The sequence below is a fragment of the Aliirhizobium wenxiniae genome (assembly GCF_019511445.1).
Classification (GTDB): domain Bacteria; phylum Pseudomonadota; class Alphaproteobacteria; order Rhizobiales; family Rhizobiaceae; genus Neorhizobium; species Neorhizobium wenxiniae_A.
This window is the reverse complement of the sequence record NZ_JAEUAN010000014.1, coordinates 114,303-168,863: the sequence shown is the minus strand read 5'-3', so window position 1 is coordinate 168,863 and position 54,561 is coordinate 114,303. Positions and strand designations below refer to the sequence as shown.

Genomic DNA, 54,561 nt, shown 5'->3' with positions numbered 1-54,561 from the left:
CTCATCCCGTTGGTGCAGAAGCTGATCAAACAAAAGACCGCACGCTGGTCGCCCGACATGGTCAGCGATCCAATCCAGGAAAGCCTGCTGAAGTTGATCGCCGAGAAAAAGAAGCGGCTGAAGCCCAGGAGGGCCGCAAAGGGCAAAAAGACAGAGGATGCGCCGGCATCGAATGTCGTCAACATCATGGATGCCCTACGCAAGAGCGTTGAGGCCGATCTCAAAAAGAAAAAGGCAGGCTGACATGCACGAAGAACCAGAGATCCGGCTGTGTGAGCCTGCGCCGTTTATCTATTTCGAGAACGGCCAAATCGCCGTGACCGATGGATCATCGGTCTGGCTGGTCATCGTCACCTGCGAGGCGATGAAGGCCACAGCCTCTCCGCCGGAGAAATCGTTGAGGCGGCTTGTCCGCTACGCCGAGTTGTATCGTGACCTTGCGGCAGCCAGCATTCGGCGGGGCGAAGAGCTAGATGGGAAGGTCTGGGTGCGAGAAAGCGACGTGCTCGCCGCGAAAAGTCCTAGTGGGACTTTGGGCCGGTCGACCCGAGCACAGGGGCGGATTTGACGCAGCGTGAACCGTTTCCACACACACCGGACGGTCGCTACATGGTGGTCCGAGGGCGACTTTGGAGGTTGAGCAATCCGAACCTGGATCAGGACCAACGACAGGCGCTCGTCTCGGAGCTCATGAATGCTCGCAGAGCGGTCAAGGACGCGAAAGACGATGAAGAGGCAAGAGCTGCCGCCCGTGCCCAAGTTGATACCGCGAAAACCGCGTTAGGCGAGCGCGGTCCGGTGTGGTGGACGGATGGGGCACCCGACTATAATCGCAAGCTCGCGAAGAGCACGCCTTACCGAAAGTGGTTTGAGGCATTGACGCTTACTCGTTAGGGGTTAGACCCACCTGAGGGGTTTGCTGGTGCCGCCAGATTGTTTGGCTCATTATGTGCGGGCACCGAAACGGACGATGTTGTGCGAGGATTGGTGGCTGGCCCAAGGAGATAACTTCCCAAAATGGCCGCGATCGCGACAATCACGCCGACAGCTATAAGTCGTAACACCCTTCTGTTCGTCCGGCTAATGTCCGTCATACGGCTTCCTCTCCTCTACCCCAGGCGATTGCCCCAGGGTGCGTTTACCCTCCTGGTGATGGCTCGGCTGCCTCGGCGCCCGCATCGTCTCCTGATGGACGCCTATCGGACGTGTTCTTTGGGGTCTCATCTTTATTGTCTTGCTTCTGCAGGTCGCGCTCAATCGTCTCACGCGAACCTTCGGCAGGATCCTGTTCGGGGTGGTCTTTTGGGTCGGTCATATCAAATCTCCTCTGTCCGTGACGAACCAGATCAAAGGTCGAAATGTTCCGTGCCGGACCGGCTTGATGATTGCACTCTTCCGGTATCTTGACCGCAGGCGAGCAAGCCACATGTCTTGGATATGAAACGTATAGCCGCGCCCGCGACTGACAAGCACCCGGATCGATTTCTGCAATGTCAGGAAGCGATGGCAGGAGCATTTTCTGAGGCAGCCGTGAAAGCTGGCTGGCGACCCGAAGAAGTCTCCGCTGCCATGGTCGAGCTTGCCGATCATTTGATGCTAGGGATAATCGCGAACCGCGACGTCGATCGCGACCTTTCGATCCTCAGGAGACAATGATCCGATGTGCGGCAGGTTTACGTTCGAGCATGAGTGGCCAGCCTTTCTTGATTTGTACGAGCTGGACTCCGCTCAGGAACGCGGACGAAATACCCAGGCTCGCTATAACATTGCCCCGTCGCAAGATGTCCTGATCGTTCACAACGATGTCGAGGGCAAACAGGTTGCACAGATCGCGCGGTGGTGGTTGGTACCATTTTGGGCAAAGGAACTGCCCAAGGGCGCGATGTTCAACGCTCGGATCGAGACCATCGGAACATCGCCGGCGTTTCGCGATGCGTTCAAGTCGAAGCGGTGCCTGATCCCGGCCGATGGGTTCTACGAGTGGACCGTCAATCCGGACGATGGCAAGAAGGACCCGTGGCTTATCACCCAGCCCGGCGGCAACCCCTTCTCGTTTGCCGGACTGTGGGCGCATAATGAAAAACTCGGCATCACCAGCTGCACCATTATCACCATGCCCTCGGCAGAGCCGATGACGCGTTTGCACGACAGGCAGCCCGCAATTCTCGATCCGGCGGCTTATAAGGAGTGGCTTGATCCCGCGACAAGCGGTGCGCGGGCGAAAGAGCTTTTGGAAAACCAGAATCTCGACGGCGTGTTAGAGTTTCATCGGGTCTCGAGAGACGTGAACTCATCAAGGTTCACGGGGAAGCCAGAGGTCAATCCGCTGTAAATCCGGCTTCGGCGGATGATGCAGGCGGCTTTGAGAGATTGAGGATCGCGGCGGACAGGTTAGGTGCTCGCCTGGCGCTTCGTTGCTCGCATCGAGAAACCGGAAAAACCGATGCGTTCACCATCTCCGTCGTGTTCGATTGGCACGCCGCGACCTCGTAAAGCGAACCCAGCCAGAGCGGAAATGTTCCATCGTCTCTTACTGGCTCTATTGGCTGGCAAGTTCGACATCGCTTGGCGTCAGATCATCAGAGTTTTGCGGGCTTCCGACATGGGCCACAAGTTCGCGCGGATCGAAATAGGCACGGAACGAGGATATCCGATCGTCTGCAAATTCCAGAACACTGACGCCACTGTAGGAGATAGCCTGTCCCTGGATCACGCCATCGCTTCGCCATTCCAGCATCGCGCTCCCCTCGCCTTCCGCGACGCTGACAAACTCAGAGGATATTTCCTCGAATGGCGCACGATATGCCGTCCAGAAAGCTTTCGCCGCTCCGCCATCATCTGCGTCATGAACTGTCAGTGGATTTGATAGAACCGCCTTGTCAGAAAAGAGCGCGGTGATGCCATCGACATCCGATGTTTTCTCGAGCTGATGAAGCGCGGTGATGAAGTCGTCTGCGAGCTTGTCCATTTGTTTTCCTTCCTGTGTCTGAAACGAGAACAGGACCCGGCTCTCATTGTTCCCCTATCAGTCAGCATCGGTGCGCTTGACAGTGCGCTACAACCGCATAGGTTCACGAGGCCTCGACGTGGCTCTTGCCTTCCGAGGCTCTCGTTGGACTGGTTGCTTTGGGAGGAGCATCCAGTCCAACGACGCTATTTGCGTCGATGTAATTGGACGTCATGTTTCAGTGAAAATTTCTACTCTTCACCTTCAGCGTGTCGATGTGAAGATCCGGTACGAAAATATCGCGAACCTTGTTCGGTTTCGGCCGATCCCGGGCATCCCCACCCCCCGGTGAGCCATGGGCGAACTCGTCGCCGCGTCCGGTCGGATGCTTAAACTCGGAATCGCGATCGGACAGGGCTGCAAGATCCCCAGACAGATCCTCAAGCTGCCGCGCAATCAGATGAACGACCTCACCCTCGCGCTGGATCTTGCCGTGGATCGCCATCATGCTGGCACCAAGCACGACGCGTCGTCGCTTTTCGAACAGGCTTGGCCACACGACCACGTTGGCAATGCCAGTCTCATCCTCGATGGTGATGAACATCACCCCCTTGGCGCTGCCCGGCTTTTGGCGGACCAGCACGAGACCGGCGGCGCAGACAAAACTCTTGTCTCTTGCATTCATCGCGTCGGCGCAGGTGACGATCCGGCGAGCCGTGAGATTCCGGCGAAGGAAGGATATGGGATGCTCCCTGAGCGTCAATCCGACATGGGCATAATCCTCGACGACGTTGTGGCTTTCGGTCATCTGCCTCAATGTTACCTCCGGCTCCTGCTGCTCGGCCACGGCTCTCTCCTCCCGTGCCGCTGCCGCGGCAAACAGCGGGAGCGGCTCGTCGCGGAGGGCCTTGATCGCCCATAGGGCATCTCGCCGTTCCAAGCCAAACGCCGGACGGAACGCATCGGCCTCGGCCAGTTGAACCAAGGCCTCGGCCGGCACCTCAGATCGTCGCCAGACATCATCGACAGTTTCGAATGGCCGCTCCATGCGGGCAGCAATAATCCGCGCGGCGTCTGCGACCGCCAATCCATCGACCTGCCGCATGCCAAGCCGGATGGCATGGCGGTCGGATCCCGGAATTTCTTCAAGCGTGCAGTCCCATCGCGAATGCTGAACCGAGATGGGCCGTACTTCGACACCATGCTTGCGAGCATCACCAATGATCTGGGCGGGCGCGTAAAAACCCATCGGAAGGGAGTTCATCAGCGCGGCGGCGAAGGCATCCGGAAAGTGGCATTTGATGAAGCAGGATGCATAGGCAATCAGGGCGAACGATGCGGCATGGCTCTCCGGGAAGCCGTAGGATCCAAATCCCTCCAGCTGTTTGAATGTCCTCTCGGCGAATTCACGCGTGTAGCCATTGTTGATCATGCCGTCGATCAGCTTGGCCTGGAAGCGGGAGACACCGCCGGTGAACTTGAAGGTCGCCATCGACTTGCGCAACTGGTCGGCCTCGCCAGCTGTAAATCCGGCGCAGACCATCGCGACCTTCATCGCCGATTCCTGAAACAGCGGCACGCCCAACGTTTTGCCAAGCACGGCTTCGAGCTCAGGCGTCGGGTATTCGACCGGTTCCTTGCCCTCGCGTCGTCGAAGATAGGGGTGCACCATGTCGCCTTGGATCGGACCCGGCCGGACGATCGCCACCTGAACAACCAGATCGTAGAATGTCCGAGGCTTCAGTCGTGGCAGCATCGACATCTGCGCGCGGCTCTCGACCTGGAACGTCCCGAGCGTATCGGCCTTGCGGATCATCGCGTAGGTGGCGCTGTCCTCCTGCTTGACCCTGGCGAGATCGAGATCCTCTCCCTTATGCTCGCGGATCAGATCGAACGCCTTCTGCATGCAGGTCAGCATGCCCAGCGCCAGCACGTCGACCTTCATCATTTTCAGGGCTTCGACATCATCCTTGTCCCATTCAATCACCTGACGATCTTCCATGGCTGCCGGCTCGATCGGCACGAGGTCATCGAGGCGCGAGCGCGTCAGCACGAAGCCGCCGACATGCTGACCGAGATGCCTGGGGGCGCCCATCAGCTCGCGGGCAAGGCGAAGTGTCGTCACCAGGCGGTAGTCGTCCGGGTTGAGGTTCAGCTCGCGGACATTGCGCTCGGTAATCTCTTCCGACCACGACCAGAGACCGGATGAAAGGGCCTTGGTGACATCCTCGGGCAAGCCCATCGCCTTGCCGATGTCCTTGATGGCGCTCTTGGCCCGGTAGCGGGTGACGGTGCAAACCAGTGCCGCCCGGTCGCGGCCATAAGTCCTGTAAATCCACTGAATGACTTCCTCGCGCCGCTGGTGCTCGAAGTCGACATCAATGTCCGGCGGCTCGTTCCGCTCCTTGGAGACGAAACGTTCGAACAGCAAGTCATTGGTTTCCGGATCGATGCTGGTGATGCCGAGGATGTAACAGATCGCTGAATTTGCCGCCGATCCCCTGCCCTGGCAAAGGATGCCCTGGCTGCGGGCGAAACGGACGATGCTGTAGACCGTCAGGAAGTAGGGCGCGTAGTCCATCTCCTTGATAAGGTCGAGCTCGTGCCTGACGGATCTCAGAACCTTTTGCGGCAAGCCTTCGGGGTAGCGGATCGGGATACAGTCACGGACGCACTGTTCGAGGGACTGCTGGGCGTCCATGCCATCGATCAAGGCCTCTTCGGGATACTCGTAGGTCAGCTCTTCAAGCGAGAACCTGCACTGCTCGACGATCTCCATCGTCCGAGCGAGTGCTTGCGGATATCGGGGGAAGAGCCGCTCCATCTCCTCCGGTGGTTTCAAAAAACGGTCGGCAAACCGCTCCCGGTCGAACCCGACCGTATTGATCGTGGTGCTTTCACGGATGCATGTGACAATATCCTGGAGGCGCCGTCGGGACGGTTCATGGAAAAGTACATCGTTGGTAACGACGGTTTTGACGCGGAATTTCGCCGCCATGTTCGCTAGCTCGTGGAGCCGCATCTGATCGTTCGGCCGCCGTCGAAGACAGAGCGAGACATAAGCCCGCCTCCCGAAAATCTCTGCCATCTTGCGCAGCTGCACGGCGCAAATCTCATCTGGGAGGTTCGGCACGAGAATGCCGATCAGGCCGTCTGCGTAAAGGGCGACATCATCGAGGTGGAGGATGCAATTGTCCTTGCCACCCCTGCCCTTGCCGAGCGTAATCAACCGGGTCAGCCGGGAGTAGGCTGCTTTGTCGGTCGGGTAGACCAGGATCGACATGCCATCCTGCAGATCGAGACGACATCCGACCACGAGGCGAAGCCCCGTGTCACGCGATGCTTCCAACGCGCGCACGATCCCAGCCAGCGAATTGCGGTCAACCACACCAAGTGCCTCAATGCCGAGTGCCTTCGCGGCGGCGAAAAGCTCCTGTGCGGACGATGCCCCTCGCAGGAAGCTGAAATGCGTCGTTACCTGGAGTTCGGCATACTTCATGCAAAGATCCCGTGCATGAACCATTTGTGCGATCCGGTCTCCGGACCTACGCCGTCGCCGGAGCGGAAAATCCAGAAGCGCTCGCCGTCATCGTTCTCGATAACGAAATAGTCGCGAACAGCTTCGAGCTCGCTCGGCCGCATCCACCACTCGCCAAAGATGCGCTCAGGGCCATCGGCCCTTCTGACGCGGTGGCGTTTGCCGCGCCAAGTGATGGTGGCGGGCGGATAGTCCGGCATCATCGCGATCGCCTGGATCTGCTCGGGTCGGCTGAACAAGCGAACCGGTCTCCGCCAATGACTGACCCATCCTTCTTCGACGGCTTCCGCGACGGCGGACACTCGCTGAATACTGCGCTCCGGGACATCGGAGGCGAAGGGAGCAACCCTGTAGACCCGCTGCCCGCGATTGGCGAAAACATCGATCAGCGGCGTGATGTCGCTGTTTTCTTCCTCCACGAGCGAGGAAACCTTCTGCTCTTGCGCCAAGGGCTCCGCGGACACAGCCACCAGCGTCAGCTTCTCGATGCCAAAGCCCGGCTCGATCTTTTCGGTTCGGTCGCGGAAAAGCTTGGTGAGCCAGGCGATATCGCGCGCGGGCTTCGCCGTTCCGGCCCGTATCGCCTGGATCGTGTTGTCGACCTTGTGGACTATCAGATCCGTGCGCCGGGCACCGAGCCCGCGCTTCTCCAGTTCGGCAACGAGCTGCACAACCAGCCGACCAACGTATTTGTTGATCGTCTCGGCAGCGCCAATGGGCTCCTGGAACGATCGTGAGACCTCGACGAGGTCGGCGGTCCGGATGGGCTCGATGGGCTCGTTCATGCGTCCGAACATTTGATCGAGACGACGGCCGACTTCCGGCCCGAAGCGAAGGGCCAGCGGTGCCCTTGGCGTGTTCGATAGTTCTCCGATCGACTGGAAGCCGAGAACCCGCAGGTCCTGCACCACCTTCTCCGGAAGCCTCAGCAGGGAAATCGGCAGCTTCTCGACGGCGCGGACGATCTCGCCGCGCGGCACGATCACCGTGTCACGCTTGATGGCCCGCACGCAGGCATGCGCTGCCCCCCAGGTGTCTGCAATTGCGGCCCGGGCGGTGAGCCTTCTGCCACGAAACATGTTGACGATGCCGGTGATCATCGGCAACTCGCCGCCCTGGAGATGATCGGCGCCTTCCGTATCGAGAACGAGACCATCGGTGCCATCGACGGCAACGATCGGTGAATAATGCCCGAGCGCCCAGAAGCCGAGGCGATCCAGCTCCATGGCATCAGCTGCGGGGTCCGCATCGACGAGCATAAGCCCCCGAAAGATTGCCTGCGCCTTGGCGGCTGGCATCCCCACCCTGACACCGATCTGTCTCGCGGTATGATCGGCCGCAGACACCCAGCGCTTGGCACCGCTACTGGCGATGACGGCGATCGGACGGTCATCCGGAATAGCGGGATCGTCCCGCCTGATCCTGTCCGTGGCCAGATCCGGAAGATAGATGGATACGACCCTTGTCATCACACGCTCCGACGTAAAACTCAGCACACTCGCCCGCACGCGATCTCATTAATTCCAGAAACCATCTTGGCCGCCCGATCCCGGGAACCGGGAGCGCCTCTGAAGGCAGAACGCTCACACGCCAACGCGTCATCGCTGCCGTCGGCTGACCGAAATCATTCGCTTCGGTTTGACGCCGCCATCGACGCACTACGAGAGCGATTGTCCCGGTCCGCTCCGCCACAAGTTGGAGCCGCCGACTGACGACCATAGGCAGCCTGACCATTTCGCCGACAACCGCTCCGAGACCACCGTATGACAGCGCCTCCTCCATGCTCGCAGCGACATCCTCCTCCTTGTCGCTTTCGACAAAGATCACCCGCTTGGAATGAAGCCCAGCCTGAGCCAGTGCCGGGAAGAACAGATCGGGCCGTGTGAGACACCAGACGACCTGGCCTTTGGTGCGTGCAGCGATCCCGGCTGCAAACAGTGCTGCTGCAGCTCCGTCGACCGTGCCGGACCCGCCGCCAGCAAATTCATGGAGAGCGCCCTGCGCCAACCCACCGCCCGGCAGGATCGCATCAATTTCTGCCACGCCAAATGGCAGACAGCCAGCCTTCTTGGCGCCTTCTCCTTCAATCGAAGAGATGCGTTCGCGCAGATCTGCCAGGACTTGGGCGCGGACAGCCGACATCATTCGCGGAATCCTTTCGGTTCGCGTTGATTGAAAACAAGGCGACGTCATGCCGCCAGAACAGTTGATGTTCTGTATCTGTTCCGTTAGGAGAAAAGAGTCAAGCGGCCAGAAAATAGGAATAGAGTCTCATAATTTTAGCAATCTCGCGGATTCTCGTTGTGAATCAGATCGCTAGAAATCGGGTCGAGTGGATTAGAGAGTTGAAGAAAAATTTTGGGAGCCTCGCATCCCCATAGACTTAAGGCTGAGATACGCTTGAAACCAAAAGAAATCGCAGTCTCGACCTCAGCGCCACCTCCGTCAGGTGAAAGCGTCCATGATAACGGTTGAGTGCCGCGCATGTGGGCGAACCGATACGCTTGAGTGCGAAAGCATGGCGCGGGAATGACGTTCGCCAGGTTGCGGCGCATGGCGGCGATGGGCTGCGATCGCCTGATCAGCCTTAAAGGAGACCGGTGCGAGACAAGGTTCCCGTGCCTTGAACCGATAGCGCCTCCGCCCGCCGGTTCTCCAACCTGAAGCTCTGTTCGGATTTTGATTGCGCACGCCCGCTTGCAGCCTATCGAAACACCCGCGATAATCCCTGCCCATTCATCGATCAGCAAGCTCCTATGGACTCGATAGACCGACCCTCGCGTGAACGTTCACAGCTCTCCGGCCGCTACACCGACAACGGCATTACCGTCATCGTGGAAATCTTCAAACCTTCTGGCAGCGCCGCTTGGTATATGGAAGTGACAAGCTTAGAACAGCAGGTCACCGGCTGGAGTGAAACATTCGCTTCCGATCAGGAGGCGTGGGACGAGTTCATCTATGTCGTCAACACCGAGGACATCTCGGTTTTTCTGTAGCCTCGCCGACATCTTTGGGAATTGTTGAGTTGACGATCGACAGTGAAAAACGACGGATGATCTTCGAGCGCGCCCGCCAGAAAGCGTTGGCCAGAGGAATGCCGATCGACGAGGATCCCGAGTTTCTGACGTTGGTGGAACTGTGGATACTTGGTGAGATCGAGATGTCAGAGCTCCGATCCCGCTACAACGGCCTCGTCACGCAGCGGGCAAGATGGAAGATCCCTGCGGCAGGCTCATAGCGCGCAGGTTGATGCGACCGGCCCACAGGCTCGTCTCTTGAGAGACACATGGCGAGGACGGCATCGTGAGAGATGACGACTAATATCGCCATCTCTGCCAGTCGGCTTCGTCTCACTGGGATAGGCTCACAAACAGATTAGCGGTGCGGTCCGATAACGCTTTCAACAGCGAAACCCGTTACATTCCACCGATTTTAGCGCTTGTGTCACGGCGAAGGTGCGGCGGCACATCTCCAAGTTCGGCGAGCTTGCCATTCTGTTTCAGGCTTCGGCTTCCGAACCCTTTTTCGTTGCGGGAACAAATCGCAAAACCACGAAGTTCCACAAACAGCCGATGCCTTCGCATGGACGTCGGCTTTCCTTGTACTGCTCCCCTCACCGGCTCAGTCCGGTGGGGGTTGCGGCAACCGGAACTCAAGAAAAATAGCGATCTCGCATGGCATACAGTAGATTACGCATCCTCATCATGGCGCTTGGTCCACGCGCTTTCAAACCCCTCCCTGACGGCGTTGGATTGAAGACGGCAAATCAAGCCAAGAGCGAAGGGCTAGTCGAAGCTGACGGAGAATTGTCCGCCAAAGCGAAGTTCCGGCTCACGCCAGCGGGGCTTGCGAAAAAGTCCGTCTATGGTGGATCGCAGCGTGTAAAAAATCGCTGACGCGTTAACGGAACCAACCAACACAACCGACGTTATCGGCGCAACCGCTCTGTATGTCCCCTCTCAGGTCGGCTTCCTCAGACCCGCTGCGCTCCCCAACCTTCGCAGCGGGTTTTTCTTTGGACATAGGAACGATTGCGAAACGATCCGGTTTGGCTGCTGCCGATCTCATTGCCCAATAGATCGGTTTGCGATGGTGCCCTTCGGCTTCCTCTCTCACGGACCCGCCGAAGGGCATTTCTTTAGGAACTCAGCTGAGTTCCGATCGGTTTCCCAATACAAAGGAGACCTCATGCCGTATCTCGCAAGCCGTCGTTCGCCCGAAGCTGATCAGCCACCCAATCCAGTCACCGGATATCGCAGTTTGGTTTTTGCGGTCGTGTCGGTTGTGTTCGCCATTGCTGTGCTGAGCGTTTGCGTCCTGACCGTCACAGCGGCGTGATAAGCCTCAACCGGTTCCCCGGCAGCAATTCGATCGTCTTCTTGCTCTCAAGATAGAAGAGCGCATTCACCAGCATTTCTTGGCTGTGTCCCGCCTTCATCAGCGGTACGCCGATGTCGAATATACTCATCGGCGTATCCGGCTTCGCATCTAGCACCCGCAACTGTTCAAGGACAGCTTCGACCGCCTCCATTACCGATCTCGCTCAAAGGAAGGTGTCCAGCCGCGAGCCGCACCATAGCTGAGATAGAGGCTTGCCGTTTCAAGCTGCTCACACAGAAATTCGGCATCGGCGATGACTGATCTCAGAGCCGCCAACGCGTTGCCACCGAACGCGTCCAATACGTCTTGCGCCTTCTCGATATCGATTTCTTCGATGCGGGGAACAGCGGACATAACACCCTCCAAATAGGATTATGTTCCTGTTATGTTCTCATCGCACTACAGAGTCAACGTCGGTTAGCGCATTCACATCTAAGCTATTGCAACTTCTCGCATCTTTTCGACGCCCCGCCGTCTCTGTTAGGTTATGGCAAAACTGGGGCACAACAGATGTACTTCACCGCGTTCGAAGCGCTTGAACCGCGCGATCTTGACGAGTTAAAAAGCGTCCTCGAAGAGACACGTCTGGATCGCGGTATCGATGCTCGCGACCCTACCCTAGACGACCTAGCTCGTGATCTCGTAAATCTATGGCTGGCGGGTTTTCGCGGTTCTTGCGAACTGAAGGCGATGATGAAGCCGCTGGATCACCATTTGGTTCAATGACGAATTCGGGACTTGAACCGGGCGTTCATTAAAAGCTCTTGCTTCGTTGCAAACGTGCCGAAAAGCTTGGTTAGGCGCAATCGCTCATCGCTCGTCAGCTTGTACTGAAGCGCGAAGTCGATGATTGTCATCACCGCTGCGCGCCTTCAACCTTCAACTCAATCTGCTCCGCGTTCGCGTCACGACGCGAAGTGGAAGCCGAAGTTTCCGTACGGAATCGTACAAAGAGTAAAGTCGACCCTACTGCCCTTCGCAGGGCTTGAAAGTAACATTTGATTGAATCAGGTTGAGGCTCCAAAAAAGTTCAACCACCTTTCCGACTCAATATTCGTAATCTAACATATAAATGCTGAGGAACTTACGAAGGCGTGACCAATAAGAACGCGCGCCAACAAGAGTAAAATGGATACATAATCATGTTTTCACAAGTTACTCCCAAATTCCAGCTTCCCGAATTTGGGCTATTTACGTGGAATGTACCAGAAAACCGGCTCGTCGCGGATGAGGTGTACGCGAGTATTTACGGCTTGAGTGCGGATAAGCTTGCCAAAGGCATTGAGATCGAAGAAGTGATAGGCCTCATATTTAAAGACGACAGGGAAATGTGCGGCTCGTTCAACGCATGCTTCCATTCTAGCGGGAAAGCTTGGAACGATTGACTACCGCATCTCTGTAGGAGGTCTGCTTCGCAACGTGTCTGCCTATGGTCGCTGTCTTCGCGATGAAGATGGCATCCCGTCATATTTCACGGGCGGCGTTGCGCTCGATCTCTCGTTTTCGTTTGCTGACAGCAGACACAAGCGAGATCACTGATCTTTTGGCTTATCGCGGATGGCTTGCAGCTTGACTATCGTCGCAGCCACCTTGGCTTTGCGCTGAGCAGCATTTGGCTTCTTCGTCGTTTGTCCGGCACGGAGTTGGCAGCGAAAACGCTTCAATGAATCCAACGAATCCATACATCCTCCCCCCCCCCTTTTCCACATTGCGTTGTGGATGATGGCAAACAGATAAATATACGTTTCAGAGGATACGCATATTAGTTGGACATATCGCGGCGAGCCGTTCACCAGCGCCGACATCGGGGATCACGTCGGCTTCGTATACCTACTGACAGATCGGATCAATTCTAAAAAATTCGTTGGCAAGAAGCTGTTCTTCTCCACCAAGACCCTGCCCCCGCTGAAAGGCGGCAAGCGGAAGAAGACCCTGGAATCCGATTGGCAAACCTATTGCTCTTCATCGCCGGTTATTAAAACCATAGTCGCAGAACACGGCATTGACCGGTTCCAACGCGAGATCGTCCATCTATGCCGGTAGAAAGGCGAGATGAGCTACCACGAGACGCGCCTTCAGTTCGTTTACGACGTGCTGCTATCGGATGAATGGTATAACGACATGGTGATGTGCAGGATCGCATCGAAGCATGTGAAGAGCCTTAGCGCTACCACCACGCTAAACGGGCTATAGCCGACAAGGACGCAAGATGTTCGCGCATATAGCTTCCAAATACGACCGCCGACTATTGAGCACGGATTGCGGAGCTATTGCGATCTTCATGCCGATGCCTTTTTTCCAGATCAGTTCCATGCCAGCCTCATCTACTGAAATTTGCTGGCACACCATTTATACCGACATTTGCAAACCGGAAACACTAAATATAGTATTAACGGCAACATCGGACCAGCACGACATATCCTATCATCGTGGACGTATGCGGGGACGAAGACGCAAACAGAAACAAGGCATGTTCGCCCAACTCAATCTCTACGCAATCATCGCCCTCTTCATAGCCCTCATCGCCCTTGGCGGGGGCTGGTACGTCTCTCACCGTATTTCTACTGCTGAGATCGACACCCTGACACAGCGCAACGCGGTTCTGACCAACGCCGTCGAGACCAACGAACGCACTATCGCCACCATTATCGCCGATGCAGCCCCCCTTGCTGCCACCAATCAAAAGCTGACACACAGCATCATTGCGACCGAGATGGAACAGGCTGCAAGCTGGAATGCGATCGACGCGCTTGATCTGGCGACGGACAGCGATGACGCGGGAATTGAGAAGCAGGCGAACTATGCCTTCGCCGCTTCAATTAGTGCGCTCAGGGCGGCATCAAGTAACTAAGCTTCAGCCTTTGGGACAAACTGCCAAGTTGCTCCATCAACCGCCACTGCCGTGAGGTATTCGGGTAACCGCCCTAATTGCGCGGTGACAGCTTCCAACCCCGCCACGCTGCTGAGAAACGTGATCAAATCAGGCGCTTCAGTCTCGGCAGCATCAATACAAAACCCGTGGATCACACCAAGCTCAACAGTCTCGCGGGGAGTGATCTCGCGCATGCTTACTATGACCGCCTTCACCAATTCTTCAAAGCGTTCCATGCTCTTCTCCAACCGGTAGAAGCGCACTCCACCACGGATATTTAATTAAGGCAATGGTAAGAAAATAATCCTCAGCGGCAGGAACATAAACGTCGCACAACGGTTTGTTCATCGTGCATTCATGTTCAAGGATACGATGATGTTTCTGAGCACCCTTCAGCCTTCCGCCACGGTCGAATTCGCCCGCGACCACGGCATCGCTATGGAAAAGACGGCGGTCGAAACGGAACTGAGCTACCTCGCCAATTTCGACGGTAGAGATTTGTCGGTTGATGTGACCGGCGATTACATCGTGCTAGAAGGCGTTGTTCACTCATCCAGCGATCAGGCCCGCGCCCTCCGCGTTGCGCGCGAGATCGTCGGCTATGACCGCGTTCTTTCCCGCATCATCATTGTCGACGAAGTTGCCGCTTGATATAATTGCATCCAGATAAACGAAAGCCCGCCAATGAGCGGGCTTTTCTCGTTCTGGACTCCCCTCGATCATCGAACCGAAAAGACCGAGCTTCGAGCGGCTGCGAGAGATAAGCTGAGCTCGCGCGACTGCCGCAAGCGAGGCCGGAGGGAAAATACGGCGCCCAGCCTTGTGCCTGTGATCGTTGAAAAACGACTTGAACACCTCTGCGTCAGCCCTCTGAACATATGGCGTTGCTGGGCCAAGGCTTTAGAGTAAGAAGCGCACCACAGTGCCGAACAAAACCAGCTACTCAGGGAACGCGATGAAGCGTTTCATCAGTTAGTGCGGAACGGTGCTTATCTCTCGGTCTTGCGATATCACGCGTTGGTGACTATGCGTTAATCATCATCCGCTAAAGCACAAGCTCAAGCCATGAAGGCTCCTTCCCATCATTTCCTACCGGAGCAACGATGAACATTCGTGGCAAGATCTATTCGATCGTCGCGGTAATGGCGCTCACAGCGCTTACTATTGGCGGCATAAGCTTCTACACTCTGAGTGTCTACGATACCCGTGTCGACCGCTTGGAAAATGCGGCCAAACGCGCGCAGAACGGCGAGACTTTAAACAGGCTAGTCACTGCAGTCGTCATGGATTTGCGCGGCACGTACGCGGCCGCATCCGCTGAAGAGACAAAACCCTTCGCTGAGGGCGCTTTGGTCTCGCTCAGAAAGATGAATGGGCTCCTTGATGCCTGGGAGCCTCTGGTTCCCGCGGATCAGAAGACGGATTTCGCTGAGCTTCGTCAAGGCGCGGCGGCCTTTACTCAGTTCCGAAGCGAGACTGCTCGCATTGCCGTCACCGAGGGCCCTGCCGCATCAAATGCGCACGGGAACACCGATGCTAATCGCGCGAACCGCAAGAGCTATCAGAAGGACATCGACGATGTCGTCAAACAGGACGAGGCCAAGCTTGTACAAATCAGTGCCGATCTAAAAGACTTCCAGTCAAATGTCCTGCTGATCATGGCAGCCGTAACCCTAATCGGGATAGCGGGCGGCTGCGGTATCGCGTTCTATATTGCAACATACCAGATCAGCAATCCGATCCGCACGGTAACCACCGTCATGAAATCTCTGGCAGGCGGGAATTTCGGGGCAAATGTGCCATTCCTCGGCAGAACAGATGAAATCGGCGAGATGGCCGGCGCGGTAGAAGTGTTCAAGCGGAATGGGCTGGAAGTTCAGCGCATGAACGCACAAGAAGCGGCGATGCGCGAGAAGAGCGATAGCCTGCAAAAGGGAATGGCTGCCGTCGTAACCTCAGCGGCAGGTGGAAACTTCTCAATGCGGGTCGGTACCGACTACGGTGACGAGGGTCTCAACCATTTCGCCGCTAACATCAATACGCTCGTCTCGTCTGTTGAAACCGGGGTAAACGAGACTAACAGAGTAGTTCGCTTGCTCGCCGATGGTGATCTCACGCAGACAATGACTGGCGACTACAAGGGCGTTTTTCTGGAGCTCCAGCACAACGTGAACAACACGATCGCGAGCTTGCAAAGCACCGTTGGTGAGATCCGCACAGCGAGTGACACATTGAACGCAAACAGCGATGAACTGCGCTCGTCATCTGATAGCCTTTCAAAGCGTACCGAGCAGCAAGCTGCGGCGCTGGAAGAATCCTCGGCGGCTCTCGACCAAATCACCACCGTTGTTAGAACATCTACTGAGCGAGCTCATGAAGCGACCAGGATGGTTTCAGAGGCAAAGGAGCGGGCGATCAAATCGTCTGATGTCGTTGCCCGAGCCGTCACGGCGATGGCCGACATAAAAAATGCTTCAAATGAGATCGCTCAAATAACAAATGTAATCGATGAGATTGCTTTCCAGACCAATCTTCTAGCACTCAATGCTGGCGTAGAAGCCGCGCGTGCAGGAGAGGCTGGCAAGGGTTTTGCTGTGGTGGCGCAAGAGGTCAGAGAACTCGCGCAGAGGTCGGCAGTTGCCGCAAAAGACATCAAAACATTGATCAGTCGTTCGGCGACAAGCGTGCAGTCCGGCGTTGGTCTTGTCGAGGAAACCGGCAGTGCGTTGAACGAAATTGGTGACTACGTAGCCCAGATCAATGATCGAGTTCACGCGATTGCCACGGCATCCCAAGAGCAAGCAACCGCCCTTGCGGAAGTGAACACCGCGGTCAATCAGATGGATCAGGTGACCCAGCAGAATGCGGCAATGGTGGAAGAGACGTCTGCGGCGACGCATAAACTCTCCGCAGAAGCTGGCAGCTTGTCGGATTTGGTCGGCCGCTTCAAAGTTGCTATGCCCTCGCGCGCAGCACCTGCAGCTTCTTTGGCTGACCCTCGCAGGCTGCAAGCCCGTGTGGCGCAGTTCTCTGGCGCGAACGCCCTGAAGATCGACGACTGGCAAGAGTTTTAGCAAGTGTTGACGCGAACGCTCTCGGCTCGTGTGGCTGAGGGCGTAACTTTCTGAGGACAAACCGCTTGGTTTGCTCTCCAGCCAGCAGCCTCCGAGACTAAACAGATCAAATCGCCACCAGCTCCGGTAGAACGAGTCCGCTGGATCAAGCATTCGAAAGGAAGATTGGCGTCGCATTTTTCTGAGTTGTTTAGCAGTAAGCGATCTCGTCTAAGCTCGAAACGAGATCTGAACCGCCGACACCCGCGAAACGCGAGCAAGTTTTTGGGGTCGCTCACCATTGGCAATGGGATGCCATCTAACAGGCATCCTCGGCACGCTAAATGCCAACCGATCGAACTACTTGGCCGACAGAGACGCATCTTTCAGCCGTTTGCGATCCATATCAACGTGCAGTGCTTTGTCTGCCCGATCGAGCGCTTCCTGAGAATGCCGTTTGGCGTTTCGCCGGTATTCAACACCGAGATCTGCGGCGTGAGCTAGCGTCTTCTGCAGGCGCAGCCCTACCTCGACGAGCCCCGCGCCGTCTCTCGCGATCGGCGTGTAGAGATCATCGAACAGGTCCGAAACGTCGATGCTTGCGACATGGAGGGCAGGATAAAGCACCTTGCCTTCTTGCCGACGAGCCGCGCCTCGCCACGCGACAAGAATACGAAGGGTTCTCGACAGGACATCGATCGCGGTCCCTGGATCGTTGACGGCAGGCGAAAGTGCACGTGATGCGATTTCCGTCAGAACGGAAGCACCGAAGCGAGGATCCTGGTCGAACGATCTCGTATCGTCGACCGCAAAACATCCCAGGATTTTGGCTCGTACCTCGTCATCGATGACCTTGGCCGTCCAAGCAATCGTGCGACCCGGTCCAACAACCGTTCCCGGAATGGCCGAGATGAAGATGTCCGTGGCGTTGTCATCAGCTATGGCCGCCAGCGCACCACTATCGACACGCTGGACGTAACCGACCTTGTCACTCTGGACCAGTTTTCCGCTATCCTTCGGGAGCGAGGTGTCCTTGGGCAAGGCTTTGCCTCCCAGATTGGGCGCTGCTTGCCATTTCTCGATTGCATCAATCGTTGCTTGTTCAACGCGCCTTGTTGTCTCCGTCACACGGCCGAGCCGAGACAGATGATCGATCCAGCGAAGCAACGTAATGACAATCAAAGCGATCACACCAATCGTTACGAGAAACAGTATCACCCTGCCCTGCTCTCCATAGGCACCCGTGGTCAGCGCGATGATGCCGACCAGGCTGAACAAAAACGAACCGATAAAGGTCGCCAACACGTTCTGCGTCGTACTGTCTTCCATGACGAGGCGGGTTGCTCTCGGTGTTACATTGCTAGTTGCCGCAGAGAACGCCGAGACCATGGTGCTCAGCGAAAAGGTCGTGACCGTCAGCATGCTCGACGCGATGATGCCGAGGATGCGATCAACCGAATCTGCTCCGATCCGGGTCGATAGATTCGACGGAAGATAGGGAGAGATCAGGATTGCCATCAGGGCCGTTGCGATCGCAGCGATGCAAAACAGAGTGGCCCGGAACCAGATCTGGCGGGCAAGCAGAGAGATCTGCCAAATCAGTTTCGAACTCATACATCTATCTCCTTTTCACGGGAGATAGATGACAACGGGAACAAAACAATCCGAACCCGCTGAGGTCTTTGCATCCGAGTGCGCCGCCGTTCATTGGCCTGTCACTCATTCGGAAGAACGCTTTCCTCGCAGAAATCGGATTTCGTATTCGACCGATGCAGGGTCGGGCGGACACACCGCGATCAGCACTTTATTGCCATGCTGGACGACGACCTCCGAGACTCCGTTATCTTCTGTCGCTTCAGCCACACTGATTTTGATAATTCCAAGTCCGGTGTATCGCGAGAACTCCGGGACAGACAGTCCAAGCCTTCTGGACATTTCATCGACGGACATCACTGCCTGTGCCGCCTGGATGACGGCGTCTTCGTTTTTCGATGATATATGCTCTCTCATCCCGGCAAATTTGTCCCCTCTTTATATCGCCAAGATGAAGGCCTAATGTTCGCGCGCGCTGTAGCGACGTTCAGCCTTGTGGCTTATGTCCAGCCGGTTCGCCGCGCGCACGCGAACAGTCCTCCCAGTGCGGACTGGTGGACAATATATCACGACATGACATATTGAAAGGGTTTTGATGGCGGTGGCAGAAGATTTGATTGGGGAAACAGATCTGCCGTCAGCCCTCTACGACGGACTTGCCGGATTTCGTCTTGCGATGCGCAGGTTCCTGTCGCTTAGCGGAGCAGCACTCGCACAGGCCGACGTGACCTCACAGCAATATCAGGCAATGCTGGTCATCAGGACGGCGGCCGCCGGACAGATCAGAATGCGCGAGCTTTCGGAACAAATGCTGATGCGCGCCCATGGGGCGGTCCAACTGGTCGACCGTCTCGCCGCCGCCGGCCTTGTCGAACGCAAGCCATCGCAAACCGACAAGCGCAGCATCCTAATCGAGCTGACGCCCGATGGCCGCCGCCTGCTGCAGGACCTGGCACGGATTCATGTGAAGGGCCTTCTGGAAAATCAGGCACTGTTGGTGGAGTCACTCGGCAAGCTCAGCGACCTTCGCGAACTTGCCTAGCCGGGAGAATGGCCTCTTGTCGTTTACCTGTCACATACTCCGGATGAACATGGCCATCTGATTGACGACCAGCGCTAAGGGCACCGCCCATAACACTGTAAAAACTAACCCAGTCACCCAGAACAGTGCTCCGATCTCGCCTTGCCGCTCGAACGGTTGCTCACGAGCCTTTGGAGATTTGCTCGATAGCTTCCACGTCAGCCCGGCGAAGAAGAGAGTGCTGAAGAAGCCACCGAATGTGACGACGAAGCAATTCCCGGTGAACACCAGCCCGGCCAGGAAGCGCAAGCCGAATGAACTGGGCGTGGCGTCGAAGCCCGCGACTATAACCGCACCGCCGATCAGGATGACCGGCACGAGTGGCAACCACAGAACGAGCCATCCATAGGCATCATCGAGCGCCCTCGCGGTTGCCTTCACGGCCGCTGACAGGCGCGTCGAGCTTGTCGAGAATACGATCATTCCAAGCTCCTCCCAATCGCGCATTATTATCACGACGTGATGTATTTCGCCATCGAAGCACTGTCGATCTTGGACACAATTCGGTCACAATGAGTTGTGCCGGAAATTTTGGAACGATGCCGGTTCAGCGCTGTTGCCTATTTGTGACCAACAACAGACCTGGAGGCATCCATATGAAAAAGATCACGCTTTCCGCCCTCGTCCTTTCCGCCGCGATTCCGGCCGCTGCCTTCGCCCAGACGAGCGCGACGACACCCGCTCCTGCAGCCCAGGCGCCTGCTGCAACCAACCAGAACAAGGCGACTGGCGGTATGTCCGATCAAAAGCCGATGGATATGGCGAATGAGCAGAGCGCCGAGACCGCAGGACCATTTATTACCGTACCGGAGACCGGCGCATGGCGTGTGACCGACCTTGAAGGCAAGGCCGTTTACGGAGCGGAAAACGAAAGCATCGGCGAGATCAATGACGTCCTCGTCAGCCAGGACGGCAGCATCAATGCCGTGATCATTGGTGTTGGTGGTTTTCTGGGGATCGGCGAAAAGAATGTCGCCGTCGATATGAGCGCGCTTCAGCTCGGCCCGGGGGCTGATCAGCAGCAGGCGGACGCAGCAAGCGCCCATGTCTCATCGGAGACGACGGCTTCGACGACTGCTGGCAACACGACAAGCGCCCCAGCCGCAACCACGCCGGCTCCTGGCGGCACGACGGTTCCGCCAGCCCAGACGCCTGTCGCTGGAGAGACGGCAAGCGCTGACCAAATCAAGATCGGTGACGACGGCCTGCCGGAGCGCATTGTCCTCAATGTCACGCGCCAGCAGCTTGAAGACGCCCCCGCATTCGAAGGTGTGGAAGCTGCGCCGAAGCAGTGATCGGTTCATGTTGTTCTCCCCTTCGCGCCATGGCGCGAAGGGATGTTGGAGGAGATCATGTCCAATATTTCCAACGCATATCTGCGATCGGTCGTCTTTCTCGGTGCCTCGCTTGCTATGGGGCCACACGTTGCCGCGGACCGAGGAAAATGGCCATTGGTCCATTGTACCGACCGAAGCCGTGCGGAAAGTGCAGAGGGCCTATGTAGAAGGTACGCTTGTGTGAAACCGAGTTCTCTGTCGGTTCGGGTGAAGCAGCGATTTTCGATTTCATGCCCCCTCGCGACGGCTCCAGCAACATCGTCCGAATAGTCGAGGGGCGCAAAGGTAGTGTTGAGTTCGAAATCGATCTTGTAATCCGGTTTGACTACGGCCGAAGTGTGCCGTGGGTAAGCCAAGACGAGACCGGTAAGCTGACAGCAGTTGCCGGCCCTCATCGACTGACTTTAGAAGGCCCGATAGAACTGACAGGGGAAGACCTCCACAGTAAAGCGAAATTTGTCGTTTCTGAAGGACAACGCATTGCCTTCACCCTGACCCGTAGTCCCTCTCACCTACCTGTCCCGATCACACAGGATCCAGAAGCGGCGCTTCAGCATACGATCTTTTTCTGGCAGGAATTCGTGGGGCGCTGCCCGCCGGTCAACGGCTATAACGAGATTGTAAAGCGGTCGCTCATCACCCTCAAAGCCATGACCTACATGCCAACGGGCGGCATCGTTGCGGCAATAACCACCTCCCTACCGGAAAAGATTGGCGGGCCACGCAACTGGGATTATCGCTACTGCTGGCTGCGCGATGCCACCATGACGCTGATGGCGTTCATGACTCTTGGCTACTTTGAGGAGGCAGCCGCATGGCGGGAATGGCTCATGCGCGCGGTTGCCGGCACTCCTGAACAGATGCAAATCATGTATGGCGTTGCAGGCGAGCGCTCTCTGCCCGAGTGCGAACTGGATTGGCTTTCGGGCTATGAGGGATCCCTGCCCGTGCGTATCGGAAACGCCGCTGCTGACCAGTTTCAGTTGGACGTTTACGGAGAGGTCGCTGATGCACTAGTGCAGGCGCGAAAGCATGGCCTGCCCCCACATCCACGAACTGAATTCATTGGCCAGGTTCTCTTGCCGTATCTGGAAAAGGCATGGCGTGAACCGGATGAGGGCATCTGGGAAGTGCGCGGCGGGCGAGATCATTTTACCCATTCTAAGGTGATGGCTTGGGTGGCATTCGACCGAACGGCAAAGCTGGCTGACGATGCTGGAGACGTTTCATCCGCCACACGTTGGCGATTAATCGCTGACGAAATTCATGCCGATGTTTGCAAAAATGCATACGACGACGAGCTCGGCAGCTTCGTTCAGAGCTACGGCTCGAAGACACTCGATGCCAGCCTTCTTCAAATTCCCCTTGTCGGCTTTTTGCCCGCAGATGATGCCAAAGTAGCATCGACAGTCGAAGCGATCGAGGCCCGCCTGATGCGTGACGGATTGCTGTTACGCTACGAAACCGAGGCGACGGACGACGGCTTGCCGTCCGGCGAAGGCGCTTTTCTCATATGCAGCTTCTGGCTCTGCGGCGCGCTCATTCTTTTGGGTCGCGATGCGGATGCAAGCAAGATTTTCACGCGGCTATGTGAATGCACCAATGACGTCGGGCTGCTTTCGGAGGAGTATGACCCAGTCGCAGGACGCATGCTGGGTAACTTCCCGCAAGCGTTCAGCCATCTCGGGCTAATTGCTACGGCTATGAATCTATCGCGCGTCGAAGGTCCAGCTGAGGAGCGTTCCGCGGAAGCGTAATGAGCGCGGAAAGGAGACTCTTCAAAAAAAGTAGCGGCAGCACGGAGGGTGGGGCTTTTTCGATTGCTGGGAAGCAGCTGGAACGCATTTTTTTCGAGATCGCCTTGCGTTGATTGCACCGGGCGTCGCGTATTATCTGCTTTTGGCTTGATGCTTGTCAAAATAGAAGAAATGAGTTTTGGTGTCGTAACGGATTTCATAAGCTTGTTGGGCTTGCTCTGGCAGATTGGCGCCCGATTTCGCCACAAGCATTGACCGTCCTTGACTCCCCATTGCCCGAATTCAGGGTGCAACACACCGTGCCGTGGAACAATCCATAGTAGACAGCGTCACGACCGTGAGTGTGCCAAATCCTCGGCAGGATCTTGGTCCGTGCAGATTGGCACGTTCCCGGACGAAGCCGCGGCAACGCGTTACTTGGCCGCAGCGAAAGAAGACCTGGGACACAGACTCGGAACGATGAGAGAATCTGTTAAGCATACCTAACCTCGAACTCCAGTATCTATCGCGCTCGATTTGTCGGCTTTTCAAACAAGAGCGACGCGTGGGCGGCATGTGCAGAGATGAAGATGCATGACTACAGCTGCTGGACTTCGATGTAGCCAGCGGCTACCGATCGCAGAATTGGCTGCCCTCTGGCTCGGGCCAATCGTCGGTCAAAAGCGTCGGCACGCCCTTTCATTTCAGTCGCGTTACCTTTGAAAGCCTGGATAGTAAGACCAGCGCCGACGGCGCTCTACGGAAGTGATCACCTCAATTGGGATCAACCTACGTTTTTTTTCGTTTCGAGAAATGGCAGCACGTTATTGGTTGCGAGTTGGTCCGCCGGCGCAGGTCGCGCAATGTGATAGCCTTGAAGATAATGAATGCCGTACTGTAGCATTAATCTCTGATGCTCGGCCGTCTCTACACCTTCAACCAGAATACTTACTCCACGATTTCTCAGGAGGGTGATGATATCGAGGAGCATTCTCCTGCCTCTGTCCGTATGAGAGTCGTGCAGGAAGGAGCGATCGATTTTCACCGTATCGAAATCTATCAGGCGGAGCCACGACAACCCCGCAAAGCCTGTACCAAAATCATCGAGCCAGACCTGAACGCCCAGCTTTCTTAGATCGCTGATGCATCGGACAAGGTCTTGATCGATTTCGAGCTCCACACCTTCGGTAATCTCGAATGCGAGCCTCCCGCCGTCTACCTCGAATTCCGCCAGTATCGCGGCGACGTAGTCTGCGAACCCAGGCTTTTTTAGCTCCATTGGAGACACATTAACGCTTGCGACACGAACCAAATCCGTCACCAACAGATCAGAACAAGTAGTCCGTATTGCCCAACGTCCGAGCGCAACGATCGCGCCTGTCCTTTCCGCGATCGGAATGAAGACATCAGGCCCGACTGGCGTCCCATCAAGCATTTTCAAGCGCATCAATGCCTCTGCGCCGTCAAGCATGCCTGTCTGCATATTGCGGATCGGCTGATAGACGAGCGAGACTAGCTTCTGATCGAGTGCAATTTTCAGGGTTGCAGCAACATCCTCACGGTCAACGCTATATTTCGAATCCGTGACGTCAAAGACTGCGACAACGTTGCGTCCGCCTGCTTTTGCTGCATATAGCGCCCGATCAGCCTCGTGAACAACCTTGTCGACCTGCTTGATTTCGCTGCGGGTATGCGAGACCCCGACGCTCACAGTGATTATCGGAGTGCCATCTCGCCTGTGCTGGTGCGGCAGAGCCATCTCCGCTACTCCCCGACGGATCGCTTCCGCAAGCTCCTTCATGTCGTCGAGGCTGGATGCCGACTTGATAACGATGAATTCTTCACCGCCGTAGCGCCCAATAACTGCTCCACAAGACGAAGCCGTCTGTTGGAGATGTTCGGAAATTGTTACAAGGCACTGGTCTCCTTGCTGATGCCCGTAGCAATCATTGTAGTGTTTAAAGTAGTCTACATCGATGAGCAGGACTGCAAACGATGCGCCGTCGTCGAGCCAGCGCTGCCAGTAGTCACGTAAGCGTTGATCGATAGCTCTACGGTTTTCCAGCCCGGTCAGGGAGTCAGTGTTCGAGAGATGCAGGAGGGCGTTGCCTCTCTCGTCGGCCGCAGCTTGTTGCAGGCTCGCCTCAAGTGCGTTGAGAAATACCTTGTATCGCTCCTTATTGAGCTCAAGATTGACGTATGCGGTGAAAATGAAACACGAGATACAGAACGCACCCATTATCAGCTTATGAGTGAAAGCCATCGGCGCGAAAACACAAAGAGCGCCGATGAAGATGATCATATTGGCTGCGGATGACGCTATCGCCACAGAAGATCGGAACCGGAAAAAGAGATTGACGCTCATCATGAAGATCGCACCAAATACCATATAGTATGAGAATGCCGCCCGGTCCTCGGTCATCTGCGCCATAACCAGCCATACTAGATAGCCTGTCGACACGGAGATCGCCGACGCCACATCGATCGTGTTCGCCATCGCTTTGCGACGGAGCAAAAATTCCAAGATGCAGAGCGCGCCAAGTCCGACAATAAATCGCGCAGTGATCGTACTTCGGGCAACATCGGCGATGAAGAGGTAGTCGGTCAATGAATAGCCAAGGTACGCAACAACGGCGATCCAGAGGCCCCTGCGCGTAGCAACCTTGCGCACCAACTCGCTCTGCTGGTCATATAAGCTGCGCAGCTCCCTCGTCGAGCGTGTCGAACTCGGTGCTTTAGCTGCGGTCTCGGCCAACACGTGCATCATGCCCTGTCACCCAACAATCTCGTGCAGCTTCCCAACACGGACCGCTAGCTGAGGCTGGATAGCCCCGCTGAAATTTCACTTCAATTAACAAGGGCAATGTCGAGCCAAATCCCCACGGAATTGTTCCAACTTCGCTAATATTCTCTGAATCTTACATCAGAATTAATCAAAGGGTGCGATCGTTGGCTGCTTGTCGACGGCGCACATGCTGAAGATTTTAGCGATTGCCTACAATTTTCATTAACTTAAGAGGCGAAAGTGACAAAGCCCGTATTTTCACTCGACGGCCGCAGCCTGATTACTCCGCAGTCCGTTAGCGATCATCTGTTTCCACGCAATGGCGCGCAAATAGCCGACTTGGTGCAAACCGCAGCGGCTGAGTTTGCGATTATAATCAACGTCGCTACTCAACGGCTATCGTCAAACCAAAATCGAGCGGATGCAGTGAAGTGGCTTATTACTCAACTTCATGAAGTCCGCCTGAAATATGGACCAGCCGTGTGGCAGGAGCTGGCACCGATGATTCGATCACACTCTTCTGCTGAGATTTTACAGCAGTGCCCTTTCACTAAGTGGTCCTTCGACAAACCTCGCGGCTACTCTGGCGACGCCACTCTTATCGACTTCATCTATAGGCACCCCGCGATATCCGAAGAGCTTGCAAAAACCACACCGCTTGGCCGAGACATCTTTGAATACACCATCAATGCTCCAGGTCCGGTTGCGGTAAGGGAAAGGCGAAATATCCTTGCGGACTTCGTCGATGACACGGCAACTCGGGTTGGTCCCGACACGGAAATCCTCGCTATCGCTGCTGGTCACCTTCGAGAGGCGGAGATGTCGAAAGCATTGTTGGAGCATCGCCTCAAGCGCTGGGTCGCTTTGGATCAGGATCCTATAAGCATTGGCACCATTGCGACGCAATACAGGAAAACTTGTGTTGAGCCCATAGATGGGTCGGTGCGTGGGCTTCTCGCAAAGAGACAGCAAATTGGGCAGTTCGATCTTATCTACGCAGCTGGCCTCTATGACTATCTCAGCGAGAAGGTGGCAATCCGACTGACCCAAGTGTGCATAGAGATGCTGAAGCCGGGCGGAACCTTTTTGTTCGCGAATTTCTCAGACGAGATGGCCGACGACGGATATATGGAATCCTACATGAACTGGGAGCTTTTGCAGAGATCCGAAGCGGATATGTGGCGGATAGCCAACTCCACCGCGAGGGCCGATACGGTGGACGCTTCCGTGTGGTACGGTCACAATAGGAACATCATTTACACCACCATCGAGAAAAAATCATAGGGGAAACATTTTCCTCCGTCAGAACGATATCAAAAAGGGCTCCGACAACTACGCCGGAGCCCCGGGAATTGGGTTCATAATTCCAGCGATCTGTGGCAGCGTTTTCGGCGCACTTTCTCACCATGGTGCTGGCGGGACTAGTGGGTAGCGAGACGCGCGTTTCGACCGGGGCATAATCGGCGCCAGACCCGATGATGATCTTGCTTGGCCGGCCTTACGTCCCGCCTTCACTGCGCATGGGGATCTTTGTCGCTGTGTGATCGGGCAGCGACAACCGCCGGCGTCCCGACCGTTACGAGATCATGTTTCTGCGCGAATGCTACGAAAGGGCCCCGCGCCGTCTCTGCTTCGATCTCGCCACGCAGGGCCGCTTGGCAGGCCTTCAGAGCGACAGCGTGAGCCCTGTTACTGAAGGAGGCTGGACGGAAATGGTGATGTCGACGTTGAGGATGCTTGTAAAGCGGGTTTTGGGACCATCCTGTTATCGACATCGTCGCGGCAACTCGGCGCCACAATCGAAACTAAGGTAGCAGGCTCAATCATTTCGCACATTTTGACATTGCCCAATTCGGTGAGACATGACTGCTAAAACGGTGCTGTTGGTTGAAGACGAGATGTTCGTCGCACTCGATATTCAAATGACTTTGGAAGATGAGGGCTGGCAGGTGTCAGGGCCATTCGCGACTGCCCGTGAAGCACTGGAGTTTCTCGACAACTCAGTACATTGCGCAATACTCGATGTCAGATTGGCGGACGGAGACGTATTCCCAGTCGCGGACCGTCTCAAGAAAAACGAAATCCCGTTCGTATTCCACTCCGGCCACGCTAATCCGCGGAAGCTTGAAGAACAATATCCCGCCTCGCTGGTGTGCCAGAAACCCTGCCACCCCGCGGCGTTAGTTTCGAAGCTGAAATCATTCGCTGAGAAACGTGACACGTTTGTCGCATGACACCGCTCATCGAGGACCTGGAAAGCGCGAGCGCTTAGGCTCCAAAACGCTTTTTAACACTAGGTCCTGATCAAGCTTCGCTTGGTAGTTGAGCCTCGATCTCGTAGATAACGCCGACCGGATCGTTCCTTGATTGTCCGCGAGCTCAGCAGCCAAAAGCCTTTCGATCAGGCGGCTACCGAACCCTCTTCGTGTCGGAGGTACAACGGCGGGACCGTTTCTTTCGACCCACCGAAGAGCTAACCTACCGGTCGCCTCATACTGCCACTTTATAGCTACAACTCCTTCCGGCACCGACGAGGCGCCGTACTTGGCCGCGTTCGCAATCGTACGCCAGCGTACGGAGCGCCCTTTAACCAGCCTCTAACCAGATTGTTTGCCGCGGTTTTAATGGTCGCTGTTTTACGGTTTCATTAAATACACGATGGCGTACCGCGAATGACAAAGCAGCTTCAATCTCAATGGTTTCTACGAGGGGTACTCCCGGCTTGCGGTTCTCTCGTCCTGTGTAGTTTACTTCTCTTCAGCTTAAGCTGGGCGGCCGCTCGCAGCGACGCCGTTGCGGTTTTGAGGCAACGCGATCTCGTCACCTTGACAATTGCAAAACTGAAGGCGGGGATCGCTCATGATCAGGAAAGTGCCACGGTCTGGGACGATGCCGTAAGAAATGCTCGAGCTGGAAACATCGAGTGGATCGATGCAAATCTCGGCTCGTGGATGCATAGCTACTTTGGTCACGACGCCGCTCTTGTCCTGACATCTGACCTCGCGCCCTTGTACCAATTCTCCGCAGACTCGGACTACGCCCCTACTCCCGGCGACCTCCGAGGCGCATACCTTCCACTTGCAGAGACGCTTCAAGGCCGGCTCGTTGCCGGTGACGCCGACGGCACTAATGAGAAGATCCTCTCGATCGGCGAAACAGATCTATCCTATGTCGGGTTTCGCCCGGCGATCGTGAGCGTCAAACCAATCGTGTCCGACACGGGCGATGTCGAGCAGACAGCCGGCAGTGAGATGCTTCACGTCGTGGTGCGGTTTCTCGACGGCGATTTGCCGACTGTTATCGGCAAGGAGTACGCATTTTCCGAACTGCAATTTTCGGCAACGCGGCCACGGGATCGCAGTCTAGCGTTCGTGCCGTTGAAAGATCGAGATGGGGAAATCTTCGGATACTTCGAATGGAAACCGTTTCGGCCAGGGCACCATGTCCTGGAGGCCACAACCCCTGCCCTCATCCTTGCATTCGTGGCGCTATTCGCTGGAAGCAGCTTGGCTGGAGGCGCTATTTGGCGTCGAACGGAACGCCTCGCTGCGAGCCGCGCAGAGCTTAGCCATCAGGCTTGCCACGACGCGCTGACCGGTCTCGCGAACCGCTCACATTTCAACGACGAGCTCAATCGTCGGCTGCAGGAGGCTTTAGATGACGAACGACACACTGTGCTTTTCGTTGATCTCGATCGCTTCAAGGCTGTTAACGACACCTTCGGCCACCCAATTGGCGACAAGCTGATCAGCTTGGCGGCCGAACGCATGCGTGATCTCCTGCCCGAAGCTCTCATCGCGCGAATTGGTGGCGACGAATTCACGGTTCTGCTGCAAAAGGATTATGCGCTCCAAGTGGAGAAGCTCGCGGACGCGCTTGTTCAAGGCTTGAAGGTCCCCTTCGAGATCGAAACGGCGCACATCGTAATCGGAGCCAGCATTGGTGTAGCCATTGCACGCGGACCATGCGATCCGGCTGAACTCACACGTCAGGCAGACATTGCACTGTATCACGCTAAGGCTGCCGGGAGGAATACCTACGCGATATTCGGAGATCACATGGACGAACTGCTGCGCAAGCGCAGAGCACTGGAAAGCGATCTGCGATCTGCGGTCGTGTCCGGCAGCCAGATCGAGACCTTTTATCAACCGGTATATTCGGCAAGCAACGGGAGGATCTGTTCGCTGGAAGCACTCGCTCGTTGGAAGCACCATACTCTCGGATATATCAGCCCCGACGAGTTCATTCCGCTCGCCGAGGAGATGGGTCTAATCCGCGAGATCGGCTCGCTTGTACTTGAAGACGCGTGCAGGACGCTGGCTGAACTTCCTGACATTACAGTCGCGGTCAATGCTTCCGCTCGTGAACTCGAAGCTCCTGGCTATGCGTTGCGTGTTCTGACAACTCTTGCTCGATGGAACCTGAGTCCCGACAGGCTGGAGATCGAGATGACCGAAAGCGCGACCATCGATAATTGTGGGGAGCTCGGACGAACTATCTCCACGCTGCGGACAGCAGGCGTCCGTTTTGCTATCGATGATTTTGGGACCGGCTACTCGTCTTTCTCCAGGGTGCAGAAGGTCGAAGTTGATCGAATAAAGATCGACAAGTCTTTCATCGACGACATGCATCGAAGCGACAGCCGCGCGCTCGTGATTGCGATGATTGACATGGCGCGCGCTAAGGGGCTGAAAATCACGGCGGAAGGCGTTGAGACGACCGAACAGCGTGAAGCACTAGAAAGTCTGGGCTGCGACGATCTACAAGGCTTCCTCATGTCTCGGCCTCTGCCAAGAGAGGCGGCTATTGCTTATGTATCTGCTGCAACTTCTGAGGCCCAGATAGTGTCCGCCGTCTAGCCTCAGTTATACGACAAAGGTGAGCTCGCTGTTCCGAAAGCATGGCCTGCACTTGAAAACGGCGGCGGCCGACCGCGCCGAGCGCGGCGCTTCGGGCGCGATCGTCCAAGGCTCCTCTCAGCCGTCGCCGACGGCTTTCTTAAGCATAACGATACAAGGTCAGGTATGCCGGTAAGTATCGTCTTCAGCGCCGGTTCTGGCAGAACTGGCGCGATGAGACTATTATGATAAGGAGGCGAATGGGCAACGATCTGAGACCGAAGGTGGCAGATGTGGTTCGCGTCACCAACCGCTGCATCACAGTGTGCAGAATGACCAGAAACGGTCTTGGCCGGATCACCTTTGCCAATCGCCGTGAATGCCTGAGAACCTAATCACGTGCTCTGCTGGCCGGCGGGTCCCCGCGATTCGAGAGTGACTAAAACTGTGCGATGGCCTTCTCACTACAAACGCAATGGCAGCGCGCGGCACGGCCTCCGACACATGATCGTGATTCGCTTTGTTTCGAGGACTGTCGAGAGCACTGCCGGCTGAGGACATCCGCTCGTAGAACGCGCTCAGGGTTACGAGTTCGATACCATGCTTCGTCAGCGAAGCACGGGCCGTCAGGTGGTTATCATCATGCAGGAAGACCCAGTCATCAAACTTGAACTTCGTCTTTGCACTTTCGCTGCGGGCATCTCGCGCAAATTCGAACGGAATCCGTCGCCCGCCTGCTCGCCATCGGCCTCCCCGTACGGGCATGAGGGCCTGTATCCCCGGTTTCAGCGAGCCGGGAGGCTTTAGAACTGGGCAACAGTAGCGTCCGCAGCACTCCTGATCGAGATGTTTGCCGACTCCGATATCGGCCCGGAGCACACCTTCCTGCCACCCGAAAAAGGTTGATACGTGTTGTCCTCTATCCGATATGAGGTGTATCGCTCCATGCACCACCGCTCGTTCACGTTTGGATCGCTCGCACCGCCGTCGGCGACCTGCTCAACGGCGACGGAGGCCGCTTCGATCGGAGCGGCACAGGCGCGCCGCGGCCCGCCCCCATATGGCTGATATGTGTTGTCGGCAGCATTATATGAGCGGTACCGAGCACCACACCACTCCTGCGCCTTGGTGGATAGTGTTTCGGACAGCAAAGCAACCCCCGCCCCGGTCACATCGGGTTTGTTCGTGGAGCTTGGCGGCACATTCACGCGCTGCCCGGACTTCGCTTCGGCTAGGAGCGTATTCTCGGGTAACACAGCGGGAAGCCTCTCGTAAGCCTGCAAGCTGGTATCAACCCTCCGCACCTCGGGCGACCAAAGTGGCTCGCCATAAATATCCGCGAATTGATGCGGCGCAATAGGTGCCGTCAGATAGGATGACACCCGCATCCCAGCCGCTGCGATCGGCAGGAGGCAAGAAGCTAGAACAAGACCTGTTAATAGTTCGCGCATAGGATATCAACCTTATGGATTTGCTATCCAAAATGTCGTTGGAGACTGTTTGTTCCTAGGCCGATAGTCCGATATGGGCTGGTCCTGCATCATTGCTTTATTTTGTTTCTGGCACGGTCGCTTAAGGCCTCAGCAACCCAACTTCTTTCGCCGCATTCAGAAAAGCTTGGGCCGCCACTACGGAGCTGACGTTCCCCTTTAGCGCACCGAGGCAAGCTTTTTTTGCAACCTTGAAATTTTTCCCGGCGGGCCGGGGCCAGCAGGTCATCAAGACTTCCAAGGCTTCTCGGCTATTGCCAACGCGTTTAAAGTGGTCGCCACAATCGAGGCTGATTTCATAAGTGGCTTCCCATAGGTCGTTCTGCGTAACGTTGCTCCTGGTCCCAACCTCCTTTCCCTCGAACGTGAGACGATCACGGCTCGTTCCAGACTAGGACTTCAGTCCCATCGTCACGCTGCCATACCGCAAGAGCGATCGACGAGGTCCCGGTTGGAAAGCAAAGAAAGGTTTCGACGAGCTCGGACGCATTGTTGGAAAGTCTAGCTTTTCTCTTATTTTGACGAAAAGGCCGCGTTGGAACTGCTTCGATTGATCCGCGGGACATTTGCCACTCCGTGCCGCCCGTTAGGTTGAGCTTTCGGGCCAAAGGTCCAGCGGGAATGGACTTTGAGCGTTGCCGCAACATATTTCCAAGGGCATCGGCACTGCCTTCCAATCGAGGATTGGGACAGACGTGGTGGATTCAACAGGGAGGATATCCATGAAACGCATTGTAATCATCAGCCTTATGGCAGCATCTCTCGCCGCTTGCACGGCAACCGAACAAGGGGCGGGGGTTGGAGCGGCAACCGGGGCTGTCATAGGCGGCGTCGCTACCGGCAACGTCCGCGGCGCAGCCGTCGGCGCCGCAATTGGCGGTGTCTCGGGCGCTTTGATCGGCAGGGTCGCAGAGCAGCCTGGCCGCTGCTACTACCGCGACCAATACGGACGCCGATATGTCGACCGCTGCTAACTAGTACGCAATCGAGGGCATGTGGAGCGGATGTTTCACATGCCTGCAACCGCCGCTGGCGCTGCAGCCGGCGCGGTTGCTGGTGGGGCAGCCGGCGGTATTATCGTCGGGCTGACGAGCTCCGGCGTCCCAGAACGCGATGCGCATTTCTATGCAGAAGGCGTCCGTCGCGGTGGCACACTCGTCACTGCCAAGGTGGAGGACGCTCTGGCACCAGAAGCTGAAGCTATCCTTAAACGCTCCAACTGGGTCGATCCTGCAGAAGGTCGCGTTTGATATGAACAGCAAGGCTGGAAAGGATTCGACGAAAGGCTTGAGCCTATGACGCAAAGCAGGTCGAGCAGGAAAGGCTTCGATACCGCCGCGGCGGTATCTGAACTTAGCTGAGGGTAGCCTGAAGAGGCGCCCTTTCGCCGCCCCGAAAGCTGATCTGATCTCGTATCACGTCGGTAGTTCGACATAATCGAAGACCAACTAGCATATAAGGCGGTATGGGCAGATCAGCTGCTCTGCCTTAGACCTTGGTCGGTTACTTAACACCAGCGCCCTTGCTAAGATATTGTGTGGTCCACAGGGAGGAACGGAAGTGCAGCTGGAAAATGCAATGCGAAACGTCCTCATCTACCCTACGTATCAACAAAGACAGTCGCTTTTCGCTGGATTAAAAAAAGAGGTTAATCGGAGCTTCTTGATGCTCGATCCTCAAGCACAGAGACGCTGGGCGACCTCAGCCCAGATGCTCACCGAAATCTTAGAAATTTTCGAGCATCTGCCACAGGACGCCGAGGGATGCTCAATGGCTGAGGCCGTGGAACTTGCCTGCCAATTCACCATTCAAGCGATACCATCGCAATATGAGATCACAAACGCGACCATACACTAATCTGAAGGTCTCGCTCTTTCGGCGACGGTTCTGTTGCAGCGGACGAAAAACTTTCTTTTTGAAAAGGGGGGCTAGGGCCACGCCCAAGACCGTCAACAACCGAGCGCGAAGTAATCTAAGATGGAGGGTCTGATGATTTCACGCAGATCGCTCATAGCGGGAATCGCCTTTTTGCATAGTTCAGCGCGACCAGCCAGCCTCATCGCGCTGGAGGCTGTTGCGACCGCTAGCCCGGCACTTGCAAGGAGTGGCGGTGGAAATGGCGGCGGAAACGGCGGCGGAAACGGCGGCGGAAACGGCGGCGGAAACGGCGGCGGAAACGGCGGCGGAAACGGCGGCGGAAACGGCGGCGGAAACGGCGGCGGAAACGGCGGCGGAAACGGCGGCGGAAACGGCGGCCAAGGCTTCGGAAGAAGAAATTCCGCAGGAGATGATAATAGCAAGGGCAGATCTAGTAATTCTGCGGGTGTCACCGAAGCCAATCAGCAGCCGGGCGGCTACTCAGTTTCTGTCAGAGGCAGTACCGTAGAAATTCGATACTCGAACGGGATCTTGGAACGCCTCACCAATCGGCGCTTCTCGATGATTGATCGGAGGGGGCGCACAATCGTGGACCGTCCTGCAACCTCTGTTGACCGGGCTCGGATTCAATCTCTGCTCAAATGAGAACAAGGATCTATCTACGCCAGCGCAGGGCGGCCTCGGTTCGATTTGAGACGCTAAGCTTCGCGAAGATGCGGGTTGCGTGGTGCTTGACCGTTTTCTCGTGAAGGCCGAGCTTTCGCGCAACCAACTTGTTACTCATGCCCACCGCGATCAGATCCATGACCTCACGCTCGCGCGCACTAAGCCCATCATGCTCATGCATAGCGGCTGGATGCGGCTTGCTTTCCGCAATCAGTCTCGCGCTCAAGTTGGGGGGGACATAACTTCCGCCAAGTACAACAGTCCTAACCACGCTTGCCAGGTCGCGAGACCCGATACCTTTAAGAACATAACCACACGCTCCTGACTGCATCGCGGCACGCACATCGTCCCCGTCTTCAGATGCAGTCAATATTACCACTTTGGTAGCAGGAGCCTTGGCGAGGATAGTTTGGACCGCGGAGAGGCCATTTCCCGGCATCGATATATCGAGCAAAACAGCCTCAGGACAGTGCGTCGTGGCTAACGACACGGCATCGCTCGCCGAGCCTCCCTCTCCGACGATGTCGAAGCCCAGATCTCCCAAACTTTTATAGACCCCCGCGCGAAACATCGGATGATCATCGACAAGCACAAGGCGGATTTTCTCGGTCATGACACTATTGGATCGTGGATATTGAGGAACATAGTTAGAGTAGTGCCGGCAAAAGACGAATTTATTTCGAATTTTCCGCCAAGACTTTCGACGCGTTCACGCAGTCCTGAGAGGCCGAGACCGAGCAATGACGCGTTTTCTGCTTTGAAGCCGTGGCCAGCATCTTGCACGATGACTGTAATCTCGCTGCCAAGAAGTTTCACTTCGACCCGTTGCCCTTTGCCATCGGCATGCCGCCAGCTGTTGTTGAGTCCTTCCTGGATGAACCTATACGCGCAGATTTTCACCGCCACTGGTATCTCGTCATTCAACGGCTCGATCGTACTATCTACCGATGCGCCTGTACGTAATTGGTAGTGCTCGACTGCTCGGCGGGCCGCTTCGCTGACTGACAAGGTCTCGATGTGCGGCAAGATCAAACCACGACAGATGATGCGGATATCGCGTATAGCCTCGTCGAGGCTTTCTTTAATTGTCGCAACCTCTTCCTCACGGGTAGCTCTGTTGCTGTCGTCGCTGAGGATCTGTTCGCTATCCATGCGTAGAGCAGCGTAGGCCAGAAGCTGTGCTGGCCCATCGTGCAGGTCCGCACCCACCCTTCTGAGAAATTTTTCGTTGAGGGCGACCGCTCGCTGAGACCCTTTCTTGACGCGGAGGGTAAGATCGAGGTTTTCCTGCAGCTGACGTTCTATTGTCCGGCTTCCACGCAGCACGATCGCCGAGAGAATCAGAAAAAAACCGGCCGTTACGGTGACAGTCACGACCCAGCTTCTAAAACGCGCCCTTGTCAGGCTGAGTTCGAGCTCTCCCGCCCTTTCGTAAAACTCTGTGACGGCAACAACCTGGCCAGACCAAGGCTGTAGGATTGGATTGTAAATCTCGAGCAGAGGCTCCCCAACCGCTTGTTCAGCATCGCTTTCGGGATCATCGATCTCGTCGAATTTCGCGACAAGTTCGCCATTGAAGGCACGCTTTCGGCTTTCGCCAGGAGGCACGACACGACCCATAAGCTTCTTGTCGTTCGAATATAGGATCATGCCGTCCTTGCGCCATAGGCGAAAAGAGACCAACCGCTTTCCGAGAGCGCCCTGGCCCAGGGTTTCGTCGAGTGTCCGCTCTATGGACTCATCGAGCTTCGTCTCGCGGGTCAGGTCCGGCAAAACTGGCGCGATAATACTGTCGACATACAGGGCTGTAGTAGCGGCAGCATTCCGCGTAACCGTCTGTGCAATCTGCTCTGTGACATGATGCCCGATGATGATCGTGGCGATTGCGGTAACTATACCACCTGCCAGAAAAAACTGCTTTGCGAGACTAAGGGAGTTCACGAAATCTAGAGCTGACTTCACCGGCCCGTTCCAAGTTCCAACATCCGCCTATCGGATAAACCTGCATGCAAAGTTCAGCGGATTAATATGGAAGACAGGCTCGAGCCGCTCGCGGGGGCCTCAGGGATGAAACCGACCCGCGGCTGCTGAATAGGATCGTTAAGGCCTATGAGCACCACCACCATTCCACCCATAATGACGAGAATGCCTGCAACAAGCGACTTCATCTTCCACCTCCCATAAGAAAATCGGTGTGGCAGATACCATCTACCACACCATCTGGGCCCAACCGACCGGTTAGTTGATTACCTGGATAACCTTGCGGCTTGAAGGCTCGACGATGACGCGCTGCTTGTTCACAATTGCGTAGGAATAATTGGGATTTTCCGGAACCTGCTGCACGACGACAGTCGATGGAAGCGGTTCACCGACGACCACCTTTTCCTGTACAACGACGGTATCAGTGGGCATGGGAGCTTCACGAACGTAAGTTACAACGCGTTCCGGCGGTGGGTCGATAGCGGTTCCGGCGACTGCGCCCACAACCCCGCCAACAGCTGCACCCACCGGACCGCCGACAATTGCTCCCGTCACCGCGCCGCCGGCAGCGCCGTTTACCGTGGACTGCTGTGCCATGGCACTACCTGCCACGAACATCGCGGTGGCAAAAACTACGGCTTGTTTCCTGTTCATCTGCTTCTCCTTTTTTACCGAGGTGTTCCTCGTCCAACTAATGGAGAAACTTCGAACAAGTTCCGGGCTGGGACTTTGTGCCCAATCCCTTGCCGATTGATACGCCTTTAGGCCTACTGCGCCAGCCCCATTACAGACCGATGGCCCATGCAAAAGAATGAAGCCCACCGTGTGAGGGTGAGCTTCCAGCCGCATTGGATCATCTTCTCTAGAAGTCTCGATGCTTCGTCACACAGGGGCAGACGACGATATTTTGACCTAGCCCCCGCAAAATCCCCGGTCATGATTAACCAGCTTTCTCCCCAAGACCGCTGCCGTCCAAGAGTTGCGCAGGTGCCGCCTCCGAACACACACAAGCGTCAGTTGCCTAGGCGACGGCGCAACTTGAAAAAGGCCGGTAACCGATCTGATCAGAGGAGATGCCGGCGCGGTTAGAGGGGGTGTAGCCGCGCCAGCTTCCCGTCGTTGGAAGTGTTCCCGCAGACGATATGTAGTACGTGGAGAGCGGACCCGCGGATCTCTCGGGGCCTATGAGGAACCAGCCGCGCGCTCCGCCCATACCCATGGTGCTGCGCGACTGACCGGCCGAAAATGTCAGAAAAACAGCTGACGCAAGAGAAATCCCGTGGCAAAGCTCGTATTCCACGGGCCATTGGCTCGCAGCGAGGAGCGCTTTGTCTTTCTTAACGAAATAATGAGAGCCCATTTTGCGTGCCGTCTAACGGTCACAAAGACCGCCTTTACCGTTTGGTACCCGATCTAATTTACCTAAATTCTAGACATCACTTCGCTTAAGGAGGTAATCTAGACCACCCGCTCGGTACCACCGATAGCCATAAGGGTCTAAAACCATGTGGTGCTTACCGGCCCTCGTCCGGCTATTTGTCGCGTCTGCGATGTCGATCAGAATGTCCCCATCACCGCCGATGCCTGCATCGAATGTGATCTCCACCGGCTTGTCGTGGAAATTATGAATGATGACGACGGCATTGTCGCGCCAGTCGTATCGCATCCCCAATACCCCGGTGTCGCCGCAATCCAGGACTTCGAATGTGCCCCAACCGATCTCCGGCGCCTCCTTGCGCATGCGGATCATCCGCTCGGTCCAATTCAGCATCGACTGGGCATCGCGGCGCTGGGTAGATGACCTGTTTTGCCAGCTTATCAAGCTCTGGCCGTCTCCAATCCCGATGCCGGGGAGGCTCTTGGCTTCGCCTCGTATGATAACAAAAAAGCGGGCGTAAGTCGCCCGCTTCAGAAATGGTGAGGTGCAGTAGACTAGCGCGTAGCGCGCAGCTCATCGTCGCGTGTTACGTGGGTAGTGCCAACAGCGCCACCGATCCAGGCGGCGATAGCCCCAATAGCCAGCGAGATGAATGCAAGGATTGCTCCGGTAGAAATCGCAGTCGCGGCGACTTGAGCAGCTTCGGTCGCCTGCTTCTTGGCTTCTTCCACCGACTGACGGTACTGGGTCTCATACTGCTGAACCTGTTGGCGGGCCTGCTCGACAGGAATGTTCTGGGCGCGAGCCAGAGCTTCAGCCGACCTGGTGCGTGCTTCCTCAATCTGCGCCTGGTCGCCGGTGAGCATGGCACGAACCGAAGCAACGGCAGTGTCGCGCAGCGCAGCCGGATCGCTACCGCCGCTAGCATCACGAACGCTTCGTTCGATATCGGCCATCGGATCAGCAGCGGTCGCGATCGATGGAGCTGCAGTCGTTGCTGCAGTGGAGATGGTCGAGCCCGCGCTTGAGATCAGCCCGCCAAGACCGCTGAACGTGCCGCCAACGATCGCGCCTACCGAGGTAGTCAGAAGGTAGAGGGTCACGAGAGTCGTCACAGCCCATGACGTAAGGCCGTGAAGCGATCCGGTAGAGCGCAGCGGACGACCGGAAAGACGGCTGGCGACGTAGCCGCCAACAAAAAAAGCAACGACGCCGCTCACGACAAACCAAACGGCCGAGCTAATCGACATTGTGCTTGCGGCTGGGTTGTCATTGGATGCGGGGTCAATGACTGCGGCACCGAGGCCAACACCAAGCATCGTCAGCAAAATGTGTGTCGTAAGCGTGATGGCAACGCCCGCAAATATAGCTCCCCATGAGACTTTGTTGTAGGCGGCGTTAATGTAGGGATCGGCGGCTCGCGAATGCAGCGCTGCGACGGTGACAGGTTCGGTCATGGCTGTTTCCTCATTGCTCACGATGGCGTGATTGCGGCGGCAACGTGGCAGAGGTGGATTAGGTTCCGACGATGGTCGCCGTTACCTGTGCCAGTAAAAAACGGCTCCGAGGTAAGGGAGCCGACATGAGTGCACGCCTAGTCTCATAGACGTTTGGATTTTTAGTCCGCCCAAACGTGCATTACGATTGGGCTCTTACTGACAATTGGGCTCTCACGCTGTTCCAGGAACTGATGAGCTGCCCGCCAGTTAAGCACGGCAACGCAAATCGGAGCCTGCGCATGGCACATCTCGTTGAAATCCTCCTTCCTGTCTCCGACGCACCGATACAGGAAGCGCTTGAAGGCATACGGAATGAATTGACGGCTCGCTTTGGAGGAGCAACGCTACATTCGAGCGCCCCTGCCGAAGGCGTTTGGGCCGACGACGGCACGTTCGAACTCGATCGCATCGTGATTGCCGAAGTGATGACCGAACATCTCGATCGCGATTGGTGGCGCGACTATCGCGAGCGACTTGAGCGTCAACTGGCGCAAGACGAGATCGTTATTCGCACGACCCAGATTGACCGGCTATAAAAGGGACCCAGTCTATTGTCGGTTATCGGTTACCACGCGTCTCATGAGCAGTTCTCGCCCAGCCAGCTTCTTCTCTATGTCAAGCAAGCGGAAGCCGCCGGTTTTGACGCCATCATGACCTCGGACCACATAACTCCGTGGAGTAATCGGCAGGGAAACTCAGGCAACAACTGGGCATGGTTGGGAGCTGCCATGTCTGCGACCTCTCTGCCGTTCGGTAGTCTCGCAATCCCTGGCGGCTGGAGATACCATCCGGTTGTCCTCGCCCACATGATTGCGACGGTGTCTGAAATGTTTCCCGATCGTCTGCGCTGGATCGCTGCGGGGAGCGGCGAGGCGATGAATGAACACGTCGTCGGAACGGGCTGGCCCGATAAAGCAGAGCGCAACCAACGCCTGCGCGCGGGCTGTGATATCATGCACTCCCTGATGAAGGGCGACATGCTCACCACCGACACTCCATGGTTCGCCATTGATCGTGCCCGACTTTGGTCACCTCCGCAGAAGCCGCCGATGATCTTTGGCGCCGCACTTTCCGACGACACGGCAGAGTGGATGGGTGGTTGGACTGCCGGACTTTTGACAGTCCGCAAGCCGCGGGAAGAGCTTATAAAAATGATCAATCGCTTTCGAGGCGGCGGTGGGGTCGGCAAGGCCATAACGGTGCAACTCCAGGTCAGTTGGGGTCGGAACACCGAAGAAGCCCGGGAAGCGGCATGGGATCAATGGCGCGTCGCGGCAGCCGCTCCTGACCACCTGGCAAGCCTGCAAACTGCTTTCGAATTCGACCGTGAGACCCAGGCCGTCTCTCCCGAGGAAATGGACGACGTCATTCCTCTGGTCACCACCGCCCAGCACATTCTCGATCTCATCGAGGAAACGAAGGCGTCCCGGGTCGATGAGATCTACATTCATAACGTGTCGCGAGACCAGTCGGCATTTCTGGAGTTCATGGCTTCGCAGGTCATGCCAGCGATCGATAAGACATCTTAAGGCAAGCCATTCGACAATAAGGACTACTCATGGAAATAGCGCTGCTGGTTGGCTATCTAGCGTCCCTATGCTCGGTAATCAGTTTCGTGCCACAAGTCTGGAAAGTCGTCAGGACCGGCGATACAGCCGCGATCTCGGGTCGAATGTATACGCTCACGGTTATCGGCTTCGCCCTTTGGTCTGCCTTCGGCATTCTGAAGACCGAGTGGCCCATCATCCTCACCAATTCGATCTGCTTCTGCCTCTCCGGATATATTCTGATACGAAAGCTGCGAGCCAACGCGGGGAAATGACCAACTTATGGTTCTTGGCGTGATCCAAAATGACGGGATAGAGACCATGGCGCTGCGAAAAATGCCGCTGGAAGAATTGCTCGCTTTGACGGGGCGGGCTGAACCATTGATCGGCGGCAGTACGGCATCGCTGCTCGCAGCGCGATTTGGCATCGCCATGATCCGAATGGCTTTAGCTGTTTCGGGCAAGCATGGCGCAGATAATGGCTTGCACATTGAACAACTGGATTCATTAACTGCTCGTCTCGACGATGCAACGGAGCATGACCGGGCGGCTGCGCAGGCGCTGATCAAAAATTTTCGCGATAATGCCGACCCCTCCGTCCGTCGAGGCGCACTCACAGAGGCGACGCGTGAGCCCCTATCAGCCGCGCATGTACTCGTAGAAACGCTCGAAACAGTAGTCGCAGCCGAGCCAGGCGTCAGGCAATCGGTTGCCAGCGACCTGTTCGGTGGCGGTGAACTGATAAAAGGAGCGTTCGCCGCGGTGATGATGGCTATAGAAAACAATCTGCGGCAAGACGAGGTTGTGGACCTTGAAGTTCGCACACAACAGAACCGCTCCGATCTATGGCGCCGGCACGATGTCGCGATAGCTGCTTTGCGATCTAGTTTTCTAGCACGTGAACAAGCTGCTCGTTGACGAAAAGACGTTCAGCCAGTCTCCATCGCAGCATCTTCTTCATTCGCAAGTTCATCGACTTCACTCGGCTGTAGTCCAAAACGGTCAGCGACATCAGGCGCGTATCGCAAGAGATCGGGTCGAAGACGTATCAGCGCCAGATCCTTTGCCTTTGCTTCTAGCATCACATCAAAATCGAAAGCCGCGACCATCCGCATGAATGTTGCGAACTCGAAGGGATTGCAGAAGTCAGCGTGGCCGGTGAACACGGGCGCAATCGGCCTAGCGGTCTTCTTTTTGGTGATTCTGTCGACGACGATCTTCTCACGCATTTCGGTACGGGGTGACGAATAGTGGATTTTTGGCTGTTGACCGGATGGCCAAGTTGCCATGACTTTCGCAAACGTTTCGACCAGGTCGGCGCGCTCCGGGTTCAGACACCAGAAATGCTGATGGTCAAAGATGACCCGCACGCCAGTCTGCTCGTGGATCCACAGGACGTCCGCTGCGGAGAAGCGCAGGTCGTCATGTTCGAGGGCAAGACGCCTGCGCACAGGCTCGGGCAATGTGTGCCATGTGTCCACCCAGCGCTTACGGCTCGAACCGATGTCACCATAGGTGCCGCCGACATGGATGACCAGAACGGCTTCGGGGCCCAGGCCCATCAGGTCGAGCATCTCGGCTTGGCTCAACAGGTCCCAAACGCTCTTGGCCACCAGCTCAGGATCGGGGCTGTTAAGCACCACGTATTGCGAGGGATGAAAAGACAGGCGGATATCGAGCGCTCTCGCCTTGGCGCCTATCGCGGCCAATTCCGCTTTGCTTTCCGAAATCATACCGTGGAACTGTGGCATGTCGGGATGGGTTGCATAGGGCGCAAGGTCAGACGACAGGCGGTACATCGAGATTTTGTGCTTGGCGAGATGATCCAAGATCTGATCGACGTATCCGAGCGAGACCTTCAGGTGAGGATCACTCGCAGCCCGGCGAGCGTCGTTACTTTTCAAGTTGTCACGGATCATGACCTTGACTGGAAAACCCAGTCGCGAAACTCTTTCTCGCATTCGACGATCCCTATTTTCTTCGCTTCGTCTGCGCAAATGCCCCCGGTTGCGTTTAATGCGAATGTAAATCCCAGGGCCTGTTCTGGAACGATGGCTGCGCCCAACAGTTCCTCTCGCGATCATGAAGCGACAGAGGTGATTGCAATGAAAAATGCTTCGAAAGAGCTTGCAGACGAGTACCGGCGCCTCGGCGGCCGCCGGATCGCTGTCATTGATGACAATCTCGGTTCATCGCGCGAATGGGACGGCGATCCTCCTGAAGCTGCCCGGTTCTGGAACGAACACGTCGCAGTTCTATCCGACCGGGAGCGCCGTGATGTGGAGACTTTTCTCCCCTCGTTGAATGACGAGAGCGACGAACCAGCTCCACATTGAAGGTAACAACGACGATGTTTGTCGATACTAGAATGTTTGAACCGAGCGCCTGGGTGCCGAATAATCAGCGGCTTCCCGTCTTGCGTTACAACATCGATCTTGCAGACGGAGAGGCATTCGACAAGCTGTTTGCGAGGAATGGCTGGTCCGGCATCTGGACGGATGGCGTCTTCGACTATCAGCACTATCACACCGGTGCTCATGAGGTCCTGGGAGTGAAAAGTGGCACGGCAACCTTGCTGATTGGTGGGCCGGACGGTCAGGAGATTAGAGTAGCGCCGGGCGATTGCCTGATCCTCCCTGCCGGTACCGGACACCAGAACCTTGGCAGCTCGAAAGATTTTGCGGTTGTTGGAGCTTATCCTCCGGAGCAACACGCGGACATTCAACGGTTGGCCGCCACCGAGAAAATGCTGTCGACGATTGCATCTCTTCCCTTGCCCCGGACCGATCCTGTTCACGGCGCACGCGGCGCATTGCTCAAGAAGTGGCGCTGATAGTTGGCTGTGCACGCCCACCGTGGATGTCGCCACCACGTCAGGTCTCTCGGTCCCGACGACTACAAGGCATTCATTCTCCGCGCCCTTGATGGCTAACTAGATTGCTGCATCAGGAACTGGCTCATTGCGTCATTGCCTTAGCCGCCTCTATGTTATCGCCGATATCAGTTCGATCAGGTAGGCGGCCAGCACGATACCTGCGAGGAGCCCAATAAATGTTGTGAGTGTCAGTTTCATGGAGGCACAATGGATCACTCATCGACCGGTTCCACAAACCTGACAACGTGTTTAACCACTTCTCCGTAGGTGGCCTCAAGGACACACGACGCTGCTTACATAAAGCTGGGGAGAGCTCAGTAAGTGTGCAGAGGCTCCTATCCAAGCCATTGGATTGTTCGTAGACTTCACCTCTACAGAGGAGTCGCGCCATGATCGACGTTTTCCCCCACGAGTTCTATTGGGCACGTTCGCAAAAACACAACGACGGGCGGACGACGATCGTAGAGGTCTCAACCATCTTCGGGGAGAGCCACGACCACTGGACGCTTGCAGTTCCGGGCTCCGATCAACATTTCATGATCAGCGATTTCGAAATCCTTAGCCACATCGAGCAGCCACCCAGCATTTGGCACCGCCAAGCTGCAGAGTAGGAGGCGCAGTAAATGATCGGTCTCTCTAGGTCGATCGACTAGGCAGGATGATTTTCGTTTCAGCCTCTACGCACCTGAAATCCACGCGGACACGCGTCCAGCACAAAACTTCACCATCGATCATTACCAACTCGCGTTGGCGCACTACTTTGCCACCGAACAAGCTGGGGCTGTTTGTTGGCGGGTTTCCAGCAGCCGAATCGAGATCTTGCTGATCACGAGCAAGGATACAGGCCGTTGGATTATACCGAAAGGGAATATCCGTCGGCGAGAACCGTCTTTTAGAGCCGCACAACGCGAGGCACTTGAAGAGAGCGGCGTGTCCGGGAAGATCAGAAAAACTACAGTCGGCTACTATCTTTACGCGAAAAACGAAGAGACGTCACTCACGGTAGCGGGTGCATTTGCTTAAATGCTCTGAAGAAACCGACGCCTTCGCTGAACAAGGACAGCGTAGCAAGATATGGGTATCGCCGGCAGCCGCAGCCGTCATGGTCGACGAGCCTGAACTGCGCCAAATTCTTGCAAACATCGATCAACGGACGGTCTTAGCCTCGCAAGATCGGACGCGTCGGGTGACAGAAAGCCCGGTGCTTTCCATGTCCGAGAAATCACTTGGGCCACAGAGCATCTTCGTTGCCTGAAAATGAACCGCGCCGTAGACACCGGCACGATTGCCGTGGTGCATCAACCGTCAAAATGTAGTGCCAAGGATGACAAGTTTAACGATCCCCCGCCGTGAGCGGTCTCCTTCGGCTGCTTTTAGCCAGCTTGCGAGGGAAGTCCGCAACTCCAACCGTATCCCGTTGGTCAACTAATTGATCCTTGCTTCGTCATCGCGGTTAGCAGGCGCAATTCCTGTCGGGTAGATCACGCATCCATCTACTTGCCGTGTAAAAACTTGGCTGTAACCGGTGTTCCGCTCCCACGTTGTCCTCGTCGCCCTGATCTGTGATCGCCTATTCATGGACGAGCAACGGGAGTTTCTCCATGGAGAGTACATTGGAGTTTCTCACGACCAGGAAGTCTGGGCGTGAGCCGCAGCGGCACTGGCCGGACGAGATCAAGGCGCAGATCGTTTCCGAGAGCCTTCGACCAGGTGCGATGGTCAATGAAGTTGCAGAGCGACATGGCCTGAAGCCGAACCACCTGTCCACCTGGCAGACGATGGCACGGCAGGGCAAACTGGTTCTACCTGCACCCGACAACGCGGTGGAGTTCGCGGCGGTTGTCATCGATCCACCAGTTGCGGAGCCGCCCATCAAGAAAGCTAGCCGTCCCGAGATCATCGTCGGCGCTGTCACGATCCGGTTAGAGGAAGGCGCGTCCGCCTCCCGGATTGCCGCTGTCGCGCGTGCCTGCGCGGTTCCTGCATGATCTTTCCCTCGAACCGGGTTCGGATCATGGTGGCGACCAAGCCTGTCGATTTCCGCAAGGGCCACGATGGCCTGGCAGCACTGGTCAAGAATGAGCTGCACAAGGACCCTTTTACGGGGACGGTCTTCGTATTCCGATCACGAAAGGCGGATCGCCTGAAGCTGATCTACTGGGATGGCAGCGGTCTGGTGATGGCCTACAAACGGCTGGAGGAGCACACGTTCACTTGGCCAGACATCCGGGACGGTCTGATGACCTTGGGCCATGCTCAATTCGAGGCGCTATTTGCGGGGCTCGACTGGCGGCGGGTCCGCTCCGTTGAGACAAGAGCGCCGACAGCGATCGAGTAGATGCGTCACGATGACTCGGTTCGTAAATTCCGGCGGCGTGACTACATCAAATTTGATAGACTTTCTCCATGTTGGACGCGGTCGATCTTCCAGACGATATTGCTGCCCTGAAGGCGATGCTGGTTGCGTCGCAGGCGCGTGAAGCCCGTAGGGATGAGCGGATCGAGCGGCTTGAGAGGCTGGTCGCCGCTTTCAAGCAGGCAGCCTTCGGCCGCAAATCCGAGAAGGCCGATCCTGAACAATTCGATCTCGCATTGGAGGACCTGGAAACGGCCATTGCGGCCATCCATGCCGAAGATGAAGCCGATAGCGCGCAGGGCAAGCCGCAGCCTAAACCCCGTGCCGTCAATCGCGGCTCTCTGCCCGCTCATCTTCTTCGCGTTGAGGAGATCATCGAACCGGAAAGCCTGATCTGCGCCTGTATTGATGGCGTTACCCAGGCTCCAGCGCCTGCACGATTGATCCACGCCGGGTTGCCGACGGAGGCGACCATCGCGCATGTGCTGGTCTCCAAATATGCCGATCACCTGCCGCTTTACCGACAGGCCCAGATCATGAGCCGCCAGGGCGTCGATCTCGACCGCTCCACGCTCGCCGACTGGGTCGGCCGGGCGGCATTCGAGCTTCGCCCGGTCTTCGACGCTCTGATCGCCGACCTGAAGCGGTCCACCAAGCTGTTCATGGACGAGACCCGTGCGCCCGTCCTCGATCCCGGTTCCCGCAAGACCAAGACCGGATACTTCTGGGCCTTGGCCCGCGATGACAGACCGTGGGGTGGCGGTGCGCCGCCCGGTGTGGCCTTCACCTATGCGCCCGGTCGCGGGGGACTCCATGCCGAGCGGATACTGCAAGGGTTCACGGGCATCCTTCAGGTCGATGGATATGCCGGGTATAATCGGCTGATCGCACCGGATCGGGTTGGTCCCGACATCCGGCTGGCCTATTGCTGGGCACACGCCAGGCGCAAGCTGGTCGAGATCACTCGCACGGGCTCGGCACCAATCGCTGAGGAGGGTGTGAAGCGGATTGGTGAACTCTATCGGATTGAGGCGGAGCTGCGCGGTCTTCCCGCCGATGCTCGCTTGGCTAGGCGACAGGAACGATCAGTGCCATTGATCGCAGACATGCGGGACTGGCTCACGCATCATCGTGCTCGCGTCGCTGGCAAGTCGCCGCTTGGCGAAGCGCTTTCCTACATCGCCAAATACTGGGATGGCCTCTGCATCTTCCTGACCGACGGCCGGATCGAGGTCGACAACAATACCGTCGAGCGGACCATCAGGCCGATTGCGTTGAACCGGAAGAACGCTCTTTTTGCCGGACACGACACTGGAGCGGAGAACTGGGCGATCATCGCCTCGCTCATCGAGACCTGCAAGCTCAACGCTGTCGATCCTCTTGCCTTTCTGACGGCCACGCTCACCGCTATCGTAAACGGCCACAAGCAAAATCGGATCGATGAGTTGATGCCGTGTAATTATTCGCGGCGGACAGGCGGCTGAAGTTTGCTGTCGGCCCGAAGCAGCCCCTCATTCCACTAAGTCAAGCTGGCGAAGATATTCTTCACCGCTAATGGTCGTCCAACCATCTCTCGGGAATCGTTGATCTTCAACCTCGTCAAGTGAGAAGTAGGCTCCAAAGAAGTCGCAATTCGGATCAAGTAAGGCAATTCTCTTTTTAAATTCAATGTCGTTATCGGAAAGTTGATCTTCAAGTGCCTCTTCCCTTTCCGAATTCATCAAGAAAGGTATCCGTAGGCATCCGAGACAAATATCGAGAATAGGATAGTTTCGTTCAGCGCAGATGCCGACACTTACTTTTTCTAAATCCCACAAACCGCTCCGCAGGAATCCAGATACCGAAGTATCGACCATTGGAAAGTCGTTGCGCATCCGAACGTAATAACTGAAGTTGGTGATCCTTCCTTTATGTCTACCTACGGGAGAAAGCTTGAATCCAGTCAACCGGTAAGGCGGTTCCGGTTCGAAAGATAATTCCAGTCCGCCTGGATAGAGCCAATATAGCGGCACTGGCTCGTCATACGCGTTGGTAATCCACCCTTTCGGTGGACCGAGTGTCTCTGCGATTTGTAGGAGCGGCGTACCGAATTGTAGGAAGTCGATCTGCAATGAACCCAAACTCTCTTTCAGAGAGACCGTGATCGTTTGTTTAGGCATGCAGACTCTCCAACAACTCGCTAGAACGTTTCCCCGCTCGCATGAGTTTACCTTATGTCTTCAATTGGCGCATTCTTGCCATCAATTTCATAGCTGTGTCATTCGGGATGGCCAATCGAGCTTGGTCAATGTGAGAGGAAAACACCGCTTACACTTGGCTGCACTTGACGTTGAATTACTCAACTCTAAAATTCAGTTGTTGTGATCTTTTCCGGGTAAATATGCGAGATCTGAATGAGGTTCTTTTCGTGGCCCAGGCGACGGGGGAAGCGCCAGCCGAAGCGGGCTTCTTCACATGAGATGTGCCCGAAAACGTTCTCTACGCGGACGGGGCGCTCGCGGACCTCTTCGGACTGGACCCAAGGATTTCGTCACAAGGATTGCCGATTGAAGCTTACCTTGACCGCGTACATCCTGAAGATAGACCTCGACTAGCTAAGACAATCCGCGACAGCATCGTGACGGATCGCCCGCAAAACGAGACCTATCGGGTCATGAACACAGAAGGATGTTACGTCTTCGTGACTGGCTTTGGCCGCGGCTTTCGAACCCAGAATGGGGAGATTGCGCGCTATGTTGGTATTGTTGTGCCAACAAGCGCCCAGATCTCACCGATGAGATACTCGCATTAGTTTTGTCGCTTTAGGCTCGATGGATACTGAGTTCGATAGACTGCAGGCTTTCCAAAAGCTTTCGGACGCCCGGGTGACTGGTTGAATAGTATACGTTCTGAGCATCGCGCCGAGTCGCAACCAGCTTATCGTGCCGAAGTCTCGCCAAATGTTGGGAAAGTGCCGACTGGCTCAGACCTACCTCTTCAGCCAGATCGCCGACGCCCACCTCCCGCTCCGAAATGATCCGCATGATTTGGAGGCGCTTGCTATTCGCGAGTGCGGAGAGAAGCTTCGTATGGTGTTCAAGCGCGTCTTCGGAAACCACGTCATTTTCCCTGATGAGAATCAACTAATGAAGACGTATCTCATAGTCCATTTCTGTAAAGAAAAAAGATCGGGGCAGAGCCGCTTACGAAATTTCGCGGATTTTCCCGCGGACATCGCGCCGGGATAGAAGAGGTCGGACACCTCCACAGGCCGATATAATCGAGCGTAGGTGGCAGGAAAAAGAGTATGCCGGTGCGTCTCGCCTCTAGATAAAGCGGTTTTCGCAGCCGCTGGCTCAACCCGGCCTGCTTCTGATCATGAGACGAAAACGTTACCGTCTTTTCGTAACATCCCCGCGCATTAAAATCGGTTTCAAGAAATGCGATAAGGTGAGATGTACCCTTATGCGCTTTTTATGCGGCTAAACTGGTCCTGGTCCGCCTTTGGACTGAGACCTATTCGCTTCTTGAAATGGTGCCGAAGCGTATCTGCGGATCCAATCCCTACCACGGTGGCGATCTCGTCAATGGACTGGCGGCGATCGATCAGGAGATCTTTTGCCGCTTCTATCCTTTGGCCGATAAGCCAATCGCCAGGTGGAACGCCGGTCGCCTCGGGAAAGCGGCGAATGAAGGTCCGAAGACTCATGCACTGCGGCCATTCGCTCCAACGTCCAGGACGCTTTGAGGTCAGCGCGTATTCTGTCGAGCAGCGGCGCGACGGATGATTGGTGTGCGGCCGGAACGGGGCGCTCCAGAAACTGAGCCTGTCCGCGCTACGATGTGCCGGCATGACGATACGCCGCGCCACCGAGTTCGCTGCCTCTGTTCCAAAGTCTTGACGGACGATCTCGATCAAGAGATCTATTCCGGCCGCGCTTCCGGCCGACGTAAAGATGCGCTCGTGAGTACGATAGAGAGAAGCATCGTCCACGAAAATGTTGGCATGACGCGACCGTAGTGCCTCGGCATATCGCCAATGTGTCGTCGCGGTGCTGCCATCCAAAAGGCCTGTGGCTGCGAGCACGAATGCACCGGAGCAAATCGATGCCAATCGTGCTCCACGTTTATGCGCTTTACGGAGCAGATCTATTAGGCTCTGCGGAACCGGCTCATCGATGCCACTCCATCTAGGCACAACGATGATGTCGGCTTCATCGATCAGCTCAGGCCCGAAATCGGGTGTCACCACGAAACCGCCGTGGGCGCGAAGCGGTCCTTCGTCGATCGCGCAGTTTGCAAACCTATACCAGGTCTCTCCCATCTCAGGTCTGGGAAGACCGAATATTTCGGCGACGATGCCGAATTCGAAGGTGCAGAGACCATCATAGAGGAGGGCGACAACAAGTTCGCTGCCGGAGCTAAAGGCTGCTGCGCGTAGACTGCAGACGTCATGGTACTGAGAGCGAGAACAGCGGCGATGAGCATTTTCATTGGTGTTTCCCCGCTTTGTTCTCACGAAGTGCCGTGGCGGTCTCAAACTCCACGCCACCGAATTAGTTCCGCCTTCGCTAAGCGATTGTTCGTAAAGAAAAACCCCGCCGTAGCAGGGTCCTCTGAATTACCAAGTTTGGCGTCCATACCAGTCATCGACGTCTCTTTTGGTACGGTCCTTTTCGTAGCCGTACCGCTCCTGAATTTTACCCTCGAGCTGGTCGCGCTTGCCGTTGATGACATCGAGATCATCGTCCGTGAGTTTGCCCCGCTATTCCTTGATCTTGCCCTTGGCCTGTTCACAGTTACCCTCAACACGGTTCCAGTCCATGATGTTTCCTCCTTTTGTTTTCGGCGTAAGGAAAGAACAAGAAGGTATCGGTTTTGCTCCGCTCCTCAGTCAGCCTTTACTTTGATATGCGCCAAGGGTGCGGAGAGGTTCCAAATGACCTGACTACTGTCTGCATCCCAAGTCGCCTCTGCCGACAGGGCTGACGGCACGATGCGGAGGAGCGCCAGGGAGCCAAACCCGGCTTGCTGCTCCAAAATATCGTTGGAATCATGCGAGGGCTCCGACCATGTCAATTCGAACATCGGATCGTGGCCATTCGCTGCATAAACGATCCTCCATGTAACAGACACCTCATGGTCTGTTGTCGCGCCGAACCGTATAGAGTTCATGATCAGTTCGTGCAGCGCCATACCAAGATTAAGGACGGCGTTGGCGCTGAGTAATATTTCCGGTCCGCTCGCCTTGACCGTTCGGATCCTCATGAACGATTTGACCTGATGCTCGACGAGGTCTGCAAGACTGACGCCGGCCCAATCCACATGGGATAGCAAATCATGCGAGTGAGATAGGGCCATGATGCGCTCGCGAATCCTGGCTTCAAACTCATCGACCGAAATTGATCGGGCCGCTGTCTGCTTTATCACCGAAAGTACGACCGCATACTGATTTTTGACGCGATGATTGATCTCTCGCATCAGCAGCTGAAGCCGCCGTTCGCTTTCCTTCGTCTGAGAAATATCTCTGGCTATACTCGATGCGCCAACGAGATCTCCACTTCGGCTCTTGATTGGCGATATCGTGATGGAAATCGGAATCCGCCTTCCGTTCTGGTGACGACGAAAGGTCTCGAAGGTTTCAATCCGTTCACCGAGCTTGAGCCGGCGCTGGATTTCCAGTTCCTCTTCATGTTTGTCAGCTGGGACAATGAGTAAAATGGACTGACCGATCGCTTCGTGTTCGGTATAGCCGAACATCCTCTCGGCAGCCCCGTTCCAGCTGACAATAATACCTGACAGGTCTCGGCTGACGATGGCGTCGAACGACGACTCTACAATGGCGGCGAGGCGTTCCTCGGTGTGCTTTTCCATGCTGATCGATGAAGACTGTTTTAGCGTTCGTGCATGATCTAGAGGAACTTGTGCTTAATCAAGCCAGTAAGTAAAAAACAAGAGATCACTCGTTAATTGGCGAAAAATTCGTTCTTATTGGCAAGCTCTCTTCCCTCTGTCATCTGAGCGATAAGGAAGATCAGGTGCACTTTACGCCCTGACAAGGCCTTGCAGCGGCATTCTTACAAGTAGAGACACGCCGTCGTTAGTCCATTGCCGTGCGATGTTGCCGTTCAAGCCTTGTAGCGCTGCCTTTTCCAAGGTGGAGCCAAAGCCCTCGCGATCAGGTGCGCCTTGATCGCGGAGCACTCCTGCCTCCGTCCACTGTATTTCGAGATGCTCGTCTTCAGCAGTGACGTTGATGGTGAGCTTCCCGTCGGGCATGCAGAGAGCCCCGTATTTCGCCGCATTGGTGGTCAGCTCGTGCAGCAAAAGCGCAAGCGAGGTTAGTGCAGCACCGGTTAGTGGCGCGTCTGCTCCGGTGATTTCGATTCGGGATGCTAGTTCGTGATCGTGTGGCGCAACGATTGCCCTCAAAAGAGCAGTTACGGTCGTCGCAATCTGCCCCCCACTAGCATCGCTGGCAAGATCGGGCATCGTCAATTCGTGAGCCCGCGAGAGCGCATGCAGCCGAGAGCGTAAATCGGCCTCCAGTTCCGCCACGCTTTTGGCGGGCCTGGCGCTCAAGGATATGAGACCCGCGGTCAGGCTGAACAGGTTCTTAATGCGATGATTGATTTCTTTGAGGAGGATATCCTTGTGCCCAGCGGCCTCTATGAGAGCCTGCGACTGTGCAGCGAGCTCGTCACGCTGGGCTGCCAGCTGTTGGCGTTGCCGATAGAGCTCATAAAAAACATCGACTTTACTCCGCAAAACATCCGGCTCGATCGGTTTCTGAATGAAGTCGACTGCACCCGCTTCATAGCCACGGAACCGGCGCTGGGCGTCGGTGCTTCCCGCAGTCACAAAAATGATAGGTATCCGGCGGGTGCGCTCGTTGCCGCGCATCAGCTCTGCCAGATCAAATCCGTTAAGGCCCGGCATCTGGACATCGACCAGCGCCAGCGCAACATCGTTATGCAGCAATATCTCAAGCGCCTCGTCACCAGAGCGCGCTTTCAACAAAAGGAGGTCGTCACGCCGCAAAAGCGCTTCAAGGGAGAGGAGGTTTTCCTCCAGATCATCGACAAGCAGGAAAGGCACAGGGTTCATAAATTTCTCAAACCTTTTTCAAATATTCTGCGATTTCCGCAAGTGTCATGGCGTCGGCGCCAGGGTTCATTTTTTCTGCGGCTTCTGGCATAGCCGCCGCGAAGGCCGTGCCTGGATTCTGCACCAATCCGACGCCACCTGCTCCCATGACAGCCCTCAGGCCATTTGCACCATCGCTATTGGCACCTGAAAGGACAATTCCGATGAGCCTCTCCTGGTAGGCATCTGCGGCGGTTTCAAACAGAACGTCGATGGATGGACGGGAGAAAAATACCTGTTCATCGCTGGAAAGCGCGACTGTCTTATCAACTTCAACGAGCAGGTGATAGTCCGGCGGTGCAAAGTAGATGGTGCCCGCGAGCAAAGGCTCCTTATCCTCAGCTTCTTTCACAATCATTCGGCACTTGGCAGCGAACAGATCTGCCAGTGCGCTTGGTCGATCAGGAGGAATATGCACGACAACCATAATCGGTAGCGGGAAACTCGCTGGCAATCCAGGGAGGATTGCCGAGAGCGCTTCCAACGCACCTGCCGATGCACCGATGACGACGGCTTCCGACCTACTCATCCCCGACCTTTCTTCTGATAAATCTTCTCCTCCCGCGCAAACTCGTCGAATGTGTCGGTGTATCGTGAGAACCGCAGGCTTTCCTTAGAGCCGAGGCCTAGAAAGCCTTTCCTGACCATTGAGGCATCAAAAAGCCCGATCGCGCGGTCCTGCAAATCCCGATCGAAATAAATAAGCACATTGCGGCAGGAGATCAGGTGCATCTCAGCAAAGACTGAGTCCGTCACCAGGCTGTGGTCCGAGAACACGACGTTGCGCCGCAGGCTCTTATCGAAGGACGCCCGGCCATAGGCGGCCTGATAATAGTCCGACAGAGACGATTTCCCGCCGGACTTTCGATGGTTCTGGGTAAATAGTTGCACCCTGTCCAATGCATAGATACCTGCTTCCGCCGTGGCAAGCGCCTCGGCATTGATGTCCGTCGCATAAAAGAGCGTGCGCTCTTCCAGACCTTCCTCCCGGAAAAGAATGACCATGGAATAGAGCTCTTCGCCGCCGCTGCATCCCGCGATCCAGACCTTCAAGGAGGGGTAGGTTCGCAGATGAGGAATAACGCTTTCACGAAGTGTCCTGAAATAGCTCGGATCCCGGAACATCTCACTGACCTGAACGGTCAGGTAACCCAGAAGCCGAGGCAGCATGGACGCATCGTGGAGGACACGTTCCTGCATGGCCGAAATGGTTGCAAAGCCAAGCGCCCGCTGAGCCTGCCGCAACCGGCGCTTGATCGAGGCCATCGCATAGTTGCGGAAGTCGTAGTGGTAGGTGAGAAATAGCGCCTCCAACAGCAGCCTGATCTCGATATCCTCGACCTTCTCGGATGGTTCCGCTCCGGTCATTTCGGCATCCACACCCGCACCAGGGACAACAGCTTCTCCACGTCGAGCGGCTTGGCCATGTAGTCGTTGGCGCCCGCCTCAATGCAGCGTTGCTGGTCGTCGGGCATCGCCTTCGCCGTCAACGTCAGGATCGGCAGCTTCTTCCAGGCCGGGTTCTTGCGGATTTCTCGCGTTGCGGTCAGACCGTCCATGACCGGCATCATCACGTCCATTAACACGAGATCGACCATGGAAGCATC

At 56.1% G+C, this 54,561-nt stretch carries 64 protein-coding genes and 5 pseudogenes (2 of these 69 running past the window's edge); 35 read left to right on the top strand and 34 right to left on the bottom strand.

Annotated elements, in window-relative coordinates:
* Positions 1-243: the final stretch of a non-homologous end joining protein Ku gene (gene ku, locus JNB91_RS18185; RefSeq protein ID WP_220326909.1), read on the top strand. The gene continues 570 nt to the left of window position 1, outside the view; the window shows 243 of its 813 coding nt (coding positions 571-813); the start codon falls outside the window, past its left edge; its stop codon occupies positions 241-243.
* Between the two features lies 1 nt (position 244).
* Positions 245-568: a hypothetical protein gene (locus tag JNB91_RS18180; protein WP_220326908.1), complete on the top strand. Its 324-nt coding sequence runs from the start codon at positions 245-247 to the stop codon at positions 566-568.
* A gap of 570 nt (positions 569-1,138) precedes the next feature.
* Here JNB91_RS18180 and JNB91_RS18175 read toward each other — a convergent pair.
* Positions 1,139-1,315: a hypothetical protein gene (locus JNB91_RS18175; protein WP_220326907.1), complete on the bottom strand. Its 177-nt coding sequence runs from the start codon at positions 1,313-1,315 to the stop codon at positions 1,139-1,141.
* A gap of 122 nt (positions 1,316-1,437) precedes the next feature.
* Here JNB91_RS18175 and JNB91_RS18170 point away from each other — a divergent pair, with 122 nt between their 5' ends.
* Complete coding sequence (locus JNB91_RS18170; protein WP_220326906.1) at positions 1,438-1,656, top strand: hypothetical protein; 219 nt, start codon at positions 1,438-1,440, stop codon at positions 1,654-1,656.
* 4 nt (positions 1,657-1,660) lie between these two features.
* Positions 1,661-2,332 carry an SOS response-associated peptidase gene (locus JNB91_RS18165; protein ID WP_220326905.1) on the top strand — a complete coding sequence of 224 codons (672 nt, stop codon included), beginning with the start codon at positions 1,661-1,663 and terminating at the stop codon, positions 2,330-2,332.
* A 207-nt stretch (positions 2,333-2,539) separates the two neighbouring features.
* Here JNB91_RS18165 and JNB91_RS18160 read toward each other — a convergent pair whose 3' ends face one another.
* The 4 genes from JNB91_RS18160 to JNB91_RS18145 all read right to left on the bottom strand — a co-directional run bounded on the left by JNB91_RS18160 (position 2,540) and on the right by JNB91_RS18145 (position 8,627).
* Positions 2,540-2,968, bottom strand: a complete 429-nt coding sequence (locus JNB91_RS18160; protein ID WP_220326904.1) for a nuclear transport factor 2 family protein — start codon at positions 2,966-2,968, stop codon at positions 2,540-2,542.
* A gap of 217 nt (positions 2,969-3,185) precedes the next feature.
* Positions 3,186-6,446 carry an error-prone DNA polymerase gene (locus JNB91_RS18155; RefSeq protein ID WP_220326903.1) on the bottom strand — a complete coding sequence of 1,087 codons (3,261 nt, stop codon included), beginning with the start codon at positions 6,444-6,446 and terminating at the stop codon, positions 3,186-3,188.
* The gene (locus JNB91_RS18150) at positions 6,443-7,954 is read right to left on the bottom strand and encodes a Y-family DNA polymerase (RefSeq protein ID WP_220326902.1); all 1,512 of its coding nucleotides are present in this window, start codon (positions 7,952-7,954) and stop codon (positions 6,443-6,445) included. Before JNB91_RS18150 ends, JNB91_RS18155 begins: the two co-directional genes overlap by 4 nt.
* Positions 7,875-8,627, bottom strand: a complete 753-nt coding sequence (locus JNB91_RS18145) for an ImuA family protein (RefSeq protein ID WP_220326928.1) — start codon at positions 8,625-8,627, stop codon at positions 7,875-7,877. The genes JNB91_RS18150 and JNB91_RS18145 overlap by 80 nt, the downstream gene beginning before the upstream one ends.
* Before the next feature lie 614 nt (positions 8,628-9,241).
* On the opposite strand from JNB91_RS18145, the gene JNB91_RS18140 reads away from it, so the two are divergent.
* The 3 genes from JNB91_RS18140 (at position 9,242) to JNB91_RS18130 (ending at position 10,823) form a co-directional block, all read left to right on the top strand.
* Positions 9,242-9,481 carry a hypothetical protein gene (locus JNB91_RS18140; RefSeq protein ID WP_220326901.1) on the top strand — a complete coding sequence of 80 codons (240 nt, stop codon included), beginning with the start codon at positions 9,242-9,244 and terminating at the stop codon, positions 9,479-9,481.
* A gap of 29 nt (positions 9,482-9,510) precedes the next feature.
* Positions 9,511-9,723 carry a hypothetical protein gene (locus JNB91_RS18135; RefSeq protein WP_220326900.1) on the top strand — a complete coding sequence of 71 codons (213 nt, stop codon included), beginning with the start codon at positions 9,511-9,513 and terminating at the stop codon, positions 9,721-9,723.
* A 950-nt stretch (positions 9,724-10,673) separates the two neighbouring features.
* Positions 10,674-10,823 carry a hypothetical protein gene (locus JNB91_RS18130; RefSeq protein WP_220326899.1) on the top strand — a complete coding sequence of 50 codons (150 nt, stop codon included), beginning with the start codon at positions 10,674-10,676 and terminating at the stop codon, positions 10,821-10,823.
* Here the strand turns inward: JNB91_RS18130 and JNB91_RS18125 are convergent.
* Positions 10,810-11,016: a hypothetical protein gene (locus JNB91_RS18125; RefSeq protein WP_220326898.1), complete on the bottom strand. Its 207-nt coding sequence runs from the start codon at positions 11,014-11,016 to the stop codon at positions 10,810-10,812. The two genes, JNB91_RS18130 and JNB91_RS18125, sit on opposite strands and share 14 nt — an antisense overlap.
* Positions 11,016-11,219: a hypothetical protein gene (locus tag JNB91_RS18120; RefSeq protein WP_220326897.1), complete on the bottom strand. Its 204-nt coding sequence runs from the start codon at positions 11,217-11,219 to the stop codon at positions 11,016-11,018. The genes JNB91_RS18125 and JNB91_RS18120 overlap by 1 nt, the downstream gene beginning before the upstream one ends.
* Before the next feature lie 156 nt (positions 11,220-11,375).
* Between JNB91_RS18120 and JNB91_RS18115 the strand changes: the two genes are divergently transcribed.
* Both JNB91_RS18115 and JNB91_RS18110 read left to right on the top strand, forming a co-directional pair.
* Positions 11,376-11,591, top strand: a complete 216-nt coding sequence (locus tag JNB91_RS18115) for a hypothetical protein (protein WP_220326896.1) — start codon at positions 11,376-11,378, stop codon at positions 11,589-11,591.
* 416 nt (positions 11,592-12,007) lie between these two features.
* Complete coding sequence (locus JNB91_RS18110; protein ID WP_220326895.1) at positions 12,008-12,250, top strand: hypothetical protein; 243 nt, start codon at positions 12,008-12,010, stop codon at positions 12,248-12,250.
* A 147-nt stretch (positions 12,251-12,397) separates the two neighbouring features.
* Here JNB91_RS18110 and JNB91_RS18105 read toward each other — a convergent pair whose 3' ends face one another.
* Positions 12,398-12,547 carry a hypothetical protein gene (locus JNB91_RS18105; RefSeq protein WP_220326894.1) on the bottom strand — a complete coding sequence of 50 codons (150 nt, stop codon included), beginning with the start codon at positions 12,545-12,547 and terminating at the stop codon, positions 12,398-12,400.
* Positions 12,548-12,602: 55 nt separating this feature from the next.
* Between JNB91_RS18105 and JNB91_RS30810 the strand changes: the two genes are divergently transcribed.
* Together JNB91_RS30810 and JNB91_RS18095 are read left to right on the top strand one after the other, a co-directional pair.
* Positions 12,603-12,908 (top strand): hypothetical protein, encoded by a 306-nt coding sequence (locus JNB91_RS30810; RefSeq protein ID WP_346269362.1) that lies wholly within the window; start codon positions 12,603-12,605, stop codon positions 12,906-12,908.
* A 166-nt stretch (positions 12,909-13,074) separates the two neighbouring features.
* A complete protein-coding gene (locus JNB91_RS18095; protein ID WP_220326893.1) occupies positions 13,075-13,716 on the top strand; it encodes a hypothetical protein in 642 nt (213 codons plus the stop codon).
* On the opposite strand, the gene JNB91_RS18090 is transcribed toward JNB91_RS18095, so the two are convergent.
* A complete protein-coding gene (locus tag JNB91_RS18090) occupies positions 13,713-13,973 on the bottom strand; it encodes a hypothetical protein (protein ID WP_220326892.1) in 261 nt (86 codons plus the stop codon). The two genes, JNB91_RS18095 and JNB91_RS18090, sit on opposite strands and share 4 nt — an antisense overlap.
* Positions 13,974-14,112: 139 nt before the next feature.
* Between JNB91_RS18090 and JNB91_RS18085 the strand changes: the two genes are divergently transcribed.
* Positions 14,113-14,388, top strand: a complete 276-nt coding sequence (locus JNB91_RS18085; RefSeq protein WP_220326891.1) for a BON domain-containing protein — start codon at positions 14,113-14,115, stop codon at positions 14,386-14,388.
* Positions 14,389-14,840: 452 nt separating this feature from the next.
* A complete protein-coding gene (locus JNB91_RS18080) occupies positions 14,841-16,811 on the top strand; it encodes a methyl-accepting chemotaxis protein (RefSeq protein ID WP_220326890.1) in 1,971 nt (656 codons plus the stop codon).
* Between the two features lie 339 nt (positions 16,812-17,150).
* Here JNB91_RS18080 and JNB91_RS18075 read toward each other — a convergent pair whose 3' ends face one another.
* Complete coding sequence (locus JNB91_RS18075) at positions 17,151-18,404, bottom strand: DUF2254 domain-containing protein (RefSeq protein ID WP_220326889.1); 1,254 nt, start codon at positions 18,402-18,404, stop codon at positions 17,151-17,153.
* Between the two features lie 105 nt (positions 18,405-18,509).
* Positions 18,510-18,800, bottom strand: coding sequence for a hypothetical protein (locus JNB91_RS18070; protein ID WP_220326888.1), 291 nt, complete (start codon positions 18,798-18,800; stop codon positions 18,510-18,512).
* A 178-nt stretch (positions 18,801-18,978) separates the two neighbouring features.
* Between JNB91_RS18070 and JNB91_RS18065 the strand changes: the two genes are divergently transcribed.
* A complete protein-coding gene (locus JNB91_RS18065) occupies positions 18,979-19,425 on the top strand; it encodes a MarR family winged helix-turn-helix transcriptional regulator (protein WP_220326887.1) in 447 nt (148 codons plus the stop codon).
* A 30-nt stretch (positions 19,426-19,455) separates the two neighbouring features.
* Here the strand turns inward: JNB91_RS18065 and JNB91_RS18060 are convergent, their stop codons facing one another.
* On the bottom strand, positions 19,456-19,887 hold the full coding sequence (locus tag JNB91_RS18060) for a hypothetical protein (RefSeq protein WP_220326886.1): 432 nt from the start codon (positions 19,885-19,887) through the stop codon (positions 19,456-19,458).
* 173 nt (positions 19,888-20,060) lie between these two features.
* Between JNB91_RS18060 and JNB91_RS18055 the strand changes: the two genes are divergently transcribed.
* The 3 genes and pseudogenes from JNB91_RS18055 to JNB91_RS31695 all read left to right on the top strand — a co-directional run.
* Complete coding sequence (locus tag JNB91_RS18055) at positions 20,061-20,759, top strand: PRC-barrel domain-containing protein (RefSeq protein ID WP_220326885.1); 699 nt, start codon at positions 20,061-20,063, stop codon at positions 20,757-20,759.
* A 218-nt stretch (positions 20,760-20,977) separates the two neighbouring features.
* Positions 20,978-22,558: a glycoside hydrolase family 15 protein gene (locus tag JNB91_RS18050; protein WP_223218248.1), complete on the top strand. Its 1,581-nt coding sequence runs from the start codon at positions 20,978-20,980 to the stop codon at positions 22,556-22,558.
* 494 nt (positions 22,559-23,052) lie between these two features.
* Positions 23,053-23,160: pseudogene (locus tag JNB91_RS31695) on the top strand (SPOR domain-containing protein); the annotation flags it as partial.
* 161 nt (positions 23,161-23,321) lie between these two features.
* Here the strand turns inward: JNB91_RS31695 and JNB91_RS18040 are convergent.
* Positions 23,322-25,304 (bottom strand): putative bifunctional diguanylate cyclase/phosphodiesterase, encoded by a 1,983-nt coding sequence (locus tag JNB91_RS18040; protein WP_223218247.1) that lies wholly within the window; start codon positions 25,302-25,304, stop codon positions 23,322-23,324.
* A 258-nt stretch (positions 25,305-25,562) separates the two neighbouring features.
* Here JNB91_RS18040 and JNB91_RS18035 point away from each other — a divergent pair, with 258 nt between their 5' ends.
* Positions 25,563-26,606 carry a class I SAM-dependent methyltransferase gene (locus JNB91_RS18035; RefSeq protein ID WP_220326884.1) on the top strand — a complete coding sequence of 348 codons (1,044 nt, stop codon included), beginning with the start codon at positions 25,563-25,565 and terminating at the stop codon, positions 26,604-26,606.
* A gap of 227 nt (positions 26,607-26,833) precedes the next feature.
* Here JNB91_RS18035 and JNB91_RS18030 read toward each other — a convergent pair whose 3' ends face one another.
* Positions 26,834-27,097, bottom strand: coding sequence for a DUF982 domain-containing protein (locus JNB91_RS18030; protein ID WP_220326883.1), 264 nt, complete (start codon positions 27,095-27,097; stop codon positions 26,834-26,836).
* An 87-nt stretch (positions 27,098-27,184) separates the two neighbouring features.
* On the opposite strand from JNB91_RS18030, the gene JNB91_RS18025 reads away from it, so the two are divergent.
* Entirely contained in the window at positions 27,185-27,556 is a 372-nt protein-coding gene (locus tag JNB91_RS18025; protein WP_223218246.1) for a response regulator, read from the top strand.
* A 438-nt stretch (positions 27,557-27,994) separates the two neighbouring features.
* Positions 27,995-30,181 carry a putative bifunctional diguanylate cyclase/phosphodiesterase gene (locus JNB91_RS18020; protein WP_220326882.1) on the top strand — a complete coding sequence of 729 codons (2,187 nt, stop codon included), beginning with the start codon at positions 27,995-27,997 and terminating at the stop codon, positions 30,179-30,181.
* A 336-nt stretch (positions 30,182-30,517) separates the two neighbouring features.
* Here the strand turns inward: JNB91_RS18020 and JNB91_RS31690 are convergent, their stop codons facing one another.
* The 3 genes from JNB91_RS31690 to JNB91_RS30805 all read right to left on the bottom strand — a co-directional run bounded on the left by JNB91_RS31690 (position 30,518) and on the right by JNB91_RS30805 (position 31,945).
* Entirely contained in the window at positions 30,518-30,925 is a 408-nt protein-coding gene (locus JNB91_RS31690; protein ID WP_220326881.1) for a DUF3833 family protein, read from the bottom strand.
* A 38-nt stretch (positions 30,926-30,963) separates the two neighbouring features.
* Positions 30,964-31,611, bottom strand: a complete 648-nt coding sequence (locus tag JNB91_RS18010; protein ID WP_220326880.1) for a BA14K family protein — start codon at positions 31,609-31,611, stop codon at positions 30,964-30,966.
* A gap of 121 nt (positions 31,612-31,732) precedes the next feature.
* Complete coding sequence (locus tag JNB91_RS30805; protein WP_220326924.1) at positions 31,733-31,945, bottom strand: DUF982 domain-containing protein; 213 nt, start codon at positions 31,943-31,945, stop codon at positions 31,733-31,735.
* A gap of 427 nt (positions 31,946-32,372) precedes the next feature.
* On the opposite strand from JNB91_RS30805, the gene JNB91_RS18000 reads away from it, so the two are divergent.
* The 3 genes and pseudogenes from JNB91_RS18000 to JNB91_RS17990 all read left to right on the top strand — a co-directional run bounded on the left by JNB91_RS18000 (position 32,373) and on the right by JNB91_RS17990 (position 33,507).
* Positions 32,373-32,624: a glycine zipper domain-containing protein gene (locus JNB91_RS18000; protein ID WP_148147079.1), complete on the top strand. Its 252-nt coding sequence runs from the start codon at positions 32,373-32,375 to the stop codon at positions 32,622-32,624.
* A gap of 39 nt (positions 32,625-32,663) precedes the next feature.
* Positions 32,664-33,001 (top strand): annotated as a pseudogene (locus tag JNB91_RS17995) (hypothetical protein); the annotation flags it as partial.
* Positions 33,002-33,210: 209 nt separating this feature from the next.
* Positions 33,211-33,507: a hypothetical protein gene (locus JNB91_RS17990; RefSeq protein WP_220326878.1), complete on the top strand. Its 297-nt coding sequence runs from the start codon at positions 33,211-33,213 to the stop codon at positions 33,505-33,507.
* A 180-nt stretch (positions 33,508-33,687) separates the two neighbouring features.
* Here JNB91_RS17990 and JNB91_RS17985 read toward each other — a convergent pair whose 3' ends face one another.
* The 7 genes and pseudogenes from JNB91_RS17985 to JNB91_RS17955 form a co-directional block, all read right to left on the bottom strand.
* Positions 33,688-33,909, bottom strand: a complete 222-nt coding sequence (locus JNB91_RS17985) for a hypothetical protein (RefSeq protein ID WP_220326877.1) — start codon at positions 33,907-33,909, stop codon at positions 33,688-33,690.
* Between the two features lie 274 nt (positions 33,910-34,183).
* Positions 34,184-34,807 (bottom strand): response regulator, encoded by a 624-nt coding sequence (locus JNB91_RS17980; protein ID WP_220326876.1) that lies wholly within the window; start codon positions 34,805-34,807, stop codon positions 34,184-34,186.
* Positions 34,804-36,156, bottom strand: coding sequence for a sensor histidine kinase (locus tag JNB91_RS17975; RefSeq protein WP_220326875.1), 1,353 nt, complete (start codon positions 36,154-36,156; stop codon positions 34,804-34,806). The genes JNB91_RS17980 and JNB91_RS17975 overlap by 4 nt, the downstream gene beginning before the upstream one ends.
* Positions 36,157-36,209: 53 nt before the next feature.
* Positions 36,210-36,362: a hypothetical protein gene (locus tag JNB91_RS17970; RefSeq protein WP_220326874.1), complete on the bottom strand. Its 153-nt coding sequence runs from the start codon at positions 36,360-36,362 to the stop codon at positions 36,210-36,212.
* A 70-nt stretch (positions 36,363-36,432) separates the two neighbouring features.
* The gene (locus JNB91_RS17965; RefSeq protein ID WP_220326873.1) at positions 36,433-36,828 is read right to left on the bottom strand and encodes a DUF1236 domain-containing protein; all 396 of its coding nucleotides are present in this window, start codon (positions 36,826-36,828) and stop codon (positions 36,433-36,435) included.
* Positions 36,829-37,603: 775 nt separating this feature from the next.
* A pseudogene (locus JNB91_RS17960) lies at positions 37,604-37,966 on the bottom strand (trehalose synthase); the annotation flags it as partial.
* Positions 37,967-38,106: 140 nt separating this feature from the next.
* Positions 38,107-39,009 (bottom strand): aldehyde dehydrogenase family protein, encoded by a 903-nt coding sequence (locus tag JNB91_RS17955; protein WP_220326871.1) that lies wholly within the window; start codon positions 39,007-39,009, stop codon positions 38,107-38,109.
* Between the two features lie 281 nt (positions 39,010-39,290).
* Here JNB91_RS17955 and JNB91_RS17950 point away from each other — a divergent pair, with 281 nt between their 5' ends.
* The 4 genes from JNB91_RS17950 to JNB91_RS17935 are packed head-to-tail and all read left to right on the top strand — an operon-like array spanning position 39,291 to position 41,516.
* The gene (locus JNB91_RS17950; RefSeq protein ID WP_220326870.1) at positions 39,291-39,587 is read left to right on the top strand and encodes a hypothetical protein; all 297 of its coding nucleotides are present in this window, start codon (positions 39,291-39,293) and stop codon (positions 39,585-39,587) included.
* A gap of 15 nt (positions 39,588-39,602) precedes the next feature.
* Positions 39,603-40,580: a TIGR03885 family FMN-dependent LLM class oxidoreductase gene (locus JNB91_RS17945; RefSeq protein ID WP_220326869.1), complete on the top strand. Its 978-nt coding sequence runs from the start codon at positions 39,603-39,605 to the stop codon at positions 40,578-40,580.
* Between the two features lie 29 nt (positions 40,581-40,609).
* Positions 40,610-40,873, top strand: coding sequence for a SemiSWEET family sugar transporter (locus JNB91_RS17940; RefSeq protein ID WP_220326868.1), 264 nt, complete (start codon positions 40,610-40,612; stop codon positions 40,871-40,873).
* A gap of 7 nt (positions 40,874-40,880) precedes the next feature.
* Complete coding sequence (locus JNB91_RS17935; RefSeq protein ID WP_220326867.1) at positions 40,881-41,516, top strand: cyclodeaminase/cyclohydrolase family protein; 636 nt, start codon at positions 40,881-40,883, stop codon at positions 41,514-41,516.
* 11 nt (positions 41,517-41,527) lie between these two features.
* On the opposite strand, the gene uvsE is transcribed toward JNB91_RS17935, so the two are convergent.
* Positions 41,528-42,427, bottom strand: a complete 900-nt coding sequence (gene uvsE / locus JNB91_RS17930) for a UV DNA damage repair endonuclease UvsE (protein WP_262928014.1) — start codon at positions 42,425-42,427, stop codon at positions 41,528-41,530.
* Here uvsE and JNB91_RS30800 point away from each other — a divergent pair.
* The 7 genes from JNB91_RS30800 (at position 42,419) to tnpC (ending at position 47,313) form a co-directional block, all read left to right on the top strand.
* Positions 42,419-42,934, top strand: a complete 516-nt coding sequence (locus JNB91_RS30800; RefSeq protein WP_223218258.1) for a hypothetical protein — start codon at positions 42,419-42,421, stop codon at positions 42,932-42,934. The two genes, uvsE and JNB91_RS30800, sit on opposite strands and share 9 nt — an antisense overlap.
* Positions 42,935-42,948: 14 nt before the next feature.
* Positions 42,949-43,431 (top strand): cupin domain-containing protein, encoded by a 483-nt coding sequence (locus tag JNB91_RS17920; RefSeq protein WP_220326921.1) that lies wholly within the window; start codon positions 42,949-42,951, stop codon positions 43,429-43,431.
* 431 nt (positions 43,432-43,862) lie between these two features.
* On the top strand, positions 43,863-44,084 hold the full coding sequence (locus JNB91_RS17915) for a hypothetical protein (RefSeq protein ID WP_220326866.1): 222 nt from the start codon (positions 43,863-43,865) through the stop codon (positions 44,082-44,084).
* A gap of 136 nt (positions 44,085-44,220) precedes the next feature.
* Positions 44,221-44,496 carry an NUDIX hydrolase gene (locus JNB91_RS31685; RefSeq protein ID WP_223218243.1) on the top strand — a complete coding sequence of 92 codons (276 nt, stop codon included), beginning with the start codon at positions 44,221-44,223 and terminating at the stop codon, positions 44,494-44,496.
* Between the two features lie 578 nt (positions 44,497-45,074).
* Positions 45,075-45,461, top strand: coding sequence for a transposase (locus tag JNB91_RS17905; protein ID WP_220326864.1), 387 nt, complete (start codon positions 45,075-45,077; stop codon positions 45,459-45,461).
* A complete protein-coding gene (gene tnpB, locus JNB91_RS17900; protein WP_220326863.1) occupies positions 45,458-45,811 on the top strand; it encodes an IS66 family insertion sequence element accessory protein TnpB in 354 nt (117 codons plus the stop codon). Before JNB91_RS17905 ends, tnpB begins: the two co-directional genes overlap by 4 nt.
* A gap of 68 nt (positions 45,812-45,879) precedes the next feature.
* A complete protein-coding gene (tnpC, locus tag JNB91_RS17895) occupies positions 45,880-47,313 on the top strand; it encodes an IS66 family transposase (protein ID WP_220326862.1) in 1,434 nt (477 codons plus the stop codon).
* A 27-nt stretch (positions 47,314-47,340) separates the two neighbouring features.
* On the opposite strand, the gene JNB91_RS17890 is transcribed toward tnpC, so the two are convergent.
* Positions 47,341-47,988 (bottom strand): hypothetical protein, encoded by a 648-nt coding sequence (locus JNB91_RS17890; protein ID WP_220326861.1) that lies wholly within the window; start codon positions 47,986-47,988, stop codon positions 47,341-47,343.
* Positions 47,989-48,290: 302 nt separating this feature from the next.
* Here JNB91_RS17890 and JNB91_RS31680 point away from each other — a divergent pair, with 302 nt between their 5' ends.
* A complete protein-coding gene (locus tag JNB91_RS31680) occupies positions 48,291-48,620 on the top strand; it encodes a PAS domain-containing protein (protein WP_220326860.1) in 330 nt (109 codons plus the stop codon).
* A 10-nt stretch (positions 48,621-48,630) separates the two neighbouring features.
* Here JNB91_RS31680 and JNB91_RS17880 read toward each other — a convergent pair whose 3' ends face one another.
* The 8 genes and pseudogenes from JNB91_RS17880 to JNB91_RS17845 all read right to left on the bottom strand — a co-directional run.
* Entirely contained in the window at positions 48,631-48,927 is a 297-nt protein-coding gene (locus JNB91_RS17880) for an ArsR/SmtB family transcription factor (protein ID WP_346269360.1), read from the bottom strand.
* Between the two features lie 344 nt (positions 48,928-49,271).
* Positions 49,272-50,216: pseudogene (gene ftrA, locus JNB91_RS17875) on the bottom strand (transcriptional regulator FtrA); the annotation flags it as partial.
* A 213-nt stretch (positions 50,217-50,429) separates the two neighbouring features.
* A pseudogene (locus JNB91_RS17870) lies at positions 50,430-50,633 on the bottom strand (CsbD family protein).
* Between the two features lie 65 nt (positions 50,634-50,698).
* The gene (locus JNB91_RS17865; RefSeq protein WP_220326859.1) at positions 50,699-51,682 is read right to left on the bottom strand and encodes a sensor histidine kinase; all 984 of its coding nucleotides are present in this window, start codon (positions 51,680-51,682) and stop codon (positions 50,699-50,701) included.
* A gap of 171 nt (positions 51,683-51,853) precedes the next feature.
* On the bottom strand, positions 51,854-52,915 hold the full coding sequence (locus JNB91_RS17860) for a response regulator (protein WP_220326858.1): 1,062 nt from the start codon (positions 52,913-52,915) through the stop codon (positions 51,854-51,856).
* 7 nt (positions 52,916-52,922) lie between these two features.
* Positions 52,923-53,483 carry a chemotaxis protein CheB gene (locus JNB91_RS17855; RefSeq protein ID WP_220326857.1) on the bottom strand — a complete coding sequence of 187 codons (561 nt, stop codon included), beginning with the start codon at positions 53,481-53,483 and terminating at the stop codon, positions 52,923-52,925.
* Positions 53,480-54,322 carry a CheR family methyltransferase gene (locus JNB91_RS17850; RefSeq protein WP_220326856.1) on the bottom strand — a complete coding sequence of 281 codons (843 nt, stop codon included), beginning with the start codon at positions 54,320-54,322 and terminating at the stop codon, positions 53,480-53,482. Before JNB91_RS17850 ends, JNB91_RS17855 begins: the two co-directional genes overlap by 4 nt.
* Positions 54,319-54,561: the final stretch of a response regulator gene (locus tag JNB91_RS17845; RefSeq protein WP_220326855.1), read on the bottom strand. 3,198 nt of this gene lie beyond the right edge of the window; the window shows 243 of its 3,441 coding nt (coding positions 3,199-3,441); its start codon lies beyond the right edge, outside the window; the stop codon is at positions 54,319-54,321. Before JNB91_RS17845 ends, JNB91_RS17850 begins: the two co-directional genes overlap by 4 nt.

Bases quoted from the DNA above. Each gene is read 5' to 3' on its own strand.
- JNB91_RS18065 (WP_220326887.1), top strand. From the start codon at position 18,979: ATGGCGGTGGCAGAAGATTTGATTGGGGAAACAGATCTGCCGTCAGCC.
- JNB91_RS17940 (WP_220326868.1), top strand. From the start codon at position 40,610: ATGGAAATAGCGCTGCTGGTTGGCTATCTAGCGTCCCTATGCTCGGTA.
- JNB91_RS18105 (WP_220326894.1), bottom strand. From the start codon at position 12,547: ATGGATTCGTTGGATTCATTGAAGCGTTTTCGCTGCCAACTCCGTGCC.
- JNB91_RS18020 (WP_220326882.1), top strand. From the start codon at position 27,995: ATGACAAAGCAGCTTCAATCTCAATGGTTTCTACGAGGGGTACTCCCG.
- JNB91_RS17860 (WP_220326858.1), bottom strand. From the start codon at position 52,915: ATGAACCCTGTGCCTTTCCTGCTTGTCGATGATCTGGAGGAAAACCTC.
- JNB91_RS17850 (WP_220326856.1), bottom strand. From the start codon at position 54,322: ATGACCGGAGCGGAACCATCCGAGAAGGTCGAGGATATCGAGATCAGG.
- JNB91_RS17965 (WP_220326873.1), bottom strand. From the start codon at position 36,828: ATGAACAGGAAACAAGCCGTAGTTTTTGCCACCGCGATGTTCGTGGCA.
- JNB91_RS18085 (WP_220326891.1), top strand. From the start codon at position 14,113: ATGTTTCTGAGCACCCTTCAGCCTTCCGCCACGGTCGAATTCGCCCGC.
- JNB91_RS18070 (WP_220326888.1), bottom strand. From the start codon at position 18,800: ATGAGAGAGCATATATCATCGAAAAACGAAGACGCCGTCATCCAGGCG.
- JNB91_RS17865 (WP_220326859.1), bottom strand. From the start codon at position 51,682: ATGGAAAAGCACACCGAGGAACGCCTCGCCGCCATTGTAGAGTCGTCG.
- JNB91_RS17950 (WP_220326870.1), top strand. From the start codon at position 39,291: ATGGCACATCTCGTTGAAATCCTCCTTCCTGTCTCCGACGCACCGATA.
- JNB91_RS18160 (WP_220326904.1), bottom strand. From the start codon at position 2,968: ATGGACAAGCTCGCAGACGACTTCATCACCGCGCTTCATCAGCTCGAG.
- JNB91_RS18120 (WP_220326897.1), bottom strand. From the start codon at position 11,219: ATGTCCGCTGTTCCCCGCATCGAAGAAATCGATATCGAGAAGGCGCAA.
- tnpC (WP_220326862.1), top strand. From the start codon at position 45,880: ATGTTGGACGCGGTCGATCTTCCAGACGATATTGCTGCCCTGAAGGCG.
- JNB91_RS18055 (WP_220326885.1), top strand. From the start codon at position 20,061: ATGAAAAAGATCACGCTTTCCGCCCTCGTCCTTTCCGCCGCGATTCCG.
- JNB91_RS18130 (WP_220326899.1), top strand. From the start codon at position 10,674: ATGCCGTATCTCGCAAGCCGTCGTTCGCCCGAAGCTGATCAGCCACCC.
- JNB91_RS17935 (WP_220326867.1), top strand. From the start codon at position 40,881: ATGGTTCTTGGCGTGATCCAAAATGACGGGATAGAGACCATGGCGCTG.
- JNB91_RS17955 (WP_220326871.1), bottom strand. From the start codon at position 39,009: ATGACCGAACCTGTCACCGTCGCAGCGCTGCATTCGCGAGCCGCCGAT.
- JNB91_RS18150 (WP_220326902.1), bottom strand. From the start codon at position 7,954: ATGACAAGGGTCGTATCCATCTATCTTCCGGATCTGGCCACGGACAGG.
- tnpB (WP_220326863.1), top strand. From the start codon at position 45,458: ATGATCTTTCCCTCGAACCGGGTTCGGATCATGGTGGCGACCAAGCCT.
- JNB91_RS17890 (WP_220326861.1), bottom strand. From the start codon at position 47,988: ATGCCTAAACAAACGATCACGGTCTCTCTGAAAGAGAGTTTGGGTTCA.
- JNB91_RS17970 (WP_220326874.1), bottom strand. From the start codon at position 36,362: ATGAAGTCGCTTGTTGCAGGCATTCTCGTCATTATGGGTGGAATGGTG.
- JNB91_RS18170 (WP_220326906.1), top strand. From the start codon at position 1,438: ATGAAACGTATAGCCGCGCCCGCGACTGACAAGCACCCGGATCGATTT.
- JNB91_RS17855 (WP_220326857.1), bottom strand. From the start codon at position 53,483: ATGAGTAGGTCGGAAGCCGTCGTCATCGGTGCATCGGCAGGTGCGTTG.
- JNB91_RS18010 (WP_220326880.1), bottom strand. From the start codon at position 31,611: ATGCGCGAACTATTAACAGGTCTTGTTCTAGCTTCTTGCCTCCTGCCG.
- JNB91_RS18025 (WP_223218246.1), top strand. From the start codon at position 27,185: ATGACTGCTAAAACGGTGCTGTTGGTTGAAGACGAGATGTTCGTCGCA.
- JNB91_RS30800 (WP_223218258.1), top strand. From the start codon at position 42,419: ATGATCCAAGATCTGATCGACGTATCCGAGCGAGACCTTCAGGTGAGG.
- JNB91_RS18115 (WP_220326896.1), top strand. From the start codon at position 11,376: ATGTACTTCACCGCGTTCGAAGCGCTTGAACCGCGCGATCTTGACGAG.
- JNB91_RS18060 (WP_220326886.1), bottom strand. From the start codon at position 19,887: ATGATCGTATTCTCGACAAGCTCGACGCGCCTGTCAGCGGCCGTGAAG.
- JNB91_RS17920 (WP_220326921.1), top strand. From the start codon at position 42,949: ATGTTTGTCGATACTAGAATGTTTGAACCGAGCGCCTGGGTGCCGAAT.
- JNB91_RS18180 (WP_220326908.1), top strand. From the start codon at position 245: ATGCACGAAGAACCAGAGATCCGGCTGTGTGAGCCTGCGCCGTTTATC.
- JNB91_RS18030 (WP_220326883.1), bottom strand. From the start codon at position 27,097: ATGTCGATAACAGGATGGTCCCAAAACCCGCTTTACAAGCATCCTCAA.
- JNB91_RS18095 (WP_220326893.1), top strand. From the start codon at position 13,075: ATGTTCGCGCATATAGCTTCCAAATACGACCGCCGACTATTGAGCACG.
- JNB91_RS18145 (WP_220326928.1), bottom strand. From the start codon at position 8,627: ATGTCGGCTGTCCGCGCCCAAGTCCTGGCAGATCTGCGCGAACGCATC.
- JNB91_RS18140 (WP_220326901.1), top strand. From the start codon at position 9,242: ATGGACTCGATAGACCGACCCTCGCGTGAACGTTCACAGCTCTCCGGC.
- JNB91_RS18080 (WP_220326890.1), top strand. From the start codon at position 14,841: ATGAACATTCGTGGCAAGATCTATTCGATCGTCGCGGTAATGGCGCTC.
- JNB91_RS18125 (WP_220326898.1), bottom strand. From the start codon at position 11,016: ATGGAGGCGGTCGAAGCTGTCCTTGAACAGTTGCGGGTGCTAGATGCG.
- JNB91_RS31690 (WP_220326881.1), bottom strand. From the start codon at position 30,925: ATGCCCGTACGGGGAGGCCGATGGCGAGCAGGCGGGCGACGGATTCCG.
- JNB91_RS18155 (WP_220326903.1), bottom strand. From the start codon at position 6,446: ATGAAGTATGCCGAACTCCAGGTAACGACGCATTTCAGCTTCCTGCGA.
- JNB91_RS17905 (WP_220326864.1), top strand. From the start codon at position 45,075: ATGGAGAGTACATTGGAGTTTCTCACGACCAGGAAGTCTGGGCGTGAG.
- JNB91_RS18165 (WP_220326905.1), top strand. From the start codon at position 1,661: ATGTGCGGCAGGTTTACGTTCGAGCATGAGTGGCCAGCCTTTCTTGAT.
- JNB91_RS17980 (WP_220326876.1), bottom strand. From the start codon at position 34,807: ATGACCGAGAAAATCCGCCTTGTGCTTGTCGATGATCATCCGATGTTT.
- JNB91_RS18000 (WP_148147079.1), top strand. From the start codon at position 32,373: ATGAAACGCATTGTAATCATCAGCCTTATGGCAGCATCTCTCGCCGCT.
- JNB91_RS18090 (WP_220326892.1), bottom strand. From the start codon at position 13,973: ATGGAACGCTTTGAAGAATTGGTGAAGGCGGTCATAGTAAGCATGCGC.
- JNB91_RS18110 (WP_220326895.1), top strand. From the start codon at position 12,008: ATGTTTTCACAAGTTACTCCCAAATTCCAGCTTCCCGAATTTGGGCTA.
- JNB91_RS18040 (WP_223218247.1), bottom strand. From the start codon at position 25,304: ATGATGCACGTGTTGGCCGAGACCGCAGCTAAAGCACCGAGTTCGACA.
- JNB91_RS18075 (WP_220326889.1), bottom strand. From the start codon at position 18,404: ATGAGTTCGAAACTGATTTGGCAGATCTCTCTGCTTGCCCGCCAGATC.
- JNB91_RS18175 (WP_220326907.1), bottom strand. From the start codon at position 1,315: ATGACCGACCCAAAAGACCACCCCGAACAGGATCCTGCCGAAGGTTCG.
- JNB91_RS17915 (WP_220326866.1), top strand. From the start codon at position 43,863: ATGATCGACGTTTTCCCCCACGAGTTCTATTGGGCACGTTCGCAAAAA.